The organism is Methylobacterium sp. 37f (genome assembly GCF_023093475.1).
Lineage (GTDB): Bacteria > Pseudomonadota > Alphaproteobacteria > Rhizobiales > Beijerinckiaceae > Methylobacterium.
In genome coordinates this window covers 1-57,054 of sequence record NZ_JAGHKN010000026.1, presented here as the reverse complement: position 1 = coordinate 57,054, position 57,054 = coordinate 1, and the positions used below count along the sequence as shown (strand labels likewise).

The 57,054-nt window shown below is 68.3% G+C and carries 52 protein-coding genes, 2 tRNA genes and 2 pseudogenes (1 of these 56 only partly in view); 21 read left to right on the top strand and 35 right to left on the bottom strand.

Translation table 11 applies throughout. From position 1 onward, the window contains the following. Positions 1–2,465, top strand: partial view of a CusA/CzcA family heavy metal efflux RND transporter gene (locus J7U37_RS16980; protein WP_247636455.1) — the 3' portion only. 709 nt of this gene lie to the left of the window's left edge; the window shows 2,465 of its 3,174 coding nt (coding positions 710–3,174); its start codon lies off the left edge, out of view; the stop codon is at positions 2,463–2,465. 46 nt (positions 2,466–2,511) lie between these two features. Then, positions 2,512–3,258 (top strand): glutaredoxin, encoded by a 747-nt coding sequence (locus J7U37_RS16975; protein WP_243911119.1) that lies wholly within the window; start codon positions 2,512–2,514, stop codon positions 3,256–3,258. Between the two features lie 155 nt (positions 3,259–3,413). Here the strand turns inward: J7U37_RS16975 and J7U37_RS16970 are convergent, their stop codons facing one another. The 12 genes from J7U37_RS16970 to J7U37_RS16915 form a co-directional block, all read right to left on the bottom strand. Further along, on the bottom strand, positions 3,414–3,686 hold the full coding sequence (locus J7U37_RS16970) for a hypothetical protein (protein ID WP_243911118.1): 273 nt from the start codon (positions 3,684–3,686) through the stop codon (positions 3,414–3,416). A gap of 193 nt (positions 3,687–3,879) precedes the next feature. After that, positions 3,880–5,205, bottom strand: coding sequence for an MFS transporter (locus tag J7U37_RS16965; RefSeq protein ID WP_247636454.1), 1,326 nt, complete (start codon positions 5,203–5,205; stop codon positions 3,880–3,882). Between the two features lie 10 nt (positions 5,206–5,215). Then, complete coding sequence (locus J7U37_RS16960; RefSeq protein ID WP_183512532.1) at positions 5,216–5,482, bottom strand: metal-sensing transcriptional repressor; 267 nt, start codon at positions 5,480–5,482, stop codon at positions 5,216–5,218. Positions 5,483–5,542: 60 nt separating this feature from the next. Next, positions 5,543–5,713 (bottom strand): hypothetical protein, encoded by a 171-nt coding sequence (locus J7U37_RS16955; RefSeq protein WP_247636453.1) that lies wholly within the window; start codon positions 5,711–5,713, stop codon positions 5,543–5,545. 73 nt (positions 5,714–5,786) lie between these two features. Next, entirely contained in the window at positions 5,787–6,335 is a 549-nt protein-coding gene (locus J7U37_RS16950) for a threonyl-trna synthetase (protein WP_243911116.1), read from the bottom strand. Between the two features lie 4 nt (positions 6,336–6,339). Continuing rightward, positions 6,340–9,597, bottom strand: a complete 3,258-nt coding sequence (locus J7U37_RS16945; RefSeq protein ID WP_243911115.1) for a CusA/CzcA family heavy metal efflux RND transporter — start codon at positions 9,595–9,597, stop codon at positions 6,340–6,342. A gap of 11 nt (positions 9,598–9,608) precedes the next feature. Beyond that, the gene (locus tag J7U37_RS16940) at positions 9,609–11,015 is read right to left on the bottom strand and encodes an efflux RND transporter periplasmic adaptor subunit (protein WP_247636452.1); all 1,407 of its coding nucleotides are present in this window, start codon (positions 11,013–11,015) and stop codon (positions 9,609–9,611) included. Positions 11,016–11,158: 143 nt separating this feature from the next. Further along, on the bottom strand, positions 11,159–11,521 hold the full coding sequence (locus tag J7U37_RS16935) for a hypothetical protein (RefSeq protein WP_243911113.1): 363 nt from the start codon (positions 11,519–11,521) through the stop codon (positions 11,159–11,161). 70 nt (positions 11,522–11,591) lie between these two features. After that, entirely contained in the window at positions 11,592–11,828 is a 237-nt protein-coding gene (locus tag J7U37_RS16930; RefSeq protein WP_243911112.1) for a hypothetical protein, read from the bottom strand. Positions 11,829–11,944: 116 nt separating this feature from the next. Beyond that, positions 11,945–12,631, bottom strand: a complete 687-nt coding sequence (locus J7U37_RS16925) for a transporter (RefSeq protein ID WP_243911111.1) — start codon at positions 12,629–12,631, stop codon at positions 11,945–11,947. A gap of 7 nt (positions 12,632–12,638) precedes the next feature. Continuing rightward, on the bottom strand, positions 12,639–13,610 hold the full coding sequence (locus tag J7U37_RS16920) for a cation diffusion facilitator family transporter (RefSeq protein WP_243911110.1): 972 nt from the start codon (positions 13,608–13,610) through the stop codon (positions 12,639–12,641). Between the two features lie 6 nt (positions 13,611–13,616). After that, a complete protein-coding gene (locus tag J7U37_RS16915; RefSeq protein WP_247636459.1) occupies positions 13,617–15,716 on the bottom strand; it encodes a heavy metal translocating P-type ATPase in 2,100 nt (699 codons plus the stop codon). A 152-nt stretch (positions 15,717–15,868) separates the two neighbouring features. Between J7U37_RS16915 and J7U37_RS16910 the strand changes: the two genes are divergently transcribed. The 3 genes from J7U37_RS16910 (at position 15,869) to J7U37_RS16900 (ending at position 18,338) form a co-directional block, all read left to right on the top strand. Continuing rightward, positions 15,869–16,288, top strand: a complete 420-nt coding sequence (locus J7U37_RS16910; protein WP_243911108.1) for a helix-turn-helix domain-containing protein — start codon at positions 15,869–15,871, stop codon at positions 16,286–16,288. 335 nt (positions 16,289–16,623) lie between these two features. Next, entirely contained in the window at positions 16,624–17,052 is a 429-nt protein-coding gene (gene umuD / locus J7U37_RS16905) for a translesion error-prone DNA polymerase V autoproteolytic subunit (protein WP_243911107.1), read from the top strand. Further along, on the top strand, positions 17,049–18,338 hold the full coding sequence (locus J7U37_RS16900; protein ID WP_247636451.1) for a Y-family DNA polymerase: 1,290 nt from the start codon (positions 17,049–17,051) through the stop codon (positions 18,336–18,338). The genes umuD and J7U37_RS16900 overlap by 4 nt, the downstream gene beginning before the upstream one ends. A gap of 152 nt (positions 18,339–18,490) precedes the next feature. Here the strand turns inward: J7U37_RS16900 and J7U37_RS16895 are convergent. Beyond that, positions 18,491–19,306: pseudogene (locus tag J7U37_RS16895) on the bottom strand (ComEC/Rec2 family competence protein); the annotation flags it as partial. 225 nt (positions 19,307–19,531) lie between these two features. On the opposite strand from J7U37_RS16895, the gene gltX reads away from it, so the two are divergent. After that, on the top strand, positions 19,532–20,953 hold the full coding sequence (gltX, locus tag J7U37_RS16890; protein ID WP_247636450.1) for a glutamate--tRNA ligase: 1,422 nt from the start codon (positions 19,532–19,534) through the stop codon (positions 20,951–20,953). Between the two features lie 248 nt (positions 20,954–21,201). Beyond that, positions 21,202–22,491: a citrate synthase gene (gene gltA / locus J7U37_RS16885; RefSeq protein WP_056186163.1), complete on the top strand. Its 1,290-nt coding sequence runs from the start codon at positions 21,202–21,204 to the stop codon at positions 22,489–22,491. Positions 22,492–22,549: 58 nt separating this feature from the next. Here gltA and cmk read toward each other — a convergent pair whose 3' ends face one another. Both cmk and aroA read right to left on the bottom strand, forming a co-directional pair. Beyond that, complete coding sequence (cmk, locus tag J7U37_RS16880) at positions 22,550–23,182, bottom strand: (d)CMP kinase (RefSeq protein WP_056186166.1); 633 nt, start codon at positions 23,180–23,182, stop codon at positions 22,550–22,552. A gap of 5 nt (positions 23,183–23,187) precedes the next feature. Continuing rightward, positions 23,188–24,537, bottom strand: a complete 1,350-nt coding sequence (gene aroA / locus J7U37_RS16875) for a 3-phosphoshikimate 1-carboxyvinyltransferase (protein WP_056186602.1) — start codon at positions 24,535–24,537, stop codon at positions 23,188–23,190. A gap of 257 nt (positions 24,538–24,794) precedes the next feature. Between aroA and J7U37_RS16870 the strand changes: the two genes are divergently transcribed. The 5 genes from J7U37_RS16870 (at position 24,795) to J7U37_RS16850 (ending at position 27,168) form a co-directional block, all read left to right on the top strand. Continuing rightward, positions 24,795–25,187 carry a TIGR02300 family protein gene (locus J7U37_RS16870; protein WP_082503635.1) on the top strand — a complete coding sequence of 131 codons (393 nt, stop codon included), beginning with the start codon at positions 24,795–24,797 and terminating at the stop codon, positions 25,185–25,187. Between the two features lie 172 nt (positions 25,188–25,359). Beyond that, a tRNA-Ala gene (locus J7U37_RS16865) sits at positions 25,360–25,435 on the top strand. A 315-nt stretch (positions 25,436–25,750) separates the two neighbouring features. Continuing rightward, positions 25,751–25,826 (top strand) — tRNA-Ala (locus J7U37_RS16860). Between the two features lie 164 nt (positions 25,827–25,990). Next, a complete protein-coding gene (locus J7U37_RS16855) occupies positions 25,991–26,551 on the top strand; it encodes a hypothetical protein (RefSeq protein ID WP_247636449.1) in 561 nt (186 codons plus the stop codon). Between the two features lie 188 nt (positions 26,552–26,739). Next, positions 26,740–27,168, top strand: a complete 429-nt coding sequence (locus tag J7U37_RS16850; RefSeq protein WP_056186172.1) for a DUF2147 domain-containing protein — start codon at positions 26,740–26,742, stop codon at positions 27,166–27,168. Positions 27,169–27,225: 57 nt separating this feature from the next. Here the strand turns inward: J7U37_RS16850 and alaS are convergent, their stop codons facing one another. Further along, the gene (alaS, locus tag J7U37_RS16845) at positions 27,226–29,889 is read right to left on the bottom strand and encodes an alanine--tRNA ligase (protein WP_247636448.1); all 2,664 of its coding nucleotides are present in this window, start codon (positions 29,887–29,889) and stop codon (positions 27,226–27,228) included. 214 nt (positions 29,890–30,103) lie between these two features. On the opposite strand from alaS, the gene J7U37_RS16840 reads away from it, so the two are divergent. The 3 genes from J7U37_RS16840 to J7U37_RS16830 all read left to right on the top strand — a co-directional run bounded on the left by J7U37_RS16840 (position 30,104) and on the right by J7U37_RS16830 (position 32,252). After that, the gene (locus tag J7U37_RS16840) at positions 30,104–30,520 is read left to right on the top strand and encodes an MAPEG family protein (RefSeq protein WP_056186178.1); all 417 of its coding nucleotides are present in this window, start codon (positions 30,104–30,106) and stop codon (positions 30,518–30,520) included. A 104-nt stretch (positions 30,521–30,624) separates the two neighbouring features. Beyond that, positions 30,625–31,914, top strand: coding sequence for a PQQ-dependent sugar dehydrogenase (locus J7U37_RS16835; RefSeq protein ID WP_056479684.1), 1,290 nt, complete (start codon positions 30,625–30,627; stop codon positions 31,912–31,914). 2 nt (positions 31,915–31,916) lie between these two features. Then, positions 31,917–32,252 carry a cytochrome c gene (locus tag J7U37_RS16830; protein ID WP_056186184.1) on the top strand — a complete coding sequence of 112 codons (336 nt, stop codon included), beginning with the start codon at positions 31,917–31,919 and terminating at the stop codon, positions 32,250–32,252. Between the two features lie 359 nt (positions 32,253–32,611). On the opposite strand, the gene recA is transcribed toward J7U37_RS16830, so the two are convergent. The 9 genes from recA to J7U37_RS16785 form a co-directional block, all read right to left on the bottom strand. Beyond that, the gene (gene recA / locus J7U37_RS16825; protein WP_056186188.1) at positions 32,612–33,703 is read right to left on the bottom strand and encodes a recombinase RecA; all 1,092 of its coding nucleotides are present in this window, start codon (positions 33,701–33,703) and stop codon (positions 32,612–32,614) included. 142 nt (positions 33,704–33,845) lie between these two features. Beyond that, positions 33,846–36,524 (bottom strand): response regulator, encoded by a 2,679-nt coding sequence (locus tag J7U37_RS16820; RefSeq protein ID WP_056186191.1) that lies wholly within the window; start codon positions 36,522–36,524, stop codon positions 33,846–33,848. A gap of 151 nt (positions 36,525–36,675) precedes the next feature. After that, complete coding sequence (gene flhB, locus J7U37_RS16815) at positions 36,676–37,743, bottom strand: flagellar biosynthesis protein FlhB (RefSeq protein WP_056186194.1); 1,068 nt, start codon at positions 37,741–37,743, stop codon at positions 36,676–36,678. A gap of 23 nt (positions 37,744–37,766) precedes the next feature. Beyond that, positions 37,767–38,531: a flagellar biosynthetic protein FliR gene (fliR, locus tag J7U37_RS16810; RefSeq protein WP_247636447.1), complete on the bottom strand. Its 765-nt coding sequence runs from the start codon at positions 38,529–38,531 to the stop codon at positions 37,767–37,769. Between the two features lie 18 nt (positions 38,532–38,549). Then, positions 38,550–38,816: a flagellar biosynthesis protein FliQ gene (fliQ, locus tag J7U37_RS16805; protein ID WP_247636446.1), complete on the bottom strand. Its 267-nt coding sequence runs from the start codon at positions 38,814–38,816 to the stop codon at positions 38,550–38,552. A 72-nt stretch (positions 38,817–38,888) separates the two neighbouring features. Beyond that, the gene (gene fliE / locus J7U37_RS16800; protein WP_056479675.1) at positions 38,889–39,203 is read right to left on the bottom strand and encodes a flagellar hook-basal body complex protein FliE; all 315 of its coding nucleotides are present in this window, start codon (positions 39,201–39,203) and stop codon (positions 38,889–38,891) included. A 34-nt stretch (positions 39,204–39,237) separates the two neighbouring features. After that, a complete protein-coding gene (gene flgC / locus J7U37_RS16795; protein ID WP_056186205.1) occupies positions 39,238–39,648 on the bottom strand; it encodes a flagellar basal body rod protein FlgC in 411 nt (136 codons plus the stop codon). Positions 39,649–39,678: 30 nt separating this feature from the next. Beyond that, positions 39,679–40,101 carry a flagellar basal body rod protein FlgB gene (gene flgB / locus J7U37_RS16790; RefSeq protein ID WP_056186208.1) on the bottom strand — a complete coding sequence of 141 codons (423 nt, stop codon included), beginning with the start codon at positions 40,099–40,101 and terminating at the stop codon, positions 39,679–39,681. Between the two features lie 359 nt (positions 40,102–40,460). Next, a complete protein-coding gene (locus J7U37_RS16785) occupies positions 40,461–40,955 on the bottom strand; it encodes a nucleoside deaminase (protein ID WP_247636445.1) in 495 nt (164 codons plus the stop codon). Between the two features lie 363 nt (positions 40,956–41,318). Here J7U37_RS16785 and J7U37_RS16780 point away from each other — a divergent pair, with 363 nt between their 5' ends. Both J7U37_RS16780 and fliP read left to right on the top strand, forming a co-directional pair. Next, a complete protein-coding gene (locus tag J7U37_RS16780; RefSeq protein ID WP_247636444.1) occupies positions 41,319–42,932 on the top strand; it encodes a hypothetical protein in 1,614 nt (537 codons plus the stop codon). Between the two features lie 90 nt (positions 42,933–43,022). Further along, entirely contained in the window at positions 43,023–43,775 is a 753-nt protein-coding gene (gene fliP, locus J7U37_RS16775; RefSeq protein ID WP_348773000.1) for a flagellar type III secretion system pore protein FliP, read from the top strand. Positions 43,776–43,861: 86 nt separating this feature from the next. On the opposite strand, the gene J7U37_RS16770 is transcribed toward fliP, so the two are convergent. The 8 genes from J7U37_RS16770 to fliL all read right to left on the bottom strand — a co-directional run bounded on the left by J7U37_RS16770 (position 43,862) and on the right by fliL (position 52,324). Beyond that, complete coding sequence (locus J7U37_RS16770) at positions 43,862–44,035, bottom strand: DUF3606 domain-containing protein (protein ID WP_082503634.1); 174 nt, start codon at positions 44,033–44,035, stop codon at positions 43,862–43,864. A 166-nt stretch (positions 44,036–44,201) separates the two neighbouring features. Further along, a complete protein-coding gene (locus tag J7U37_RS16765; protein WP_247636443.1) occupies positions 44,202–47,639 on the bottom strand; it encodes a hypothetical protein in 3,438 nt (1,145 codons plus the stop codon). A 134-nt stretch (positions 47,640–47,773) separates the two neighbouring features. Continuing rightward, the gene (locus J7U37_RS16760) at positions 47,774–48,157 is read right to left on the bottom strand and encodes a hypothetical protein (protein ID WP_244476779.1); all 384 of its coding nucleotides are present in this window, start codon (positions 48,155–48,157) and stop codon (positions 47,774–47,776) included. A gap of 214 nt (positions 48,158–48,371) precedes the next feature. After that, on the bottom strand, positions 48,372–48,995 hold the full coding sequence (locus J7U37_RS16755; protein ID WP_056479654.1) for an invasion associated locus B family protein: 624 nt from the start codon (positions 48,993–48,995) through the stop codon (positions 48,372–48,374). A gap of 165 nt (positions 48,996–49,160) precedes the next feature. Then, complete coding sequence (locus tag J7U37_RS16750) at positions 49,161–49,943, bottom strand: hypothetical protein (RefSeq protein ID WP_247636458.1); 783 nt, start codon at positions 49,941–49,943, stop codon at positions 49,161–49,163. 32 nt (positions 49,944–49,975) lie between these two features. Then, entirely contained in the window at positions 49,976–50,497 is a 522-nt protein-coding gene (locus J7U37_RS16745) for a DUF6468 domain-containing protein (RefSeq protein WP_056186228.1), read from the bottom strand. Positions 50,498–50,507: 10 nt separating this feature from the next. Then, a complete protein-coding gene (gene fliM / locus J7U37_RS16740) occupies positions 50,508–51,725 on the bottom strand; it encodes a flagellar motor switch protein FliM (RefSeq protein WP_056186231.1) in 1,218 nt (405 codons plus the stop codon). A gap of 92 nt (positions 51,726–51,817) precedes the next feature. Beyond that, a complete protein-coding gene (gene fliL / locus J7U37_RS16735; protein ID WP_056186235.1) occupies positions 51,818–52,324 on the bottom strand; it encodes a flagellar basal body-associated protein FliL in 507 nt (168 codons plus the stop codon). 270 nt (positions 52,325–52,594) lie between these two features. Here fliL and flgF point away from each other — a divergent pair, with 270 nt between their 5' ends. From flgF to flgH, 4 genes are read left to right on the top strand one after another with little or no spacing between them, the layout of a single operon-like run. Beyond that, a complete protein-coding gene (gene flgF / locus J7U37_RS16730; protein WP_247636442.1) occupies positions 52,595–53,335 on the top strand; it encodes a flagellar basal-body rod protein FlgF in 741 nt (246 codons plus the stop codon). 12 nt (positions 53,336–53,347) lie between these two features. Next, positions 53,348–54,139 (top strand): flagellar basal-body rod protein FlgG, encoded by a 792-nt coding sequence (gene flgG, locus J7U37_RS16725; RefSeq protein ID WP_056186239.1) that lies wholly within the window; start codon positions 53,348–53,350, stop codon positions 54,137–54,139. Positions 54,140–54,153: 14 nt separating this feature from the next. Next, a complete protein-coding gene (gene flgA, locus J7U37_RS16720; RefSeq protein ID WP_247636441.1) occupies positions 54,154–55,218 on the top strand; it encodes a flagellar basal body P-ring formation chaperone FlgA in 1,065 nt (354 codons plus the stop codon). 48 nt (positions 55,219–55,266) lie between these two features. Next, the gene (gene flgH, locus J7U37_RS16715; protein WP_247636440.1) at positions 55,267–56,013 is read left to right on the top strand and encodes a flagellar basal body L-ring protein FlgH; all 747 of its coding nucleotides are present in this window, start codon (positions 55,267–55,269) and stop codon (positions 56,011–56,013) included. Between the two features lie 114 nt (positions 56,014–56,127). On the opposite strand, the gene dksA is transcribed toward flgH, so the two are convergent. Continuing rightward, the gene (dksA, locus tag J7U37_RS16710) at positions 56,128–56,547 is read right to left on the bottom strand and encodes an RNA polymerase-binding protein DksA (RefSeq protein WP_056186249.1); all 420 of its coding nucleotides are present in this window, start codon (positions 56,545–56,547) and stop codon (positions 56,128–56,130) included. A 395-nt stretch (positions 56,548–56,942) separates the two neighbouring features. Then, a pseudogene (locus J7U37_RS16705) lies at positions 56,943–57,054 on the bottom strand (IS630 family transposase); the annotation flags it as partial.

The following is a 57,054-nucleotide window of genomic DNA, read 5'->3' as shown; positions in this document are numbered from 1 at the left end:
GCGTCGCCGACATCGAAAGCATCGTCCTGAAGACCGAGGCCGGCACGCCCCTGCGGGTGAAGGACGTCGCCCGGGTCGAGCTCGGTCCGGACGAGCGCCGCGGCATCACCGAGATGAACGGCGACGGCGAGGTCGCCGGCGGGATTATCCTGCAGCGGTTCGGGGCCAACGCCCTGAACGTCATCGAGGGCGCCAAAGCCCGGCTCGCCGAGGTCGCCGCCAGCCTGCCCAAGGGCACGGAGATCCTGCCGGTCTACGACCGCTCGCACCTCATCGAGGCGGCCATCGAGACCCTCAAGGGCACGCTGATCGAGGAGAGCGCCATCGTTGCCCTCGTCTGCGTCGTGTTCCTCCTCCACGTCCGCAGCGCCCTCGTCGCGATCCTGATGCTGCCGGTCGGCATCCTGATGGCGTTCGCGGGCATGAAGGTTTTGGGGCTCGGGGCCAACATCATGAGCCTGGGCGGCATCGCCATCGCGGTGGGCGCCATGATCGACGCCGCCATCGTGATGATCGAGAACGCCCACAAGCACCTGGAACGGGCGCCACCGGACAAGCCCCGGGTCGAGATCCTGATCGAGGCAGCGAGCGAGGTCGGGCCGTCGCTGTTCTTCTCGCTCCTCATCATCACGGTGAGCTTCCTGCCGATCTTCACCCTGGAGAGCCAGGAGGGCCGCCTGTTCGGGCCCCTCGCGTTCACCAAGACCTTCGCGATGGCGGCGGCGGCAGTGCTGTCCCTGACCCTCGTGCCGGCGTTGATGGTCCTATTCGTCCGTGGGCGCATCATCCCCGAGCACCGCAATCCGGTGAACAGGTTCCTGATCTGGATCTATCGGCCGCTGATCGCCGGCGTTCTCAGGGCGCGTGTGCTCACGATCCTCCTCGCTATCGGTATCCTCGGGGCCACGACGTGGCCGGCGAGCCGGCTCGGCTCGGAGTTCATGCCCGACCTCGACGAGGGCACGCTGATGTACATGCCGACCACCCTACCGGGCATCTCGGTGACCAAGGCCGGCGACTTGCTCGCGACCCAGGACCGCATCATCAAGTCCTTCCCCGAGGTGGCCTCGGTCTACGGCAAGGCAGGGCGGGCCAACACCGCGACCGACCCGGCGCCGAGCGAGATGTTCGAGACCATCGTCAACCTGAAGCCGAAGGCCGAGTGGCGCCCTGGCGTGACGGTGGCGAGCCTGAAGGCCGAGATGGACAAGGCACTGCAGTTCCCTGGCGTCTCGAACGCCTGGACGCAGCCGATCCGCGCCCGGATCGACATGCTCTCGACCGGCATCCGCACCCCTGTCGGGATCAAGGTGCTGGGTACGGACCTGACCGAGATGGAAAAGGTCGCCCGCCAGGTCGAGGCCGTGGTGAAGGCCGTTCCGGGAACGTCGAGCGCCTATGCCGAGCGGGTCCAGGGCGGCTACTTCCTCGACATCACCCCCGACCGCGAGGTGCTGGGCCGGTACGGGCTGACGGTCGGCGAGGTGCAGGACGTCATCGCCATGGCGCTCGGCGGCGACAGCGTCACCAACACGGTCGAGGGTCGTGAGCGCTACACGGTGAACGTGCGCTACCCCCGCGCCTTCCGCTCAGACCCGCGATCAATCGCCTCCGAGGTGCAGGTGCCGATCGCTGGCGGCGGTACGGTGCCGCTCGGCGAAGTGGCCAAGGTGCAGTTGAGCCGGGGCCCGACGCAGATCCGGACCGAGAACGGCCAACTCGCGGTCTTCATCTACGTCGACGTCGTCGGTCGCGACCTTGGAGGCTACGTCGCCGAGGCCAGGGCTGCGGTCGCCAACGAGGTGGCGCTGCCTCAGGGCACGCTCATCCAGTGGAGCGGGCAGGTCGAGTATCTCGACCGGGCGACGGCGCGGCTCAGGATCGTGGTGCCCCTGACGCTCCTGATCGTGTTCCTGCTGCTCTTCCTCAACTTCCGGAGGCTGACCGAGACCCTCATCGTCATGCTCTCGCTGCCCTTCGCCCTGGTGGGCGGGGTCTGGCTGATGTGGTGGATGGGCTTCAACATGTCGGTCGCGGTCGCGGTGGGTTTCATCGCGCTCGCCGGCGTCGCCGCCGAGACCGGCGTGATCATGCTGGTCTACCTCGACCACGCCCTCGACGAGGTCCGGGCCGGGTGCCTCCGGGAGGGGCGCATGCTCACCCGCGCGGACCTGCGGCGGGCGATCATGGTCGGCGCGGTCGAGCGGGTCCGCCCGAAGATGATGACCGTCACTGCCATCATGGCCGGCCTGCTGCCGATCCTCTGGAGCACCGGCTCGGGCTCCGAGGTGATGCAGCGCATCGCCGTGCCGATGATCGGCGGCATGGTCTCCTCGACCGTGCTGACCCTGGTCGTGATCCCGGCCGTCTACGCCCTCGTGAAGGGATGGGGCTTGCCACCCGCCTCGTCCACGGCCGCGGCAACCCAGGACAAGCCGCCGGCCCACCGCGCGGCCGCCGAATAGGTCCCGGCCCCGGTCGAACCGCCCTCAGTTCAGGAAGGAACACCCGATGTCCTCAGCCGCCCGCAAGGCCACCCTCTACCGGATGGTCACCCCCGAACACACCTGCCCCTACGGCCTGAAGGCCAAGGACCTCCTCCAACGCCAGGGCTTCGAGGTCGAGGACCACCTCCTGACCGACCGGGCGGAGACCGACCGCTTCAAAGCCGAGCACCAGGTCAAGTCGACGCCGCAGACCTTCATCAACGGCGAGCGCGTCGGGGGCTTCGACGACCTGCAGCGCCACTTCGGCAAGGCGGCGAACGACCCGAACGTCACCACCTACACGCCCGTCATCGCGGTGTTCTCGATGACGGCGCTGATGGCGCTGGCGGCGAGCCACGCAGTCTACGGCACGCCGTTCACGATGCGCGCGGCCGAGTGGTTCATCGCCTTCAGCATGTGCGTGCTGGCGCTCCTCAAGCTGCAGGACGTCGAGAGCTTCTCCTCGATGTTCCTGGGCTACGACCTGCTCGGGCGGCGCTGGGTGCGCTACGCCTACGCCTACCCGTTCCTGGAGGGCATCGCCGGCGTCCTGATGGTGGCGGGCGCCCTGAACGGGATCTCGATCCCCGTGGCCCTGTTCATCGGCACGCTCGGGGCGGTCTCGGTGTTCAAGGCGGTCTACGTCGACAAGCGCGACATCAAGTGCGCCTGCGTCGGCGGTTCGAGCAAGGTGCCGCTCGGCTTCGTGTCGTTGACCGAGAACGTGATGATGGTCGCCATGGCCCTCTGGATGCTGGCGGTGCACCAATAAGCGCCGCCGCGACGGGGGCTCGTCTCAGGTGCTGGCGCGGCGCTTCCACGCTTATCCGTCCGAGCGGTCGGACCTGTGTAAGCGAGGCGGAACGCTTTTCCGCGTCCCGCCTTAGCCGGTAGTCCCCGGGTCGCTGGGACCCGGGTCGCCGAGAGCTACATGCGGTGACCGCGGTGATGGCCCATCATGTGGCCGCGGCGATGACCGTGGCCCATCATGTGGTGGTGGTGCCCATGGCGCATCATGCGGTGACCGCGATGGTGATGGTGGCCCATCATGCGATGGCCGTGCATGCCATCCATCCGGACCTCGGTGACGGTGGTGGGGGCCTCGACGGCGCCGATCATGCCGGGGGCGGCGGAGGCCGGGGCGACCGAAGCCGCACCCAGGGTTGCCAGGATGGCTGCGGCGAGAATGGACTTCTTCATGGGCTTCCTCATGTCGTTGTCGGCAATGCGTCGAAAACGACGGCACCCGAGCCTTTGGAACGGCTCCGCTTCCAAGACCGTTCCGCGGGGTACGTTCTTCTCCCCTTCGCGTGGCTAACGAAACATTCGAGCTCCGCTGCACTGGTCGGCCATCCCGATTTTCGACCCAGCCGGCAAGGACATCGAACGGCGCTCACCCCGCCCTGGCCGGCCAACGATGATGCAGGTCGTCGATGACGTAGACGTGGGCGTGACGGCGGCCCCCATGCAGGTGCGGGTGCCGGACGTCGAGGTCTGCGTGGGCATGCTCGATCACGTCGGGTTCCGCCGCCGGCCATAGCCGGACCGCCGTGGCGACGCCGGCAAGCGTCACCGCCCCGAGGATCGCCAGCGTGGATGGCATCCCCACGGACGGCCCCAGCCAACCGGCCAGCGGATAGGTGAGCAACCACGCGGCATGGGACAGGGCGAACTGGGCGGCGAAGACGGCCGGTCGGTCCTCCGGGGTCGCCGAGCGGCGCAGGAGTCTGCCGGTGGGGGTCTGCACGCCGGAATAGGCGATGCCGAGCACCAGCCAGGTTCCGAGCAGAAGCGGCCAGCCGATGGTCCCGCCCCAGGTCATGGCGGCGACACCCAGGAGAACCACGCCGAGCAGGGCCGCCGCCGGGATCATGATCGCGCGGTCCGAAAGCCGGTCGAGCAGTCTTGGCAGTGTCAGGGCGGCGATCATGGAGCCGCCCCCGAACAGGCCGAGGGCGAGGGCCACGTCGGTCTGCGGACGATCCAAGAGGCCCTGGACGATCACCACGGTGTTGACGATGACCATGGCGCCGGCCGCGGCGACCGCGAGGTTGAGGGCGAGCAGCCCGCGCAGGCGCGGCGTCGCAAGGTAGATCCTGAGGCCCCGCGTGGTCCGGTCGTAGATGCCGCCCTGGCGTTCGGTCCGGGTGGCGATCGGCAGGCTCACGGACACCACCAGGGCCGCAGAGCACAGGAACCCGACGACGGTACCGCCGAACAGGGCGTTGTAGGGCACCACCGCCAGGAGTAGGGCCGCCAGGGTCGGGCTGAGAAGGTTCTCCAGGTCATAGGCGAGGCGCGAGAGCGACAGGGCGCGGGTGTAGTCGCGCTCGTCCGGCAGGATGTCCGGTATGGTGGCCTGGAAGGTCGGGGTGAACGCCGCCGAGGCCGATTGCAGGACGAAGATCAGGGCGTAGATCTGCCAGACTTGGTCGACGAACGGCAGCGTCAGGGCGATGGCGGCGCGGACGAGGTCCGTGCCCACCAGGAAGGCGCGCCGCGGCAACCGGCTCGTGAAAGCCTGGGCCACCGGGGCGATGAGGACATAGGCGACCATCTTGATGGCCAGCGCCGTCCCGAGGACTGTCCCGGCGCGGTCGCCGGCCAGCTTGAACGCCAGCAGCCCCAGGGCGACGGTCAGCAGGCCGGTACCGATCAGGGCGATGACCTGCGCCGCGAATAGGTGCCGGTAAGTACGGTTCGAGAGGACGCTCAGCATCGTGGGCGTCTCACAGATACTTCGCGAGGATTTTGAACTCGGCGAGGGCATCCTTCGCCCCCTTGCCGCCGTGCTCGATCCCATCGCCGAGGCAGTGCTCCATGTGGTCCTGGATGAGCACGCGCTTGGCGTTGGTGATCGCGCTCTCCACGGCGTGGAGCTGCTGGGCCAGGTCCACGCAGGGCCGGCCTTCCTCAATCATCGCGATGACGCCGGCGAGATGGCCGTGGGCGCGCCTGAGGCGCTTGACGATATCCGGGTGCGAGGCGTGTTCCATGCGGTATCCTATCCCCCTGGAGGGGATACGGCAAAGGCCAGGGCACGTCTTCCTGGGTCTTCATCGCGTCGAGGAGAGCCAGCCGAACATCGCCAGGACCAAGGCGATCAGGATGTAGGCCATGAGGAACGCCCGACCGGCGGCCTTTCGGACGTGCGGCCTGATCGTGCGCCGTCCACCCCCTCCGCCTCCCCAGGTCTCAATCCTGCGCCCGAGCTTCTTGCCCGTCATCGCCTCGGCGGCCGTCGTGGATGGATCCCGCGATGCCCGTCCGGGCGTTCCTCCGCATGCATCGTCGCTACCCTCATGGCACGCCTTTGCCGAGCAGGTCGGCCACATGGGCGTCGGCGGGATGGCCGGTGGCGGCGCGGTGGCTTTCCGAACAGGCCGCGTAGTCCGGGCCGGACGCGGACATCACAAGCTCCGAGGTGCCGTCTGGCATCGTGCGCGTTGCCAGGACGGTTCGTCCCGCCGGCCATTCGAGCGATCCGGGAACGGGTCCCGGCCGGGGCTCGCCGTAGCGGCGTACCCCCTCGCGCCGAATGGTCTCCCGGGCGGTGGCGTAAGCCGGTCCGTCGAGCGGCCGCCCGACCCAGACGACCTGCTGGAGGCCCTGCTCCCGGCACACCACGAGGACCACCTCGACGGTGTCGGGTCCGGAGGCGAGCGGACGGTCGCGGAAGTAGTACAGCCCGGTCAGGTTCGCCTCGCGGTCGACCATCGAGGGCGCATCGACACGGTCCACGGCACCCCAAGCCAATCCGAACGGCGCCTCGCCCGCCGCCGGTTCCGCCGCCACGGCCGCGCCCGTCCACGCCACCACCGCCAGTGCGAGCGCTGGGCGGCGGGGCATCGGCCTACTCCGCCGCCTGGGGAAGGACGGGGCGGGCATGGGGGCCCTCCTTCTCGACGGTGGCCGTCCTCGGGACCACGGTCCCGGCGAAGCGCGCGTAGAGCGCCGGCAGGACGACGAGGGTCAGCAGGGTCGCCGAGATGAGGCCGCCGATCACCACCGTCGCCAGGGGCCGTTGGACCTCGGCCCCCGTCTCGGTGGCCAGCGCCATCGGCACGAAGCCGAGCGACGCCACCAGCGCCGTCATCGCCACCGGCCGGAGCCGGGTCATCGCACCCTCCAGGATCGCCTCGCGGCGCGGCTTCCCCTCCGCGATGAGCTGCTTGATGTAGGTCAGCATCACCAGGCCGTTCAGCACCGCCACCCCCGACAAGGCGATGAAACCGACCGCCGCCGGCACCGAGAACGGCATCCCCCGCAGCCACAGGGCCGCGATGCCCCCGGTGAGCGCCAGCGGGACCGCGCTGAACACCAGCAGCGCGTCACGCGCCGAGTTCAGGGCCGAGAACAGCAGCAGGAAGATCAGGAAGAAGCACACCGGCACCACCACCATCAGGCGCTGGCGGGCCGAGGCCAGGTTCTCGAACTGCCCGCCCCAGGTCACGTAGTAGCCGGCCGGAAGCTGGACCCCGGAGGCCACCTTGGCCTGAGCCTCGGCGACAAGCGAGCCGATGTCGCGGCCGCGCACGTTGGCCGTGACCACGACCCGCCGCCGCCCGTTCTCGCGAGAGATCTGGTTCGGCCCCTCCGTCACGGAGAAGCTCGCGACCTGCTTCAGGAGGACGGAGGACGCCCGACCGTTGACGCCCGGGGGCAGCGGGACCGGGATGTTCTCCAGGGCCTCACGGTCCTCGCGCACCTTGTCGTTCAGGCGCACGACGATGGGAAAGCGCCGGTCGCCCTCGAACACCATGCCGGCCTCGCGCCCGCCGATGGCCGCGCCGATGACGTCCTGGATCGAGGACGTGCTCAGGCCGAGGCGCGCGGCCTCGACCTTGTTGATCTTGATCTCCAGGAACGGCAGCCCGGCCGTCTGCTCCACCTTGACGTCGTCGGCGCCCTCGGTCCCGCGCAGGATCGCGGCGACCTGGTTGGCGGCCTTGAGCATCGGCTCGAACTCCTCGCCGAACACTTTTACGGCGAGGTCGCCGCGGGTGCCGGCCAGGAGCTCGTTGAACCGCAGCTGGATCGGCTGGGAGAACTCGTAGACGTTGCCCGCAAGCGCACCGACCGCCTTCTCGATGTCCTCCTGCAGCGCGGCCTTGGTCTGGTCCGGGTCGGGCCATTCCTCCTGCGGCTTCAGGATGACGAAGGTGTCGGACGAGCTCGGCGGCATCGGGTCGGAGGCGACCTCCGCGGTGCCGGTCTTCGAGAAGACGTAGGCGACCTGGGGGAATCGGCTGATCGCCTGCTCGACCTTCAGCTGCATCGCCTGGGACTGTGTCAGCGACGTCGACGGGATGCGCTGGGCGTTGAGCGCGATGCTCTTCTCGTCCAGCTGCGGGATGAACTCCTGCCCGAGCACCCTGAACAGGAACCCGGCCCCGACGAGCAGGACGAGGGCGACGGCGACGAAGGTCATCGGGATGCGCAGGGCCGCCCCGAGGACCGGGCGGTAGACGGCCTTGATCCCGCGGATGAGGACGTTGTCCTTCTCCGTGACCCTGCCCGTGATGACGATGGCGATCATCGCCGGGACGAAGGTCAGCGACAGCACGAAGGCGGAGACGAGGGCGATGATGACGGTGAGCGCCATCGGCTCGAACATCTTGCCCTCGACCCCGGTGAAGGTGAGGAGCGGCACGTAGACGAGGATGATGATGGCCTGCCCGTAGAGGGAGGGCTTGATCATCTCCTCGGCCGAGGCGCGCACGGTGACGAGGCGCTCCTCCAGGTCGAGCTTGCGCCCGAGCTCGGTCTGGCGCTCCGCGAGGTGCCGCAGGGCGTTCTCGGTAATGATGACGGCACCGTCGACGATGAGGCCGAAGTCGAGCGCCCCCAGGCTCATCAGGTTGGCGCTGATGCGGCCCTGGACCATGCCGGTCATGGTCATCAGCATCGCGACCGGGATGACGAGGGCGGTAACGATGGCCGCGCGGATGTTACCGAGCAGCAGGAACAGGATGACGATGACGAGGGCGGCGCCCTCGGCGAGGTTCTTGGCCACCGTCCGGATCGTGGCCTCGACGAGGAGGGTGCGGTTGAGGACGGTCTGGACCTCGACGCCGGGCGGGAGCGTGCGCCGGATCTCGGTCATCCGCGCGTCCACGGCGGCCGAGACCGTCCGGCTGTTCTCGCCGATCAGCATCAGGGCGGTGCCGATGACGACCTCGCGTCCGTCCTCGCTGCCCGAGCCGGTGCGCAGGTCGCGCCCGATCCGGACCTCGGCGACGTCGGAGATGCGGACCGGCACACCGCCGCGAGTGGTCACCACGACGGAGCCGATGTCCTCCATGGTCTCCAGGCGGCCGGCGGCGCGCACGACGTAGCCCTCGCCGTTGTCCTCCAGGTAGCGGGCGCCCTGGTTGGCGTTGTTGGCCTCCAGCGCCCGGCCGATGTCGGCGAACGACAGGTCGAGGGCGGTCAGCTTCATCGGGTCCGGCTGGACGTGGTACTGCTTGTCGAAGCCGCCGATGCTGTCGACGCCGGCGACCCCCGGCACGGTCTTCACCTGGGGGCGGATGATCCAATCCTGGACCGTGCGGAGATACGCGGTTCGTTCGAGCTCCGTCGCGAGCCTCTGGCCCTCGGGGGTCAGGTAGCTTCCGTCCGATTGCCAGCCGGCCTTGCCGTCCGGCGAGACCTTGCGGTCCGTCAGTTGGGCGTAGTGGATCGACCACATGTAGATCTCGCCGAGGCCGGTCGAGATCGGGCCCATGTGGGGCTCGGCCCCCGGCGGCAGTGTCGACTTGGCCTCGCCGATGCGCTCCGCCACCTGCTGGCGGGCGAAGTAGATGTCGAGCTTTTCCGAGAAGACCGCGGTGATCTGGGAGAAGCCGTTTCGCGAGAGCGAGCGGGTGTATTCCAGGCCCTTGATGCCGGCGAGCGCGGTCTCGACCGGGTAGGTCACCTGTTTCTCGATATCGACCGGTGAGAGCGACGGCGCCGTGGTGTTGATCTGCACCTGGTTGTTGGTGATGTCCGGCACCGCGTCGATGGGGAGCTTGGTCAGCGAGAACACGCCGAAGCTTGCCGCGAGCAGCGACAGGAGCACCACGAGCCAGCGCTGGTGGACCGAAAAGTCGAGGATCTTCGAGATCATGACCGGCCCCCTCAGTGGTCGTGGTCGGCTTCGGCCTTGCCGAGTTCGGCCTTCAGGACGAAGGAGTTGGCCACCGCGACCTCGTCGCCGGGCTTGAGACCGGTGAGGATCTCGAAGGCGTCGTCGTCGGCCTTGCCGATCGTCACGTCGCGACGCTCGAACCCATCCGGGGTCCGTACGAACGCGACCTTCTCGCCCTTGATGGTCTGGATGGCGGCCTTCGGCAGCCGGACCCCGACCTTGTCCTGGGCGATCTCGACCTCGGTCGTGACGAAGGTGCCGGGCCGCCAGGCCATGTCCTTGTTCGGCAGGGCGACGATGACCCGGGCCGAGCGGGTCTCGGCGTTGAGGATCGGGCTGACGAACACGACCTTGCCCTCGCCGCGGGAGGCGTCGTCGCCCCCGACGATGGTCACCTTGGCGCCCTCCGGGACCTTCGACAGCTCGGTGGTCGGGATCGCGAGCTCGATCCACACGGAGGACAGGTCCGCGACGGTGTAGACGTCGGCCGGATCGCCCTCCTTGCCGACGGCGGTCCCGACGTCGACCTTGCGCTCGACCACCCGCCCGGAGAGGGGCGAGCGCAGTTCGTAGCGGCGCAGGCTGGACAGGTTCGGGGTGGTTTCGTCCTTCTTGGCCGAGGTCGCGACCTCGGCCGCGTTCAACCCCAGCGCCGAGAGTTTTTGGCGGGCGAGGTCCACGCGCAGGGTCGCCTCCGAGTAGGCGGCCTTCGCGTTCAGGAATGCCGATTCCGCGGAGATCCGCTTGTCCCACAGGGCCTGCTGGCGGTCGAAGTTGGTCTTCTCCAGGTCCGCCTTGACCGTCGCGGTGAGGAAGTCGCTCTTGGCCTCGGCGACCTCGCGGCTGTCGAGGACGGCCACGACCTCGCCCTTGGCGACCCCCTCGCCGAGGCGCTTGCGCATCTCTGAGACCGTGCCGACGACCCGCACGGGCACCCGGGCGATCCGGTCGGCGTCCTGGGCGATGGTGCCGGGCACGAGAAGGTGTCGCGAGAGGATACCGCCCGCGACCTTAGCCAGTGTGATGTCCTGCTCCGCGGCCTGCTCGGCCGTCATCTTGATCCTGCCCTCGCCCTCCTCGTCGTGGCCGTGGGCCTCGCCCTCCGCGTGCTTGTGGCCACCGGCCTCGGGCTTGGTTTCTCCCTCGGAGTGCCTGTGCTCGCCGGAAGGCTTGGGCTCGCCCTCGGCATGCTCATGGCCATGCTCGCCGTGACCGTGCCCATCGTCGGCTGCGGGTGTCGCCGGCTTGGTCATGGCAGCGTTCGTCGGGGGCGCCGTCCGGGGGCTCGCCAGGCCGGCGGCGGCAAGGGCGCCCTGCACGACCTCGGATACGCGGGGGAAGGCACCGCCGATCGCGATGCCGATGGCCAGGAAGGCCACGGAAAGGAATGCACGCATGGGAATGGGCCGTATCCGACCGGGACGTCGCCTATCCGCTCAAGCGGCCTCGGACTGTCCCGTACAAGGTGGTTCGCGAGGGTGAGGCGACCGGGACCCGCGAGGGGCCGGCCGAGACGCGCCACGGGCGTGGCGGCGTCGCCTCAGGCGCGAGGGGGCCTTGGGAGACGGTCCGGCGAAACGGACCCGATGGCGGTGGTCACGGTCGCGTAGGACGCGCGCCCGGTCCCGCGATGCGGCAGGGCCGGCGCCGCGTCGACGCCAAGCGCCTGGTGGCAGCCACAGTTGGCGTGGCAGGCCGGGCAGGCATCGGAATGGTCTGCAGCACCCGCCTCGGATGGGGCGGACACCGACAGTTCGTGGCTGGCCGGACGATGGGCCTCGGCGGAATGGATCGCGCCGGGGACAACGAGCGCCAGGACCAGGACGAGCGACAGCACGCGGACGGTGGCCGCCCACCAGCCGCGCATCGTCTCGTAGGCCCTGATCGGACGTCCGGGTTTCATCTCGGTCCTTATGGACGATTCACGCCCATCCGTACAACGCGGATGGTCTCGGCTTTTCGACGCCCTGGGACTAATCGTCGTCGTGATGGTGGTGGTGATGGTGGTGCCGCTCGCCGTAGAAGCCGCGCCCGTCGTAGTCCCGGCGTTCGCGATGGATCACCACGTCGTCGTGATCGCCATGCCGGTAGCGGTCGACGTGGACGTCCCGGCCCCGTTCCTCGTAACCGCCGCCGTAATACTGGGCGGACGCCGCCACGGGGGCCAGGACCAGGTTCGCCGCGACGAGGCCCATCAGACGCTTTCGCATGACACTTCCCTCGAACATCCAAGCCGTAAGAGTGGTCGTGCCGACGTGAACCGCATCTGACGCCCCCGTTCAGCAAGGGCGCCGGTGCCCCCCTCGACACGCGATACCCCCCCCGCTCATGCGATGGCTTGGTCGAGCAGGAGCAGCAGCAGGAAGCCCGCGAAGAACATGGCGGTCACCCACGGTCGGTCCTCGATCTCGTGCGCCTCGACGAGGAGCTCCTCGGTGACGAGGTACAGCAGCGCGATCAGCCCGAAGGCCAGGAACCCGGCCTGGATCGGTGCCGACAGGGTGGCGACGGGTCCGCCGAGGAGGGCCCCCACCGGCAGGAGGACGACCAGGGCCGCCGTCAGGCCGACGACCTTGCCCTTTGACGCGCCGGTGTCCCCGAATTGGGTAGCGACCGTCAGGCCGAGGAACAGGACCTCGATGGTCAGCGCGACGGTGAGCAGCATGCCGGCCTTGGCACCGGCGGCGAAGGCGATGCCGAGGACGAGCCCGTCGACGAGGATGTCGATGCCGGTGACCGCCATCAGTCCGGCGGGTCCCTTCGCCCGCTTGCCGAGGCTCTTGAACAGGAGCATCGCGAAAACGCCCAGCGCGCCGCCGATGAGGGTCGCCCAGGGCGATCCGGCGTGCTTGAGGTCTGGCAGGATCTCCCCCGCCGCAGCCGCGAAGACCACGCCGGCCGCGAAATGCTGGATCGCGCTGACCAGGACGGCGCCCGGCCGCAGGTTGACCGCGACCGCCGCGCCGACGATGGCGGCCGCGGCTGGGATCAGGGTGTAGAGCCAAGCCTGCATGTCGGGCTCAGACCACGTGGTCGGGAGCGAGGACGCAAGGGGTGTCCGCGCTCGTCTCGACCTGCAAGGTGGTGTGGCCGATGCCGAACCGTTCCTTGATCCCCGCCGCGGCTCTCATAAGGAAGGCGTCGTCGGGACGGCCTCCCGGCATGAGGAGGTGCGCCGTGAGGCAGGTCTCGGTGGTGCTCATCGCCCAGACATGGAGGTCGTGCAGGCCGGTGACCCCGGGCAGCCCTTCGAGGTGGCCGCGGACGGCGGCCGGGTCGATGCCGGGCGGTACGGCGGCGAGGGACAGCGTGAGGCTGTCGCGCAGGAGCCCCCAGGTGCTCCAGACGATGACCGCGACGATGGCGAGGCTGACCACGGGGTCGAGCCAGGTCCACCCGGTGTAGAGAATCACGAGGCCGGCGATGACCACGCCCGCCGAGACGGCGGCGTCGGCGGCCATGTGCAGGAAGGCGCCCTTGATGTTGATGTCGCCCTTGGCACCCGAGGCGAACAGCCAGGCGGTGATGCCGTTGACGAGGATGCCGACCGCCGCGACGATCATCACGGTCTTGCCGGCGACGGGTGCGGGCTCGCCGAAGCGCTGGACCGCCTCCCAGGCGATGGCGCCGACCGCGACCAGCAGGAACACCGCGTTGAAAAGGGCCGCCAGGATCGACGAGCCCTTCATCCCGTAGGTGTAGCGCGCGCTCGGGGCACGCTTGGCAAGGACCATGGCGATCCACGCCACGACGAGGCCGAGCACGTCCGAGAGGTTATGGCCGGCATCGGCCAGCAGGGCCATCGAGTTCGCCAGCACCCCGTAGGTCGCCTCGATGGCGACGAAGCCGACGTTCAGCGCGATGCCGATGGCGAACGCCTTGCCGAAGCTCGCCGGGGCGTGCGTGTGTCCCAGTCCGTGCGCATGCCCGCCATGGTCCCCGTGCCCGGTGGCGTCGTGGTCGTGGTCGTGGTCGTGGTGATCCTTTGCCATCGTGGTTCAGATCCTGGTCCGGAGAAGCCGCAGCGCGTTGGCCGTGACGAGCACGGTCGCGCCGGTGTCGGCGAGGATGGCGGGCCAGAGCCCGGTGATGCCGAGGACGGTCGTGCACAGGAGCACCGCCTTCAGGCCCAGCGCGACCACGACGTTGGCCCGGATGTTCGCCATGGTCCGCCGCGACAGGAGGATCATCCTGGAAACATCGGCGACCCGTCCGTGGAGGATGGCGGCGTCCGCCGTCTCAAGCGCGACGTCCGCGGCACCGCCCATGGCGATCCCGACGTCGGCCGCGGCCAGGGCGGGCGCATCGTTGATGCCGTCCCCGACCTTCGCCACGACCTTGCCGCCCGCCTGCATCTCGCGGACGATGCCCAGCTTGTCCTCGGGAAGGAGTTGGGCCCGGGGCGTCATGCCGAGCGTTTTCGCGATGGCACCGGCGGTCCGGCTGTTGTCCCCCGTCAGCATGACCACCTCGACGCCGAGCGAGCGGAGAGCGGCGATGCCGTCCACGGCATCGGGCCTTGGCTCGTCCCGCATCGCCACGAGCCCCGCCACGGCGGTGCCGGCGATGAGGACGGACACCGTCTTGCCCTCGTCGGTCAGGGCCGTGACGCGCGAGGCCTGCTCAGGGGTGAACGCGATGCGTTCGGCTGCCGCCTGCGCCGAACCGAGGAAGATCCCGACCCCGCCGACCACCGCGAAAATTCCCTTCCCGGCGAGGGCCTCGGCTTGGGCGGCCGGCGGGATCGGGGCAGCGACTTCCGCGGCCTTGGCCAGGATCGCGCGGGCGAGCGGATGGTTCGAGCCGCTTTCCAGGGCGGCCGCGAGGGAGAGGACCTCGCGTTCCGGTCGCCCGAAGGGGACCACGTCCGTGACCCGGGGCTTTCCCAGGGTCAGGGTCCCGGTCTTGTCGAAGGCGACCATCGTGACCGTGCCGAGGGTTTCCAGGACGGCGCCGCCCTTGATCAGGAGCCCGCGGCGGGCACCCGCCGACAGGCCTGCGGCGATGGCCGCCGGAGTGGAGATGACCAGGGCGCAGGGGCAGCCGATGAGGAGGATCGCCAGGCCCTTGTAGATCCAATCGTGCCACGGGCCGCCGAGGAGGAGCGGCGGCACCGTCGCGACCAGCACCGCGACCGCGACGACGGCCGGCGTGTAGTACCGGGAGAAGCGGTCGATGAACCGCTCGGTCGGTGCCTTGGCGTCCTGGGTTTCCTCGACGAGGCGGACGACCCGGGCGATGGTGTTGTCGCGCGCTGCCGCCGTGACCCGCACGCGCAGGACGGACCCGCCGTTGATGGTCCCCGCGAAGACCGGATCGTCCACGGACTTCCGCTTCGGCACGCTCTCGCCGGTCACGGGCGCCTCGTCGACCTCGCCGGTCCCCTCCGACACCGTTCCGTCCGCCGGGATGCGGTCGCCCGGGCGCACCATCACCGTCGATCCGACCACGAGGGTCTCCGCCGGAACCTCCTCGACGCGTCCGTCCCGCTCGACGAGGGCGGTTCGCGGAACGAGGTCGGTCAGGCCGCGGATCGAGGCGCGGGCGCGGCTTGCCGCGACGCCTTCGAGCACTTCGCCGACGAGGAACAGGAACACCACGCTCGCCGCCTCCTCGACGGCGCCGATGAAGACCGCGCCCACGGCCGCCATGGTCATGAGCATCTCGATGGAGAACGGCGTGCCGAGGCGGGCGGCCACGAGGGCCCGCCAGGCGATCGGCACGAGGCCGACCGCCATGGCCGCCAGGAAGGCGTAGGGGGCCATGGCGGGATAGGCCTGGCCGGCAAGGTACGCCGCCGCGAGCGAGCCGCCGCACGCGAGGGTGAGGCGTCCCCGCGGGCCGCGCCACCACGCCGGATCGTCCCCCTTGGATGCGGGTGCGTTCGGCTGTTCACCCGTCCCGGAAGCGGCATCGGCCACAGGGTCGGCCACGCCGAAGCCGAGTGAGGTCACGGTGGCGGCCAGCGTCGCCCGCGTGACGCCGGCGCGGTGCCGGATCGTCACCGTGCCGGCGGGGACCGAGACGGCGACGTCCTCGATCCCGTCCAGTCGGCGGACGGCGTTCTCGATCTTCGCGGCGCACGAGCCGCAATCCATTCCCGAGACGACCAGTCGGAGCGGCGGGATCGTGGGTCGGGTGGCGTCGTCCGGTGGGCCGGGGATCGCGACGTCTGGTCTGGCCATCGACGGTCTTCCTTCTGGGTCGACGACGGCTTAATTCCTCTAGTGGCTGGAGGAGCAAGCGATAAATGGAAATTACCATCGGCGAGCTATCGAAACGCACGGGCGTCCTCGCAACGACGGTGCGCTACTACGAGGATGTCGGCCTGATGCCCGCCCCGCCACGCACCGCCGGGGGGCGTCGGAGCTACGGAACGGCTCACGTGGCACGGCTGGCCTTCATCCGCCATGCGAGGCAGCTCGGCTTCGAGGTCGATGCCATCCGCGAGTTGCTCGCGCTCAACGCCCGGCCGGACCTTCCCTGCGCCGAGGTCGACGTCATCGCCCGGCGTCACCTCGCCGATGTCGACGGCCGTATCGAGCGCCTCAAAGCCCTGAGGTCCGAGCTTTCGCGCATGGTCGATGAATGCGGCCACGGCCGCGTCGGCGAGTGCCGCGTCATCGAGGTCCTATCCGACCATGGCGAATGCCTCGGGCACGACCATTAGGAGCCGCCTCGACCCCTACCCTTCCGATCCGCCCCGGGATCCGGATCATCCGAACCCGTCGTTCTCAAACCCGTGGCCTCGGTTGCCTCCTCCGCGATGGGGCGCCCACCTCCTGCGAAGCCCATGCGCCGACCGCCGCAGGGCCCCCTTGCATGGATGCGGTTCATCGTTCGACTGCCGTGCGGCCACGCACCTGGGCGACGTGGGGATGACGTTAGGGACTTATCCACAGCCGTCCACAGCGACCCGAAAAGAGCAACGGTCCGAAGCTCGGCCGCTGTACGGAACCCGTCAAATATGTTCTGCTTTTGTTCCCATATTCAAGGAGGAGCATCATGCAGGTCATCGACATCGTCATCGGTTTCCCGATGCCGGTCCCGATCCTCGCCAGGGCCGTCCGCGCCGGGTTCCCCAGCCCGGCCGACGACTTCGTCGAGGAGGAAATCGACCTTCAACGCCTGCTCGTCGTCAACCGCCCGGCCACCTTCCTGGTACGTGTCGCCGGCGACAGCATGCTGCTCGCCCACCTTCACGATGGGGATCTCGCGGTGGTGGACCGGTCGCTGACCCCGCGTACCGGCGACGTCGTCGTGGTCGACGTCGACGGCGAGCGCTCCTTCAAGGTCTGGAAGCGCCAGGGTCCCCGGGTCACGCTGCACTTCGCCAACCCGCGCTTCCCGGAGTTCCGCCTGGCGCCCGACGCCCTCGTCGAGGTCTGGGGCGTCGTCTCCGGCTCCGTGTGCGCCCGGCGCCGCTGCGAATGAACGCCCGGGCCTACGCCCTGTCCGACGGCAACTCGTTCTACTGCTCATGCGAGCGGGTCTTCGACGCACGGTTGGCGCGACTGCCCGTGATCGTGCTGTCCAACAACGATGGCTGCGCCATCGCCCGGACCAACGAGGCCAAGGCCCTCGGCATCCGGATGGGCGAGCCCTGGTTCAAGATCCGGGACATGTGCAGGGCCCGGGGCGTCCAGGTCTACTCCTCGAACTACGCCCTCTACGGAGACATGTCGGCCCGGGTGAACGCGGTCTACCGGGACTTCTCCCCACGCATCGAGATCTACTCCATCGACGAGAGTTTCCTGGACATTTCCGACGTGCGCCAGCGCGACCGCGAGACCCTCGCCCGCGACATGCGGGCGACCGTGCGGGCCTGGACGGGCATCCCTACCTGCGTCGGCATCGGCCCGACCAAGACCCTGGCCAAGCTTGCGAACCACGTGGCCAAGAAGAACCCCTTGCTCGGCGGGGTCTGCGACCTAACCGACCCCGAGCAGTACGACCACTGGATCATCCGCGTACCGGTAGCCGATATCTGGGGCGTGGGGCCGGCCAACGCCCGGCGTCTTGAGGCCTTGGGATGCGACAGCGCCGCCGACGTCCGCGACCTCGACACACGCATCGCCCGCAAGGCCATGACCGTGGTCGGCGAGCGCCTCGTCCACGAACTCCGCGGCGTGGCCTGCCTCGACCTTGAAACGCTGGCCGCGACGCGGAAGGGATGCGCCGTAACCCGGTCGTTCTCGGAGCGCGTCGAGGACCGCGCGACCATGGAGCAGGCTGTAGCGACCCACGCGGCCCGGCTCGGCGAGAAACTGCGTCGGGAGGGACTGGCGACCGATCACGTCACGGTCTTCTACCACACCTCCGAGCACGACCGCGGCAAGCCCCAGCGTTCGGTCTCGACGGTCGTCACCCTGCCCGAGGCGAGCAACGACACCCGCGTCCTGGTGAAGGCGGCGCTCCATGGCGTCGGCAGGACCTGGCGCGACGGCTTTCGCTATTCCAAGGCCGGCATCGTCACCACCGACCTCGTACCCCTCGCCGCGTCACAGCGCGCGATGCCGGGCCTGGGCCAACTCGACCGGGAGATGGGCGCCGCGCTGATGGAGGCCTTGGATGCGTGCAATCGTCGCTTCGGTCGAGGTGCCGTGGTTCCAGGGGCCGCCGGGTTCGCTCCGAAACGATCATGGTCGACCCAGTTCGAGATGCGGTCGCCTCGCTACACCACGCGGCTGGATGAGTTGCCGGTGGTTGCCGCGGCGTGACGACGATCGATGGCGGGAGGACCCGGCGCATCGCGACGATGCCTGGCGCCGGCAGGCGGGCCGAGCCCACAATGGTCTCCCGGCAAACGGACGTGGGCTGAATTTCTCGGCGAAGGTCTGGTACCGGAAGAAAGCCGGTCAGCTCGCATCTATGAGACCACGTGATAAATCCCGGCCGCGCGCAGCACGTCGTTGGTGTCGCTGTTGATCAGGCCGCGCTTGCCGGTGACCAGCGCGGCCGCCACCGCCCCCGCCTGCCCGCCATTGGCGTCGGTGATCCGTCGCGTGAGGGCGTTGCGCGCGTCGTCGACGGCGGCCGCGAGGCGGTCAGTCCACGGCGTCGGGAGGACCGGCGGCCGCCGCTCGATCGTGCCGACGAGGGAGCCGACCGCGCCGATCTGTCGGAAGAAGGCGTCGCGGGCGAAGTCGTAGCCGCCCGGGCGGGCCGCGTCCGGGGGCGGAAGCAGGCGAGCGGTCGCGGCGATCCGATCGCCCGGCTTCAGCAGGATGGCCTTGCGGTAGGAGACGCGCACGCGCCTCGGTCGCACCGCGTCGGCAAGGGTCCCGAAGCTTTCCACTCGTACGATCAGGCGTGCGCCCTCCTCCCGCTCGTCCAGCCCCTCGATGGTGCCGACCAGCGGGGCGATCGTCGTCCGGGCGAGGATCGGGCGGGCGACCTGCTGGACGCGGAACGTCGCGGCGGCAAAGCCCAGGAGGGCGGCGATGCCGGCGAGAACCAGCGCGAGCCCGACCTGACGCGCCACCAGCAGGGGCGTGAGGGCACCGAGGAGCGCTGCCGCCACGAGGGGGGCTGCGAGGGACGGCGCGCCCTGCGTCCCGAGGAAGAAGACCAGGATGCCGGCCCCGAAGGCGACCGCCAGCCAAGCGAACAGGCGACGCTGCTCGATCTCCCGGGTCCAACCGGCCCGGACCCAGTTCGCAACGAGCCGCCAGACCGCCCGGCGCACGGCGAAGCGGCGCGTCCATCGCCCCACCGCTGCAGCCGCGCGCACCTGCGCCATCGTTCACGCTTTCCGGTCGCACCGTCGGGCCGGCGACCTTAGTCCATTTCGGAAGACATCATTTCCAGGGGACGATTTCTTAACGCTGGGCGTCGCGCATGCTACACGCGCCGCTCCAGGCCGGTCGATCCGCTTCCCGCCTGTTCCACTAGGCAGTTCAAGTCCAGATTGATGTCGTCAGCCGTCGTCACGCGCTTTGCCCCCTCGCCCACGGGCTACCTGCATATCGGCGGGGCCCGTACGGCCCTGTTCAACTGGCTTTATGCGCGCCGATTCGGCGGTCGCATGCTGCTGCGCATCGAGGACACCGACCGCGAACGCTCGACTCAGGGCGCCATCGACGCGATCCTCGACGGCATGCGCTGGCTCGGCCTCGATTGGGACGGCGACGTCATCTATCAGTATGCCCGGGCCGCCCGACACCGGGAGGCGGCCGAGAGCCTGCTGGCCACCGGCAACGCCTACCGCTGCTACGCCACGCCGGAGGAGTTGACGGCGATGCGCGAGGCGGCGCGCGCCGAAGGCCGGCCATTGCGCTACGACGGCCGCTGGCGCGATCGCGATCCGTCCGACGCGCCCGCCGGGGTCAAGCCGGTGATCCGCCTGCGCGCGCCGACCGAGGGCGAAACCGTGGTCGAGGATGGCGTTCAGGGCCGCGTCGTCTGGCAGAACAAGGACCTCGACGATCTGGTCCTGCTGCGCTCGGACGGCAACCCGACCTACATGCTCGCCGTGGTGGTGGACGACCACGACATGGGCGTGACCCAGGTGATCCGGGGCGACGACCATCTCACCAACGCGGCGCGCCAGCGCCAGATCTCCGACGCCCTCGGCTGGGCGGCGCCCGCCATGGCGCATATTCCGCTGATTCACGGGGCGGACGGCGCCAAGCTCTCGAAGCGCCACGGGGCGCTGGGGGTCGATGCCTATCGCGACCTCGGCTACCTGCCGAGCGCGCTGCGCAACTACCTCGTGCGCCTCGGCTGGAGCCACGGCGACCAGGAGGTCTTCTCCACCGATGAGATGATCGCGGCCTTCGACCTGAAGGCGATCGGCCGCTCCCCGGCGCGCTTCGACTTCGCCAAGCTGGAGAACCTGAACGGTCTCTACATCCGCGGCGCGGCGGATGCGGATCTCGTCCGGTCGATCGAGGACGTGCTTCCGGCGCTCGGGCCGGCCCGCGGCATCGCGATGCCGCTGGCGCCCGCCCTGCGCGAGAAACTCCTGGTCGCGATGCCGGGCCTGAAGGAGCGGGCCAAGACCCTCGTGGAACTCCTCGACAGCGCCTATTACCTCACCGCGGCCCGGCCCCTGGTTCCCGACGAGAAGGCCAAGGGGCTCCTCGGCGACGAGGCCAGGGCGCGGCTCGCCGCCCTCGTCCCGGCCCTGGAAGCACTGCCGGACTGGAGTGCGGCGGCGACCGAGGGCGCCGTCCGGCTTTTCGCCGAGACCGAGAGCCTGAAACTCGGCCAGATCGCCCAGCCGCTCCGCGCGGCGCTGACCGGCCGCGCCACGTCGCCGCCGGTCTTCGACGTCATGGCGGTGCTCGGGCGGGAGGAATGCCTCGGCCGTCTCCGCGACCAGACGGGCTGAGGGCGATCCCGAAACGGTGACCGGACCAGGCGTTCCCCGGGCGCCGAGGCATGACAAATCGGCCTGGATTTCGCTTCGATGCCGGTGAGAGGCGGACCGTCGGTTGATGACGGTTCGCCGATCCGCTACCCCCATGCTCGTGTGAGCAAGTGCAGCATAGGCTGCAGTTGCGCCCCGGATCCGGGTGGCTGACTGCATCGCCACGCGGGCCGGCGCCGCCCCGCTGTCACGAAAGGGTCCAGGTCTCCATGAGCGCCTCCAGCACGATCACCGTGGGCGACGACCACGTCGAGCTTCCCATCAAGACCGGCACGATCGGCCCCGATGTCATCGACATCGGCAAGCTCTACGCCAAGACGGGCAAGTTCACCTTCGACCCCGGATTCACCTCGACCGCCTCCTGCGAGTCGAAGATCACCTACATCGACGGCGATGCGGGTGTTCTCCTCTATCGCGGCTATCCGATCGAGCAGATCGCCGAGAACGGCGACTTCCTCGAGACCTGCTACCTGATGCTGTTCGGCGAGTTGCCGACCCCGTCCCAGAAGGCCGATTTCGACTACCGGATCACGCGCCACACCATGGTGCACGATCAGATGAACCGCTTCTTCCAGGGCTTCCGCCGCGACGCGCACCCGATGGCAATCATGGTCGCCTGCGTCGGCGCCCTGTCGGCATTCTACCACGACTCGACCGACATCTCGGACGACCAGCAGCGCATGGTCGCGTCGATGCGGATGATCGCCAAGATGCCCACCCTGGCGGCGATGGCGTACAAATATTCGATCGGTCAGCCGTTCGTCTATCCGAAGAACGACCTCGACTACACCTCGAACTTCCTGCGGATGTGCTTCGCGGTGCCGTGCGAGGAATTCAAGGTCAATCCGATCTTCGCCCGCGCGCTGGACCGGATCTTCATCCTGCACGCCGATCACGAGCAGAACGCCTCGACCTCGACCGTGCGTCTGGCCGGCTCGTCGGGAGCCAACCCCTTCGCCTGCATCGCCGCCGGCATCGCCTGCCTGTGGGGGCCCGCCCATGGCGGCGCCAACGAGGCGGCCCTCAAGATGCTCGAGGAGATCGGCCATCCGGAGAACGTGGCCAAGTACGTCGCCAAGGCGAAGGACAAGAACGATCCGTTCCGCCTGATGGGCTTCGGCCACCGGGTGTACAAGAACTACGATCCGCGCGCCCGGATCATGCAGAAGACCACCCACGAGGTGCTGGGCCAGCTCGGCATCAAGGACGATCCGCTGCTCGAAGTCGCGGTGCAGCTCGAACAGATCGCCCTCAAGGACGATTACTTCATCGAGAAGAAGCTCTATCCGAACATCGATTTCTATTCGGGCATCACCCTCAAGGCGATGGGCTTCCCGACCTCGATGTTCACGGTCCTGTTCGCCCTCGCTCGCACCACCGGCTGGATCGCCCAGTGGGCCGAGATGATCGAGGACCCCTCGCAGAAGATCGGCCGTCCGCGCCAGCTCTATATCGGCCCGGACAAGCGCGAATACACCCCGATCGACCAGCGCGGCTGAGCCGGTCCGCCTCGCCGGACGGTAGTCCGGCGAGGGATTTGGCGTCCGTCGCGCAGGTTCAGTGCGGACGGGCGCGGTCGACCACGGCCCGCGCCGCCGCGAAAGCCTCGTCGGCGTCGAGGTCCGTGGTGTCGAGCACGACGGCGTCGGCGGCAGCCTTGAGGGGCGCCGTGGACCGCTGCGCGTCCCGTGCGTCCCGGGCCACGATATCGTCCAGGATGGCGCCGAGACTGGCCGACTCGCCCCGTCGCAGCAACTCCAGGTGACGGCGCCGGGCCCGCTCCTCGGGCGCGGCCGTGATGAACAGCTTCACCTGCGCGTTCGGGCAGACCACGGTGCCGATGTCGCGACCGTCGAGCACCGCTCCGCTGGCGTTGCCGGCGAAGCGCTGCTGCCAGGCGAGAAGCGCCGCGCGCACGGCCGGAACGGCCGAGATACGGGAGGCTGCCTCGCCCATGGCACGCTCGCGCAGGCGCGGGTCCGCGAGGCGGTCGGCGATCAGGCTGGAGGCGGCGCGCGCCGCGGCCTGATGGTCGTCCAGGTTGCGGCCCGCATCGATCACCGTCAGGGCGACCGCCCGGTACAGCAGGCCGGTATCGAGATGCGGCAGGCCGTAATGCTCGGCCAGGCGCTTGGCGAGGGTGCCCTTGCCCGAAGCGGCCGGGCCGTCGATCGCGATCACCATCGACATCGCGCTCAACCTTCGATCCGGCCGCCGAGGTCCTGCATCGTCGGCAGGAAGCTCGGGAAACTCGTGGCGATCATCGCGCCGTCATCCACGGTCACGGGCTCGCGGGTGGCGAGCCCCATCACCAGGAACGCCATGGCGATGCGGTGGTCGAGATGGGTCGCCACCGTGCCGCCGCCGCGCGCCGGCTCACCGGTGCCATGGACGATCAGATCGTCGCCCTCGACGAGATAGGCGACGCCGTTGGCGCTGAGGCCGTCCGCCACCGCGGCGAGGCGGTCGGATTCCTTGACGCGGAGTTCATGGAGCCCCTGCATCCGGGTTGTGCCCTCGGCAAAGGCGGCCGCCACCGCCAGCACCGGATATTCGTCGATCATCGCCGGCGCCCGCTCGGGGGGGACATCGACGCCCCGCAGGCGGCTCGCCCGCACCCGCAGGTCCGCCACGGTCTCGCCCCCCTCCTCCCGCTCGCGCAGGCGCTCGATATCGGCGCCCATCTCCAGCAGGGTGGTGATCAGCCCGATTCGCAGCGGGTTCATCATCACGCCCTCCAGCGTCACCTCGGAGCCGGGCACGATCAGGGCCGCCACCAGCGGGAAGGCCGCCGAGGACGGATCGGCCGGCACGATCACCTTGGTGCCGCGCAGGGTCGGCTGGCCCGTGAGGGCGATCGCGCGGCCATGGCCCTCGGGACCGTGCGGCGTGACGGTGACCTCGGCTCCGAACAGGCGCAGCATGCGCTCGGTATGATCGCGGGTGGCCGCCGCCTCGATCACCGTGGTGATGCCCGGCGCGTTCAGCCCGGCGAGCAGCACCGCCGACTTGATCTGCGCCGAAGCCACGGGGGTCTCGTAGGTGATCGGGATCGCCTCGCGAGGGCCCCGCAGGGTCAGGGGCACGCGGCCGCCCGCCTCCTCGCTCACCACCTCGGCGCCCATGCGGACGAGCGGGTCCAGGATGCGGCGCATCGGCCGCTTGCGCAGGGAGGCATCGCCGTCGAACGTCGCCGTCACCGGCTGGCCGCCGACGACACCCATCATCAACCGGGAGCCGGTGCCGGCATTCCCGAAATCCAGGACTTCCTCGGGATCGGACATGCCCCCGAGGCCGACCCCGCGCACGCGCCAGAGCCCGTCGCCGACGCGCTCGACGTCGGCGCCCAGGGCTTTGGCGGCGGCGGCGGTCCTCAGGACGTCGTCGCCCTCGAGCAGGCCCCGAACGTTGGTCTCGCCGATGCTGAGCAGGCCCAGGATCATCGCCCGGTGCGAGATCGACTTGTCGCCGGGCGGTCGCAGGCCGCCCTTCAGGGGCAGGCCCGCATGGGCGGTCAGCGGCTGGGGCTCGGAATCATGGGACACGGGCAACGACTTTTCAGCTGGGCAGCGGCGCGCCGGCCTTCGCAGGCCTGCACGTCCTTTGTGACGCCGGTTAACACGCGGGGGTGCCGACGTCATCCGAGGCCTGCGGCGTGGCGATCCGGGGATCCGAAAACGCTCGGGAAAAGTTCACGGCCGCGCTCCGGCATGCCGCGGTGATCGAGCGGATTTGACAGGAGCGTCCCACGCGACTAACGGGGCCGCTCTCCCAAAAGATTGCACGTATTAGAGGTTCACCCGTGGCCAGACCGGAACTCGGCTTGAAGCGTCAATGCATGAGCTGCGGCGCCAAGTTCTATGACCTCGACAACGATCCGCCGACCTGCCCGAAATGCGGGACGATCTATCAGGTGGCGGCGGCCTCCGGCCGCGCCGCTCCCGCCCTGGCGGCCCGCGCCGCCGCGGTCCCGGCCGACGACGACGAGGATACGGACGCCGAGAAGGGTGGTCCGGAGATCGTCTCCCTGGATGAGGTCGAAGCGGCCGAGGACGATGCCGATACCACGACCGAGGACGTGGATGGCGACAGCAACGACGATGCCGACGACACCTTCCTGGAGGAAGAGGACACCGGCGACGACGACGTCGCGGACCTGATCGACAGCGACATCGAGAACGACGAGGAAAGCTGAGTCTCGTCCGACGACCGCCGAAGCCCCGCCGCGAAAAAAGTTTGCCGGCGGGGCACAAAGGGGGTTGAGGCGGCGGACAAGCCCCAGTACATCACCGCCATCGACGGCGGCCAACGCGGCCGCCGACGACGAAGACCACCCCGTGTGTTCCAGACGCCGGGGTGTTGAGAGTGGGGCCTTAGCTCAGCTGGGAGAGCGCTTCCATGGCATGGAAGAGGTCATCGGTTCGATCCCGTTAGGCTCCACCAATCTCGCCCGTCCCACCGGGCTGCTGAACGCCCCGATCATTCTTCCAACGCGCCGACATCCGATGGGTGGGTCGCCTTGATCTTTCCTGGCTGGTTGCGGGATCGCGCCTGTTCGCGTGAGCCGGCGCGACGCACCGGCTGCGCGGCGCATCACAACGGCACCGGACGATGACGCGGCAGGAAAGCGCCGCGGACGCGAAATAGGGGTTGAGGCGCGGCCCGACCGCCAGTATACACCGCCATCGCCGGCGCGGTTCAGACCCTGCCCGTGCGAACGACCACCCCGTGTGTTCCAGACGCCGGGGTGTTGAGAGTGGGGCCTTAGCTCAGCTGGGAGAGCGCTTCCATGGCATGGAAGAGGTCATCGGTTCGATCCCGTTAGGCTCCACCAAATCTTCCTTCTTCGACATGATGCTCTTCGTGATGGGTGCGCGCTTCGACATGGACGGGCGCCGTCCGGCTGCGTATGGCACAGCGCAGGGGCAGCACGGGTAAGGCGGGCGCGGTGGCCACGACACGGCGTTCTGTCATGGGATGGGACGTGGTTCGGTGTTCATGGCGACGTTCCCTCCTGGTGAAGCGGCCCCGGCCCGGTCCGCGTCGGCCGATCTGAAGGTTCTCTGCGACCGCCTGCTGGCCGGTCCGAGTGCCACCCGGGTTCTCGAGGACTGGTCCCGCGAACGCGGCCTCGCGCCCGCCTCCGGCCTCGTGGCCCACGCCGTCGCGGGCCCGGATCGCCCCGCGAGCCCCGCCATGCGCGCGCGCCTGAAGGTGCCGCCGGACGCCCTCGTGCGCTATCGCCGGGTGCGCCTCGCGTGCGGAGCGCTCGTCCTGTCGGAGGCCGACAACTGGTACGTTCCGGACCGGCTGACCCGCGACATGAACCGGATGCTGGAAACGAGCGAAGTGCCGTTCGGCCGCGTCGTCCACGCCCTGGCGCCTTCCCGGCAGACCCTCGCCCTGCGCCTCCTGCCGGGTGCCGGCAGGCCGGAATCGGTAGGCCCGGACGATCCCCTGTTTGCGATCGAGGCGCTCCTGCTTCGCCAGGATGGCTTGCCGCTGTGCGAGGTCGCGGAGATCTACGCGGGCGCCGTCCTGGGCCGGGCGTCGTCCTGAGCCGGGCGCTACCCTGAGCGAGGCGCTGTCCTGAGCCAGGCGCTGTCCTGAGCCAGGCGCTGTCCTGAGAAAGGGATGAGCCTTGGCCCCCATCGCTGGCGGTGTGGAACCGCAACGCTCTGGAAAGCCGGGATCGGGCACGCTATGGCCTTCGCCCCGATCACCTGGGGGGATGAGGGACATTCGATATGACGACCAGAGGGTGGATCTGGCAGCGCGCCGGTTGGGCGGCGGCCGTGACGCTGATGCTCGGCGGCACCGCGCTGGCGCAGCAGGGACGCGACCCGACCGGGCTCTGGCTCACGGAGACCGGCGGTTCGAAGGTGCGGATCAGCCGGTGCGGCAACGGCTATTGCGGCGTGCTGGCCAGCGTCTCCGGTCCGGGCCTCGACGCGCAGAACCCGGATCCGTCGCTGCGCTCCCGCAGCCTCGTCGGCGTGCAGATCATGAACACCCGGACGGCGGCGGGCAGCGGCTTCGAGGGAACGCTCTACAACCCGAAGGACGGCAAGACCTACGCCGGCACCATGACCATCAAGAGCCCGGACGTGATCGAGGTCTCGGGTTGCGTCATGAGCGTCTTCTGCAAGAGCCAGACCTGGAAACGCGCGAACTGAGCGCTCCCACCCGGTCGGCCCCGGCCCCCAGGCGCGAGGGGCCGGCGTCCGCTGCGATCAGGCCGTGAGCGCGGACCGGATCGCCGCGATGGCAGCTTCGGCACCGGCGCCCTCCGGGCCCCCGGCCTGGGCCATGTCGCGGCGTCCCCCGCCGCCCTTGCCGCCGAGATGCCCGGCGCCGGCCCGGACCAGGGCCACGGCGTCGTAGCGCTCCGTCAGGTCCGGGGTCACGCCGACCACGAGGCCGGCCTTGCCATCCGGAGCGACGCCCACGATGGCGACGATGCCGGAGCCCAGGCGGGTCTTGCCCTCGTCGGCGAGGCTCTTGAGGTCGCGCATCTCGACGCCCTCGACCACCCGCGCCATGACCTTCACGCCGCCGATCTCGACGATCCCGTCGTCGCCGGCGCTGCCGCCGCCGCCCATGGCGAGCTTTTTGCGGGCCTCGGTCAGATCGCGTTCGAGCCGCCGACGATCCTCGAGCAGCGCCGCGAGCCGATCCGGCACGTCGGTGGCCGACGCCTTGAGGAGGCCGGCGACCTGCGCCAGGGTCCGGCTCTCCTCGGCACGGTAGCGGCGCGCCGCCCCCGCCGTCAGGGCCTCGATGCGGCGGACGCCGGCGCCGACCGCGCTCTCGCCCACCACCGAGACCTGCCCGATGTCACCGGTGCGGCCCGCATGGGTGCCGCCGCAGAGTTCCACCGAGAATGCCTTGGTGCGTCCGCCCTCGCCGGCGATCGGCGCGCCCATCGAGACGACCCGCACCTCGTCGCCGTATTTCTCGCCGAACAGCGCGCGCGCACCGGATTCGATGGCCTCGTCCACCGCCATCAGCTTGGTCACCACGGGGGTGTTCTGCAACAGGACCGCGTTGGCGATGTCCTCGACGGCGCGGATCTCGGCCTCGTCCATCGGCTTCGGATGGCTGAAATCGAAGCGCAGGCGGTCGGCCGAAACCAGCGATCCCTTCTGGGCGACGTGATCGCCCAGGACCTGGCGCAGGGCCTCGTGCAGCAGGTGCGTGGCCGAGTGGTTGGCGCGGATGGCTCCCCGGCGCCCGTGGTCGACGGCCAGCTCCACGGGCTGGTTCGGCGACAGGCTGCCCGCGTCGACCGTGACGTGGTGGACGAACAGGTCGCCCAGCTTCTTCTCCGTTGCCGTCACCCGCGCCTTCAGGCCCGCGCCCGTGAGGGTGCCGGTGTCGCCGACCTGGCCGCCCGACTCGGCGTAGAACGGTGTCTGATTGACGAGGACGAGGCCGGTCTCGCCGGCCTTCAAGGTCTCGGTCTCGGCGCCGTCGCGCAGGAGGGCGGTGACGATGCCCTCGGCGCTCTCGGTCTCGTAGCCGAGGAATTCGGTCGCCCCGACGCGTTCCTTGAGGCCGTACCAGACCGTTTCGGTGGCGGCCTCGCCGGAGCCCGTCCAGGCGGCGCGCGCCGCCTTGCGCTGGCGCTCCATCGCCTGCCCGAAGGCGTCTGTGTCGACGCCGATGCCGCGCGCCTTCAGGGCATCCTGCGTCAGGTCGAGGGGGAAGCCGTAGGTGTCGTAGAGGGTGAAGGCGGTCTCGCCGGAGAGGTTCTGGCCGGCGCCGAGGGTCCGGCTCTCGGCATCGAGGATCGCCAGGCCGCGCTCCAGGGTGCGGCGGAACCGGGTTTCCTCCAGGCGCAGGGTCTCGCCGATCAGGCCCTCGGCGCGGGTGAGTTCGGGATAGGCCTGGCCCATCTCGCGCAGCAGCGTCGGCACCAGGCGGTACATCATCGGCTCACGCGAGCCGAGCAGCTCCGCATGGCGCATGGCGCGACGCATGATGCGGCGCAGGACGTAGCCGCGGCCCTCGTTGCCCGGCAGCACGCCATCCGCCACCAGGAAGGAGGCGGCGCGCAGGTGGTCGGCGATGACCCGGTAGGAAGCGACGGTGCCGGGCTCGGGCGGACGGCCGACGGCGTGGGCCACCGCATCGATGAGGGCCCGGAACAGATCGGTGTCGTAGTTGCTCTTCACGCCCTGGAGGATCGCCGCCATGCGCTCCAGGCCGAGGCCCGTGTCGATGGACGGGCGCGGCAGGGCGAGGCGGTTGCCCGGCTCGACCTGCTCGTACTGCATGAACACGAGGTTCCAGAACTCGAGGAAGCGGTCGCCGTCCTCGTCCGGCGAGCCGGGCGGGCCGCCCTTGAGGTCCGGACCCTGGTCGATGAAGATCTCCGAGCAGGGGCCGCACGGGCCGGTATCGCCCATCTGCCAGAAGTTGTCGGAGGTGCCGATCCGGATGATGCGGTCGTCCGAGAACCCGGCGATCTTGCGCCAGAGCCCGGCGGCCTCGTCGTCGTCGGCGTAGACCGTCACCAGGAGCCGGTCCTTGGACAGGCCGAACTCCCGGGTGATCAGGTTCCAGGCCAGCTCGATCGCCCGCGGCTTGAAGTAGTCGCCGAACGAGAAATTGCCGAGCATCTCGAAGAAGGTGTGGTGCCGGGCGGTGTAGCCGACATTGTCGAGGTCGTTGTGCTTGCCGCCGGCGCGGACGCATTTCTGGGCCGTCGTCGCGCGGTCGTAGGGGCGCTTCTCGATGTCGGTGAAGACGTTCTTGAACTGCACCATGCCGGCATTGGTGAACATCAGCGTCGGGTCGTTGCGCGGCACCAGCGACGAGGACGGCACCACTTCGTGGCCCTCTTTCGCGAAGTAGTCGAGGAAGGTCGACCGGATCTCGTTGACGCCGCTCATCGCATCACAACTCTGTCGTAGGGTGCCGCCGGCATGCCGACGCGCCGGAATGCTCCGGTGCGCGGGATGCTGCGCGCCGAACACCCCGTGTCCGGGGGCTCCGCCGCGCAGGCGCACTCATAAGGAGCGTTCCGGCGCAAGTCACGACCGGGTTTCGTTTTTGCCCAGGGCCGAGCTAGGAACACGTCTTCGCTGATCTCAGGGACATCGTTTTATGCCGGTCGAAATCCGCCTTCTCGCCTGGTCCTGCCTGCTCGGGCTGGTCCACATCATCGCCGCTTCCGCCAGCGGCGTGCAGCAGCGCGGCGGGCTCGCCTGGGCCTCCGGCAACCGCGAGGGCAAGACTCCCGAGGTGACGGGCGCGGCGAGCCGCCTCGAGAAGGCGTCGAAGAACTTCTTCGAGACCTTCCCGATCTTCGCCGCCCTGGTCCTCGCCTGCGTGGCGACCGGCCGCCACAACACCGCGGTGGTGCTCGGAGCGTATCTCTACTTCTTCGCCCGGCTGGTCTACCTGCCGGTCTACGGCTTCGGCATTCCGAAGGTCCGGTCCCTGATCTGGTTCGTCTCCATCATCGGCATCCTGTTCATCCTCTGGGGCCTGTTCATCAAGCTCCTGCCCTACACCCCCTAAGGCCGCCGCCGATCCGCAACTCGGACTCTTGCCGGCCCGTCTGCGAGGCTCATATCGTCGGGGCAACCGCCCCGACCATGCGGGCGGAGTTCGGGAGAACATCCATGCGAACGGTCCTCACCGCGACGCTGCTGGCCGGCTGTGCCGGGCTGGCGCTCTCCGCCGGCGCCCTGGCGCAGGGCGCTTCCTCGGCCGACACGAAAACCAAGGCCGACGCGCTGGAAAAGCTGACCGGCATGCAGAGCACGGGAACCGCGGAGGCGCCGGAAATTCCTCAGACCGGCCGGCGCGCCGACGCGCTGCGCCGGACCCTCTCCAAGATCAAGCTGCCCGAGGGCTTCAAGATCGACCTCTACGCCGTGGTGCCGGATGCACGCTCGATCGCGGTCGGCCCCAATGCCGGCGTGCTGTTCGTCGGCACCCGCAAGAGCAAGGTCTACACGGTCACCGACCGCGACAAGGACCGCGTCGCCGACGAGGTTCGGGCCTTCGCCCCGGGCATCGACTTCAAGATCCCCAACGGCGTCTGCTTCTCGAAGGACGGCGTCCTCACCATCGTCGAGCAGAACCGCGTGCTGTCGTTCCCGGCGGCGGAGTTCTTCTACGAGAGCCCGGACGTGGCGGCCGGCATCCTGGTCAAGCAGGGCGAGCTGATCCCGGCGTCCGAGGAGAGCTACAACCACACGGCCCGGATGTGCCGCGTCGGACCGGACGGCAAGACCTACATCTCGCTCGGTCAGCCCTACAACGTGCCGCCGGCCGCCAAGCGCGACCTCTACGCGCGGACGGGCATCGGCGGCATCATCCGCATGGAGGCGGACGGCAAGAACCGCGAGGTCTACGCCACCGGCATCCGCAACTCCGTCGGGATGGATTTCAACCCGGCCGACAAGGCCCTGTGGTTCACCGACAATCAGGTCGACGGCATGGGCGACGATACCCCGCCCGGTGAGCTGAACCGCATCGCCAAGGCGGGCGAGAATTTCGGCTTCCCGTGGTTCGGCGGCGGGCATGTCCGCACCGTCGAGTACAAGGACGAGACGCCGCCGACGGACGCGGTGTTTCCGCAGGCCGAACTGCCGCCGCACGCCGCCGATCTCGGCATGACCTTCTACACCGGCCGCCAGTTCCCGGATTCCTACAAGGGCGGCCTCTTCACCGCCGAGCACGGCTCCTGGAACCGGACCCAGCCGATCGGAGCCCGGATCATGTTCGTGCCGCTCGACAAGGACGGCAAGGCCGGGACGCCCAAGCCCTTCGCCGAGGGCTGGCTGACGGCGGACGGTGAATATCTCGGCCGTCCCGCCGACGTCGCTGTCCTGCTCGACGGCTCGCTCCTCGTCGCCGACGACACGGCGGGGGCGATCTACCGCATCTCGTACGAGGGCCAGTGACGATGGCCCGCCCCGGCCTAGGCGCGGCCCTGTTCGGCCTCCTCGCATCGGTCCTGCTCCCGGCGGCGGCGCAGGCGGGCGATGCCAAGGCCGGGCGCAAGGCCGCCATCGCCTGTCAGACCTGCCATGGCCTCGATGGGGTCTCGAAGCTGCCCGAGGCGCCGAATCTCTCGGGTCAGGTCGAGCCCTACCTGGTCAAGGCGCTGACGGAATATCGGGACGGTGTCCGGCGCAACGCGATCATGAACGTGGTCGCCAAGCCGCTCAGCGACACCGAGATCGCCGATCTGGCCGCCTATTATGCGGCGATCCAGGTCGACGTTCTTCCCCCCGGATAGGCCTTACGGGGTTCGATGGTGGCTTCATTCAGAGGGCTGGTTGCTGGCGAGCACGGGGTCTCTGTCCCGCACGGATATGGCATTCCCCCGTCTCAAAGGGCGTTGCAGGTGGGGGTGGTCGGCCGACCCGCGTGCTGCGAAGGCTGGCGGAGCCACCCCCACTTCGAACCTCCCCCTACAAGGGGGAGAGGGACGCCACTGCTTGCGAAAACGGTTGGGTGAACACCGTCGCCCATACGGGAGCGAGGGTCTTTTCCAACCGACCGGTCAGGTTTGAGAACGAGAAAGGCCGCCGGACGAAGTCCGGCGGCCTTTCGCTGATCCAGACGGCCTCCGCGGGAACGGCGGAGGCGTTGATCTCAGGCTTCGCCCTCGTCGAGGTCGTCCTCGGTCGGCTTGGCGTTTTCGAGGATCTTCTCGGCCACCAGTCCGGAATTCTGGCGGATCGAGGCTTCGATCTTGTTGGCGATCTCGGGGTTGTCGCGCAGGAACCCCTTCGAGTTCTCACGACCCTGGCCGAGGCGCTGGCTGGCATAGGAGAACCACGCGCCGGACTTCTCGACGATGCCCGCCTTGACCCCGAGGTCGATCAACTCGCCGACCTTCGAGACGCCCTCGCCGAACATGATGTCGAACTCGACCTGCTTGAAGGGCGGCGCGACCTTGTTCTTCACGACCTTGACGCGAACCTGGTTGCCGATCGCCTCGTCCCGATCCTTCAGGGTCGAGATCCGGCGGATGTCCAGGCGCACCGAGGCGTAGAACTTCAGGGCGTTGCCGCCCGTGGTGGTCTCGGGGCTGCCATACATCACGCCGATCTTCATGCGGATCTGGTTGATGAAGATGACCATGCATTTCGAACGCGAGATCGAGCCCGTGAGCTTGCGCAGGGCCTGGCTCATCAGACGGGCCTGAAGGCCGGGCTGCGAATCGCCCATCTCGCCCTCGATCTCGGCGCGCGGCGTCAGGGCCGCCACCGAATCGACCACCAGCACGTCGATGGCACCGGAGCGCACCAGCGTATCGGTGATCTCCAGGGCCTGCTCGCCGGTATCGGGCTGCGAGATCAGGAGATCGTCGAGCTGCACGCCGAGCTTGCGCGCATAGACCGGATCGAGGGCGTGCTCGGCATCGACGAAGGCGCAGACGCCGCCCTTCTTCTGAGCCTCCGCGATGGTGTGCAGGGCCAGGGTGGTCTTGCCGGAGGATTCCGGCCCGTAGATCTCGATGACGCGGCCGCGCGGCAATCCGCCGACGCCGAGCGCGATGTCCAACCCGATGGAGCCGGTGGAGACCACCTCCACTTCCTGGACCTTGTCGTTCTTGCCAAGGCGCATGATCGAGCCTTTGCCGAAGGCCCGCTCGATCTGCGACAGAGCGGCGTCGATCGCCTTTGCCTTGTCCTTATCCACCATCGGGGAATCCACAACTTTCAGCGCGGGCTGGGCCATTCGTCGGCATCCTTATGCATGGGGGAGGTGCAAGGCTCAATGCGCCCCGGTTGCCGATTATGTACCTGTTTTGTTCTCACGGAACAAGGGCGGCGATGCAGATTCCCGGGACTCCGGTCCAGGAATCTGCGTCGCCGCCGGCTCAGCGCGCGATGATCTCCTTCACCGTCTCGACGAGCTGCTTCAGGCTGAAGGGCTTGGGCAGGAAGTTGAAATCCTCGCCGTCGGGAAGGTTCTTGCGGAAGGCGTCCTCGGCATAGCCCGAGACGAAGATGACCTTGAGGTCGGGCGATTGCTTGCGCAGTTCGCGCAACAGGGTCGGCCCGTCCATCTCGGGCATCACCACGTCGGACACCACGAGGTCGATGGTCTCGGTGGTCTCGGCGATGATCCGCAGGGCATCGAGGCCGGAGGCGGCCTCCAGCACGGTGTAGCCCCGCGCCGACAGGGCACGGCTGTTGACCGCGCGCACCGGGTCCTCGTCCTCCACCAGCAGGATCACGCCCTGCCCGGTATGGTCCGGCGCGGGCTTGCGCGGCGCGGGCTTCTCGGCCTCGGCCCGGCTCGACGTCACCTTGAGTCGGTCGGCCGCGATGGCGGCGGTCGTCTGCGGGCTCGGGGGTGCCAGGGCGATCTCGGGCTCGGGCGCCGGCTCGGCGGCGGGCTCGTGGCGCGGGAAGGAGATGCGGAAGGCGGTCCCCTCCCCCACCGTGGAGCGCACGTCGATGGTGCCGCCGCTCTGTTTGACGATGCCGAACACGGTCGAGAGCCCGAGGCCGGTGCCCTTGCCGATCTCCTTGGTGGTGAAGAACGGCTCGAAGATCTTCTCCATGACGTCGGGCGGGATGCCCTGCCCGGTGTCGAGCACCTCGATCAGGACATGGTCGCCGGTCGGCATCCCGTCCCGGTTCTCCGTGGGGACGGCGTCGTGCGCGATGTTGGCGGTGCGGATGAGGAGGCGGCCGCCCTCCGGCATCGCGTCGCGGGCGTTGACCGCGAGGTTGACGATGACCTGCTCGAACTGATTGACGTCGGCCTTGATCGGCCAGATGTCCCGTCCGTGCTTGAGGTCGAGGTCGACCCGCTCGCCGAGCAGGCGCTTGAGCAGCAGGGTCAGGTCGGACAGCGCCTCGCCGACATTCATCACCTCCGGGCGCAGGGTCTGGCGCCGCGAGAAGGCGAGCAGCTGACGCACCAGGCTGGCGGCCCGGTTGGCGTTCTGCTTGATCTGCATGATGTCCTGGAAGGCCGGATCTGTCGGCCGGTGGCTCGCCAGCAGCAGGTCCGAGTAGCCGATGATGGCCTGGAGCACGTTGTTGAAATCATGCGCGATGCCGCCGGCGAGCTGGCCCACCGTGTCCATCTTCTGAGCCTGGGCCACCTGCTGCTCGAGCTGGCGCTGGGCCGTGGTGTCGAGGGCGTAGAGGATCACGCGCTCGCGGTCGCCCTGGTCGGCCTCGGCGCCGTCGCGGCCGACCGCGGCCGGTTCGCCACCCGCCGGGCTCAGCCACACCCGGGCCGAGCGGTTGCCCGGTCCCGACAGGGCGATCTCGATCGGCAGCACCTCGGCGAGGCCGGCGGCGGCCTTGCTCAGGGCCGCTTCGAGGGCCGCGCGATCGCGCTCGGCCACGGCCTCCCACATCGTCGGCTCGCCGTGCAGGTCGTTGCGTCCATCGGGCAGCGCCTGGCGCGGCACGCCGCCGAACAGCCGCGCGAACGAGGCGTTGGCCCGGGCGATGTGGCCGCTCTGGTCGAGGGTCGCGATGGCGATGGGGCTGTTGTTGAGGAAGCGGGCGAGGCGCACCTCGGCCACGCGCTGCGGCTCGTCGCTCTCGGCGCCGGCCGAGCGGTTGAGCACGAAGGTGCGGGACGGGCCCGGCCGCCCGTCCTGGCCGAACGCGACGCGATGGTACAGGCGCGTCGGCAGCGGATGGCCGTTGCGGCGGCGCAGATCGAGGTCGAAGCGATCGGTGCGGACCTCCCCGGGCAGGCCCTCGGAGGCGGTGAGGACATCGGCGCCGGGCGCGATCTCGGCGAGGCGGAGCCCGCCGGAGCCGACCGTGGCGAGATCGTAGCCGAGCCAGGCGGCCAGGGTCGCGTTCATGTAGACGATCGAACCGGCGGGATCGATCGACAGGAAGCCGGCGGGGGCGTGATCGAGGTAGTCGATTGCGTGCTGGAGTTCCTGGAAGACGTTCTCCTGGCGCTCGCGCTCGTGGGTGATGTCGCTGACGGTCCAGAGGGTGGCGGCCCGGCGCGGACGCTCGACCGGGCGCACGCTGATGCGGAACCACGCGAAGGCCCGCTCGGCGGCGCTGCCCGGTGGCGGCGCCATCCGGATCTCCTCGGCGTGCCCGAGGCCGTCGCGGGAGGCCTGGGCTAGGCGGTAGACGGCCTCCGACACCTCGGGCGAGCCGACGAAGACCCGCTCCACCGGCCGCAGGCTGGCGACGGTCTCGCCGCCCGCGAGGCGCAGGTAGGATTCGTTGGCGTAGATCAGGCGGCCGCCCTCCTCCACCACGATGGCGCCATCCGGCGCCGCATCGACGATCGCCTTGGTGATGTCGTCGCGGGTGGTCTGGCCGGCGAACTGGATCGCGCCGATCGCCAGGGCGAACAGGCAGAACACCCCCGCCATGGCGAGCAGCGCCAGCAGGCCGAGGATGAGCGGCTGGGCCTGGTCGCTGGCGACGAAGGACAGGCCGACCGCCGCGCCGACCAGCAAACCGGCGAGCACCAGCAGCAGCCCGACGCGCCCCGGCCGCTCGGAGCGATCGATCGCGTTCGACGCGGGCTTTCCGTGTCCGCTGAACTCAACCATCCGCCGCCGATCCACCCCTGAAGCCATTCCGGTTAGCGCCCTGCTTCCGTTCGCAGCAAGGGCCAACCGGCGCAAGTCGCCGCGAATTCTCGCGAAAGACGGTGCATAAAGGGTGGCGGGCGCGCGCGCCAATCGTCACGCGGCTTCTCCTTTACGCCGCGCGCCGGCGCAGGCGCATGACGTAGCCGATGACTTCGGCCACCGCACGGTAATGCTCGGCCGGGATTTCCTCGTCGATCTCCACGGTGGCGTGCAGCGCGCGCGCGAGCGGCGGGTTCTCGAGGATCGGGACGTCGTGGTCCTTGGCCACCGCGCGGATCTTGAGCGCCAGCGAATCCACGCCCTTGGCGACGCAGACCGGCGCCGCCATGCCGGCCTCGTAGCGCAGCGCGACCGCGTAGTGGGTCGGGTTCGTGACGATGACGGTGGCGGTGGGCACGGCGGCCATCATGCGCTTCTTCACGCGCTGGGCGCGGAGCTGCTTCAAGCGGCCCTTCACCTCGGGGCTGCCCTCGCTCTCCTTGTGCTCCTGCTTCATCTCCTCCTTCGACATGCGCAGGCGCTGGCGCCAGCGGAAGCGCTGGTAGACGGCGTCGCCGAGGGCGATGGCCACGAACACCGCGAGCATGCCCGCCATCATCTTCAGGGCGAGGGTAAGGATTCCGGCCAGGACGGCACTCGGGTCGAGGCGCGCGAACACCTCCATCCGGTCGCGCTCGCCCCACAGGATGGTGCCGGCGACGACCCCGACCATGCCGAGCTTGGCAAGCCCTTTCACGAACTGGAACAGGGCTTCCATGCCGAAGACGCGCTTGACGCCGGCCATCGGCGAGACCCGATCCCATTTCGGGCCGAGCGCCTCGGTGCTGAAGACGAAGGGGTGCTGGATCATGCCCGCCGCCAGGCCCGCGACCACGACGAGACCCACTGGTATACACAGGGCCTGCGCGCAGATGATCAGCGTGCGCAATCCCATCTCGGTATAGGCCGTCGGGTCCGACGGCACCATGTGGGCGTTCATCAGGAACCCGCGCATGCTCGCCACCATATCCTTGGCGATCATGCCCGACACCATCAGCAGGGCCATGGTGAAGGCCGCCAGGATGAAGAAGGTGTTGATCTCCGGGCTGTTCGGGACGTTGCCCTGCTCGATCGCCTTCTCGATGCGCCGCGGAGTCGGGTCTTCGGTCTTGTCTTCCGGATCGGAATCGTCGGCCACGGCTCAGGACTCCGTGCTGCGCGTCAGCGCCCGGCGAGGTCCGCCAAGTAACGCCCGATATCGTCGAGGAAGACGCCCATCATCACGCCGAGGCTGCCAAGCAGCAGCAGCATCCCGATGAGGACCGAGGCCGGAACGGCGACGAAGAACACCTGCATCTGCGGCATCAGCCGCGCCAAGACTCCGAGCCCGACATTGAACAGGATGCCGAAGGCGATGAACGGGGCCGAGATCTGGACGCCGAGCGCGAAGCCGCGGGCGATCGCCTTGAGCGCGAGGCTCGCCGCCTCGCCCATACTGGGCAGGCCGGTCGGTGGCAGCAGGACGTAGCTGCGTCCGATCCCGTCCAGGGCGATGTGGTGCAGATCGGTGGCGAGGATCAGCGTCACGCCGAGAAGGGCGAGGAAATTGCCGATCGCCGCCTGCTGCCCGCCCTGGGTCGGATCGACCGTCATGGCATACGACAATCCGAGTTGCTGCGACACGATCATGCCGGCCGTCTGCAGGGAGGCGAGCACCATCCGAACCGTCAGCCCGAGCAGCAGCCCGATCAGCAATTCGCCGATCAGGAGCGTGATCAAGCCCGGCCCCGCGATGGCGCCGCCCTGCATCGGCAGAAGTGGCCGCACGGTCGGGAACAGGATGAGCGAAAGCAGCAGCGCGAAGGCGAGCCGCAGGCGCGGGGAGATGAGTTGTTCGCCGACCCCCGGCATCAGCATCACCAGGGTGCCGATCCGCGCGAAGGTGACCAGGAAGGACGCGGCGATGCCCGGCAGGAGGAGATTCATGCCCCGTCATAACAGGCTTCAGCCGCCGGAAACGATGCGGGCCGCGATGCGGGTCATGTAACTGCCGAGGGCGTCGCCCATGAAGGGCAGCGTGAGCAGGAGCGTCGCGAACACGGCCACGATCTTGGGCACGTAGATCAGAGTCTGCTCCTGAATCTGCGTCAGGGCCTGGAGCAAGGACACGACAAGACCGACCACGAGGGCGACCAGCATGGCTGGCCCCGCGACCTTGAGGAAGACGAAAATGCCGTCGCGGGCGACGTCGATGATGGCGAGATGGGTCATGGGGTGGATGTCGTCTCGCGCCTGGGTCAAAGTGCTCGAATCAAAGGGAAAACCGGCGTCCGACCCGTTGCCCTAGATCTGCATCCGCATGATTTCCTCGTAAGCCGAGATCACGCGATCGCGGACGGCGACGAGGGTCTGGAGGGCGGTTTCACTCTCGGCCACTGCCGTCACGACGTCGACGACGTTCGCCTTGCCGCCCGCCACCGCCAGGGCCTGAGTATCGGCCTTGCGGCCCGCCTCACCGATGGAGTCGAGGGTGGAGGTCAGCAGCGAGGTGAAGTTCGATCCCGTTGCGCCCGTGGGCGACGCGATCTTGGGAGCGCCCTTGGCCCCGATGTTCTGGATTGCCGAATAAGCCCCGGCGGCAAAAGCGTTGGTCGTCATGGGATGGGGCTTTCAGTGAAGATCGGGGATGGGATCAGGCCTTGAGAATTTCCAGGGTCTTGGCGACCATCCGGCGGGTGGCCGTCACCATGTTGAGATTGGCCTCGTAGGAGCGCTGGGCCTCGCGCATATCCATGTTCTCGATCAGCCCGTTGACGTTGGGCATCGCCACCTCGCCCTGGGCATTGGCGCTGGGGTTGCCCGGGTCGTACTTGGTCCGGAACGGCGAGGTATCGCGACGGACCCGTCCCTGCTCGATCAGCGCCGCGCCGGTCTCGCGATCGACCTGCTGGGTGAAGGTCGCGATCTTGCGTCGGTATGGCTGCCCGCCGACCGTGCTGGGGGCGGAATCCGCGTTGGCGATGTTCTCGGCGATGATGCGCATCCGGCTCGACTGAGCCTTGAGCCCCGAGGCGGCAGTGGTGAGCGATTTCAGGAAATCCATGACAAGCTCCGACAAGAGATCGATGGCCGCTCAGCGCTTGCCGATGGCGATTTTGAGGGTGTCGATGCTCTTCTGGTAGAGCGAAGCCGCCATCTGGTAGTCGGCTTGGTTGTCGCCAGCCTTCATCATCTCGTCCTCGAGATTGACGCCGTTGCCGTTGGGACGGATCTCGAACTCCTTGACGCGCCGGGGATCGGCGCCGGGGCCATCCGGCCCCCCGCCGGGCGCGATATGGGCGACGTTCGTGATCGCCAGGCTGTTGCTCGTCGTAGACCCCGACGGTTGCGCCAGGACGGGGCCGGTTCGACCGAGATTCGGGTCAGCCAGATCACGCGGCTTGAACCCGGGGAGATCGACATTGGCGACGTTCTCCGCCAGAAGTTTCTGGCGGCTCTGGTGCCACTGCATGCGTGTGCGCAACATGCCGAGAACTGGAAGGTCGGTGATGGACATGGGTGAACCCCCCCCCTCACCCGGAAGACTCTGCCCGGTAGGACCGGCAGAATTTGCCACTGCTATGGTTAATGCACCGTTAAAAATCGAACCGTCTGCTCTCTAAAGCGTACGGCGCCTACGGTTTCCGCTCCGTCGGCTGCCGAACCTGCGGACAGTCGGCCGGAGGTGGGCCATTGGGATTGAGCGGTGCACAGGCCGCTGGCGCGCCGCCGCCGCGGGCATCTTCGCTGGGGTGCCGCAAAGCGCCCCGGCTCCAGAGGAGCCCGAGGGTGACCGCTGCCGCGAGAAAAAGCGCAATGGCCAGGAAGGAGATCCAACGCGGGACAGTCATCGCGTCATCCTCAATCAGTGTGTGCTCAATCCGTGTTTGCTCGATCGGTGATTGTCTGACGGTCGCGCCAGAGGGCGTAGGGATGCTCGGCCACGGCGACGGGCTGGTGCTCGACGCGCATCGACTGTTCCGCCAAGGGCTGGTAGAGTTCCGCATAGATGCCCGCACCGATCAGGCCGTAACGCTCGCCCTCTTCCGCGCTGAAGGCGAAGAAGGCCCGGGTGATTCCAGCCAGACGCATGGCCGCGTGACACATCGGGCAGGGTCGTCCGCTCGCGTAGACGATGCAGCCGTCGAGCTTCGTGCGTCCCAGCGTTCGGCTGACTTCCCGGATCGCCACCATCTCGGCGTGATCGGTCGGATCTTGGGTGATCGCCGTTGTGTTGACCGCCCGCGACAGCACTTCGCCGTCCCGTACGATTACCGCGCCATAGGGCCGGCCGCCCTGAAGGACGTTGTCACGGGCCAGCGCGACGGCGTCGCGGAGATGGTGCTGGTGGTGGTCATCCGCAGGCGTCACGTCGATCCTCGCTCAAGTCTGTGCCGTAGTAACGCGCCGAGCTCGTCAACGGGTCCCGTTTCGAGACCGTGTCGCAGATGCACGTTGAAGCGCGGCTAACCGCACCTGCTTCAGAACGCACTCAAGCCGCGTTGCGTATCGGCTTCGTCGTGTGGACACGGCATGCCCTGCCAGCCCGTGATCAGATCGGGCGGCAGGGCACCTGACCTCTCCTAAATGCCTCTCACTGCTACGGGTCCGGGAAGCTGAAAAGGAGCTGTTAACGAAGTCTTAACGTTGTTGCCCGCGCCGCTGCCGCGCATGATACTGGTCCCTCTAGTGTTGCGTCGGGCCACGAGCCCCTAAAAGCGAGAGACCCCGGTCTTGCCATCGTTCTTCAGCTCGGAAGGCTCGTTCCCTCTCCAGTTCGCGATCATTTTCGCCGTGATCTTCGTGATCCTGGCGGCCGTCGTGTTCGTGATCCGGCGCCTCGGCGGCAAGGGAATGCCCTTGTCGGACAAGAACTCGGCACGGGGACGCCAGCCGCGGCTCGGCATTGTCGACATCTACGAATTGGATCGTCAGCGTCAGCTCATCCTCCTCCGACGCGACAACGTCGAGCACCTCCTGCTCGTCGGTGGTCCGAACGACGTGGTGATCGAACGCAACATCCTGCGGGGCATCAGCGCTCGCCTGCCGCCCGAGGAGACAGCGTTCGACGAGGCGCCCGAGCCGACACTGAATCCGCTGCCCGAACCCTCGATCGCCCACCAGACGCAACCGGCTCCTGCCCCCGCGTACCAGCCGATCGCGCCCTATCGCGAGCCAACCTTTGAGATGCCGGTGGTGGTCTCTGCGCCGGTGCCAGGCTCCGACGCCCCGCCCCCGGCCGTCGGTCGGCCGCTCGGTGCCCTCGGGCATTCCGAACCGATCCCCGAGCCCCTCACCCCAGAGGTCCCTGTCTCGGAGATTTCCACTCCTGAGGCTCCGCTCCCTGATCCGGGCCTGACAGCACGGCCGCGGGAATCTCAGCTGGCGCGCGTGATCAGGCGGACGCCGCCGTCGATCGCGAATCTCGTCCCGGCCGGTCTTGCCGAGCGGGTCGGCTTTCCGGGAACGCCCGAGCAGGCAAGCCCCCGTGCTCCGGTTGCTCACCCCGCAGCTCCTCCGCCGGCACCCGTCTCATCGGCTCCGGCGACGCGCGGCATCGATGCGGCGATCCTGTCCGATATGGCGCGGCAGCTGGAAGAGGCGTTGCGCCGTCCGTCCGCGGCGGTCCGTCCGGCCATGCCGGTCCAGCCTGCGCCCATTCCACCGGCCGAGGCCGAAGCCGGCATGACCGCGGGCGAACGCGAACCGGCGCCACACGGCGTGGGGCCGGTCTCGATCGATCCGATCGCAGCCGCCATGGCTGCCACGGCACGGGGCCCGGCGCCGACGGAACCCGCGGCGTCCGAAGCGTCCGCCGGTCAGGATCTCTTCTTCGCCGACATGGTCGAGGCCGTCGCGACCGATCGTCCGGCAGGCGACCAGCCTGCGTCCGCCACGGACACGTCTTCCGGGTCTTCGGCCGGCGAGTCTGAGTCCACCCCGTTCGAGCGCGTCAACAGTCCCGAGCGCGAGAATAGCCCCGAGCCCGTCCGGGAGCGCGATTCTGATGAGGCACGTGAGGCTGTCCAAGAAATCCAGCCTGTCCAAGAAATCCAGCCTGTCCAAGAAAATCAGCCTGTCCGAGATACCCCGCTGGTCCAGGAGCCCGAGCCCAGCCAGGACTCGACGGCGGTCGTCCACGAGGTCGTTGCTGACGCGCCGAAGCCCACGGATAATCCTCCCGGATCGACGGCAAACCAGACGGACGACCAGCCTCCCCTCGTCGCGCCCGTAACACCGGCGCCGAAGCCGACGAAGGCAGCGCCAACACCGAATCCGTTTTCCGTGGAAGAGATCGAGGCCGAGTTCGCGCGCCTTCTCGGTCGGCCGCTCGATCGGAAGTCGTAGGTCAGGCCTCGCGGGGATGCGCGCGGGAGTCCGGGTGCTATGAGAAGCGCGCGGCAACGCTGCGTCGCACCACCCGGAACCCGTATGATCATCGTGCCCCGACCCTCCCTGCCAAGGCGCCTGCGCCGCCCAATCCTGATCGGCGCGGGTCTGGCGTTGAGTACCGCAGCTGCGCAGGCTCAGAGCCTGTCGGTCGATCTCGGCACCGGGGGCGTGACCGAACGCGCGCTGCAGCTCGTTGCACTCCTCACCGTCCTCGCCCTGGCGCCGTCCGTGCTGGTGATGGCGACCTCGTTCACCCGGATCATCGTGGTGCTGTCGATCCTGCGGTCGGCGCTCGGAACCCAGAGCGCACCGCCGAATGCCGTGGTTACCAGTTTGGCCCTGTTCCTGACGGCCTTCGTGATGGCCCCGGTCGGACGGGAAGCCTACCGCAACGGCATCGAGCCGCTGATCGCCGGACAGATCACCCAGAGCGTCGCGTTCGAGCGCGCGTCGGCGCCCTTCAAAACCTTTATGCTCAAGAACGTGCGGGAGAAGGACCTGAAGCTCTTCCTCGACATGGCCAAGGCGCCGGTGCCCGCCGGGCCCGAGGCGGTCGGCCTGGAAGTGGTGACGCCAGCCTTCATGATCTCCGAGCTGCGCCGCGCCTTCGAAATCGGCTTTCTGCTCTTCATTCCTTTCCTCATCATCGACCTCGTTGTCGCATCAATTCTGATGGCGGTCGGCATGATGATGGTGCCGCCCGCAACGGTGGCGCTTCCGTTCAAGCTGATCTTCTTCGTCCTGGTCGATGGATGGACCCTCGTCGCCGGTTCGTTGGTGCAGAGCTACGGGACCTGACGGGCCGCGATCTCGGCTCGAACGAGCCGGACATGAAAAAGGGCGCCCGAGGGCGCCCCTGTCCGACATCCGCCCTGCGTGAACGGTCAGCGCTCGAGATAGCTTTTCAGGGTCGAAATCCGGTTGCCGACGAGCCGCACGGCGCGCTTCAGGCGATCTTCGGAGACCCCGAGGCGCGATGCGATCGAGCTGCGCTGCTGGCTGTCGTAGATGTCGAGGTGGGTCTTGCCGGTATTGGTGTCGAGCGGTTCCGTGTACATGGTGGGCCTCTGATGTGCCGGGCTGGAACGTGCGCCGCACTGATCGATGCGATTGGATTCAGAACGTGGCCGCACCGCGTTTGTTGCGCGACGCTGAATTGAAATCCGCGAATCTGATCAGACTTTTACGAAGCGCTTCGCCGGCGCCCCGGCGAGGCGTTCCCGTTCAGCCCGGCGGTGGCGCGCTCGCCTGTGCATCCGCCCTCGCATCGGTGTCACGCTTGCTCGGCGTCGGGACGGCACTGTCCGGATAGCGCTTGCGGTATTCCGAGAGGAACGCCTGCAGCGTCTCGGCGCTGGTGGCTTTCTGGGCGATCTCCCGGAAGCCGGGCGTGCGCACGGCGTTCGCCTGAGTGAGCAGCGCGAAGGTGCGGGCGTCGCCGCTCTCGGCCATCGCATCGGCGAATTTTCCGCGCAAGCGTTCCATGTCGAGGGTTTCGCCGGCAAGCCCGTAGGCGATTGCGGCCCGCAGGATGTCGGTCCGCGCCGCGTCCTCCAGGGGAACACGCCGCCGCCAGGCGTCGCCGACCAGTCCCTCGTGGGCCTCACCGGCCTCGCGCCAGCGCCGGCCGGTCCAGAGGATGTCCGCTCGCAAGCGCTCGGCGTCCGCGCCGGTCTCGCCCTCAATGGTCTCCAGGGCGAGATCGGTGCGGGACAGGTCTGACAGCGCGCGTGCGCGCAGGAGTGCTCGGGCGCGGCGAAGATCCTCCGGCAGTTCCGGCAAGTAGGTGTTGTCCAGCGTCTGCAGGGCCTGCAACGGCTTGTCATCCATCAGACGGATCGCGGCCAGACGCGTCGCCACCCCCGCGCGGCTCGCGCCCGTGAGGCGGCGATCGACCTGATGCTGCAAGAGTTCGCCGGCGGAATCCAGCAGGTCGAGCTCGACCAGACGGTCCGCCAGGCGGCGCACGATCTCGTCGCCGCGCCGGCCCATCGGGGCGAAATCCTTGAAATCGAAATACAGCGCCAGGGCCTCCACGCCCGAGAGCTTCGGGCTGCGCTCGCCGAGGAAGAGATCGTCGAACAGATTCTGCGCGGTGTCGTGGACCTCCCGGACTAGGGGGGAATCCGAGCCGAGGGCATCGGCCCGTCGCGCGGTCATCAGGGCTTGGCGCCACCGGCCGGCCTCGATGTAGAGCTTCGTGAGGCCGGACAAGGTTTTCGGCTCGAGATCGCCGCCGTGCCAAGACAGCGACAGAGTTTCGAGACGCTCGATCGCATCGGCGACCGGGATCTTGCCTGAGGCGTGCCCCAGCAGCGTCGCGCGCAGACGGGCGGCTGCAGCGGTCTGCGCCTCGGTGCTGTCGCTCAGCCGGTCATAGGCGTCGAGGGCCGCCACGGTCTGACCCGTGACCTCGTCGATCCGCGCACGCAGCAGCGCGAGGCGTTCCCGAGTCGGGTGATCGGCGGCGCGGGTGGCCGCGATGATCTGCCGATTGGCGGCATCCCAGTCGCCCGTCTCGATCGCGGCTTCGGTTGCGGCCGTGCGCAACAGCGCCTGAAGGTCGTCGGGGTAGCGATCGAGCACGCTCGCGGTCGCGCGGAACGATGTGTTGGCGGCGCTCCAGCGACCCTCCAGCGATTCGAGGTAGCCTTGCCACGCCCGCGCCTCGGGATCGTTGCGCAGGATCTCGGCGGCGAGGTGCGTGCGCATGTCGCCCGTGCGCCCCAGCAGGGCATCGGCGATTACCGTCAGCATCGGGATGTCGCGCTGGCCGGCCAGAACGGGGTCGTCGGCGAAGGCGGTCTTCAGAACGCCCAAGGCCTCGATCGCCAGACGGTTGGCCAGCATCGTGCGGGCCAGCACCATTCGCAGAGGGCCGCGCGCTGCGCGCGGCGCTTCCGCTATGGCCTGCATCTGCGCGTTGAGAACCTCGCGGATGTCGCCGCGCTGGGACGCTTCCCATGGGGTCCGATCGACGGCGAGGTCGCTCAACGTCGCGAGCGGAGCCTCGTCCTGGCGTGCCACCCCGGAGACCGCCATGCCGCTGTCGCGCGAGATCGCGACACCGTCGAGATCAGGGCGCACGAGAAGATCATCGGCCTGCGCCAGCACCGCGACGCCCTGGCGGCTCTGCAACAGTTCGAAATCGACGAAGACTTGGCGCTTCGGGATTCCGGCCGGCTTCGGGCCTTGGCCGGTGACGACAGCGATGCGCTCGCCGTCGAGGTTGAGCCAGGACGCGACGCCGGGATGGGGGAGCCGGATGCCGACGCCGACCCGGCCGGCCGCGTCGGTGACGCGGACGGCCGAGAGCGCGACGCTCGCCGCCAAGTTCTCACCCGCCACGAGCTCCCAGCCGGTGGGTGCTTCTGCGGGACCAACGGGCACAAGATCGAGCAGCCGATCACGCGGGACCGGAAACCGTAGGAGGACGACGCGTCCGGTTCGCGTCGGTGGCCCGAGCGGCGTGAGCAGCGGATCGCCGCTCGGAACGACCACCGGTTCCGTGGTTTCGAAGACCAGATGGGCGATGCCGGCGCGCTCGAACAGGGCCGCGGGCGGCCGGGTACGGAAGGGAAACACGAGGCCTGGACCGGCGGGTCTCTGAATCGTAGTTTGAACTGGCTCGGGCGGATGCTGCCCAAGCGCTTCCTTCATTGGCGACGAGGGTATCGCGGAGGTGCGTTCCGGCTTCGTATCGGTTGGCTTCAGGTCGGCCGGCTTGGCGTCGCTCGGCTTGGCGTCCATCGGTTTGGCGTCGGCCCGGGCGGACGCCTTCGCGTCAGGGTCCGCCGCGCCAACATCCTGCGGCGGCGATCCGGCGGCGGCTGCGGACATCGCTTTGGGATCGGTCGCCTTGCGCGCGACGTCGATCGTCGCCCCGTCCTCATCGTGGAAGGTTCTGATTTCAAAGCCCGCCGCCGGAGTGACGAGGAGACGCGCGCCGGCCACGCCGTTCTCCACCGACAGCGCGGCGATCGCCGGCTTCAGACGCCCGCGCGTCGCGATGTCGTCGATCCGCCAAGCGCCTGGGAGAACGAGACGGGTCGCTCCACCGACCGCATCGAATTCGAGAGGCGCCGATGCCGGCATGCGCAGGCTCAGACGCGTGAGCGTCGACAGGTGGGCGAGTTCGAGGCGCAGAGGCGTCGGTTCGGTGGGAGGCTTGGCTGCGCGAAGGGCCGCTTCGGCCGTCTGAGTTCGGCGAAACAGTTCGGCGATCACGTCAGACGGCAGGGGCGGCGGCAGACCGCTCCAATCCTGCGGCAGGAGATCGACGAAGACGGTCTCGCCGGCCTGCTGCACATTGACCCGATAGGGCCTCTGGAGTGCGAGCCGCAAACCCGTGCCGTCCGGATCGCGCCGAACCGCCGAGACGAAGTCCGGCATCTCGGAAGCGATCCGCTCTGGACCCGTGCTCGCTTTCTCGGAGAAAGTCAGGACCAGCACGGAGCCGGAGACACGCGCTTTCACAGAGACGACGCCGTCGAAGTTCAGGACGATCCGTCCGTAACGTTCGATCTGGGCCCCCTTGACGGCCGTGAGTCGCGCAGCGGAGGCGGCTGTCGCCCCCCACAGGGTGGCTGCCGCGACCGATATCGCGGCGAAGCCGGTCCGAAGCCGACGCCGTTGGGTCGCGATATCGGCGCCGAGTGCCATCGCAGTTTACACCAAACCTAAAGGGACGAATCCGCTCGCCACCGAGCCGTTTCGCCGAACGCCGCACCAGGCAGGCATCCTCCCTCTTCGGGGCTAACGGGCGCTTAAGACCCCCGGTCGCTTTGTTCGAACTCCTAACGTTTGACAATTAAATCCGGTATCGTCCGGCCATTGGGACCGAAATTCTCCGTCGCACGGGTGCAGTTGGCGGCGATATCCTTGCTGTAGACCTCGGTATAGGCTTGAGCGCGAATCCGCAGTTCGCCGCTGGCGAGATCGTCGTACGCGACGCCGAGACCTGAGACGACGGCCTTGAAGCGCTCGGTGTTCGGCCTGACGTCCGGGCAGGACGCCACCACGAACGCCAGCAGGCCGGCGAGCTTGGCGGCACTGTTTTTCTGTTGCTCGGCCTTGGCTTCCGCCGCCGTCGGTGGAGGACCGGGCGGCCTTTCGGGGGGCGATGCGTCCTGTGCGCTGGCGTGACCCGTCAGGGCGCCGACCACGACCAGGGCCGTCAAGCTTCGCGTCAGCGCAGCCGATCTCGTCATAGATGTCTCCTCGAGCGTCCGCCCTGATGCCAGATCCCATCGCCGGTCCGGCACGTGGTTCTTCTTCGAAGTTTGATCCTGCGGTCCGCTTCCCTATCGAGAGCGATGGCGTCGCTGGCTCGAAGCGAAGGGTGGGACGCAGGAGGTGCGCACAGTCCCGCTGGAGTGCTCGCTCGCTTGCCGTTTAGCCTGCCAGGGCGGCGGCGCGCGCCAGGGCATTCGCGAATCCCTCGAGCGGGACCGTGATGACGACCGGCTCCTTGGCATCCGGCTTCGTAGCCGAAACCAGCAGGTTCTTGGCCGTCTTCATCGTGTCGGTGGCCAGCGTCGGCAGGCTGACCGGCACCAGGCAGCCTTCCTGGCTACAGGACATGAATGGGGCACCCTTGCCCAGCACGGCCTCGTCGAGCTTGAACGATACGCCCGGCTCGATGGCCAGACCGAGCGGCATCAGGATGAAGCCCTGAGCCCGTCCGTCGCTGGGCGGCCGGATCTCCAGGGCGAATTCGCGACGGCCCTTCGCCCCCTGCGCTTGCATGACGGCGCACTCGACCTTCGTGTCGGCCTTCGCACAGGTCACGGTCCAATCGCCGTAGACCTCGCTCACGGAACTCGCACCATTGGGCCACCCCGCAACGGCCACAGGAGTGGCGGCGGGCGTGGGCGCTGCCGCCTTGGTGGGCGCAGGCTTGGCAGGCGTCGCCCTCCGGGGCTTCGGTTTGACGGGAGCCTCCGCCGGGTCCGATGCGGTCGGTGCCGCCGCATCCTGCGCGACGACGGGCCCCGCCACGAACAGCGCGAGGCTCATCACGGCAAGGGAACGGATCAAGCTGCTGGACGACACGTAGTTGGCTCCCCCGAAACCACGCGGCGGAAACGTGTTCCGCCCGCGAGCCCTGCCCCTAGTCGGGCGCGGCGCAGCGCGCAATGGAGCGCGGCATAACCCGGTGGACGGAGCCTCCGATTCGTCATCTCACCGGCGCGGCACGGACGACCCCGGCGCGTCGATCGCCGGAAGCTCGTTGGCGCCGAGCCCCAAGGCGACGGTGGGCGCCGTCACGCCGCCCTGGCCGCGCGCACGGTTGGCGAGCGCAACCGTCAGCTTCTCGGCAGGTTCGGACTGCATGAGGGCAAGCACCTCGGCCATCTTGCGGGGATTCATTGCAAGGACGATGGGCACGAGAATGTCGAGGCCGAGCCTGTCGAACACCCGTGCGGCATCCTTCGGCTTCATCGTCTCGTACATCGTGACGATGTTCTTCAGGGCGACCCTCTCGGCTTCGGCCCGCTGGGCACTGTTACCGTCTGCCTTGTCCTCGCCCTGCTTCAGCGAATCGACGCCCTCCTCTAGCTTGCGTTCGGCCTTGCCGATCAACTGCTCGCGCAGGTCCAGGGCATCGCCGCGTTGCTTGAGGGTATCCCGCCGTGTGGCCAGACGCTCGAGAATGGCGCGTTCGGAAGCGGGCATCGCCTCCGGCGGTGGTGGCGGCCGCACGGCGGGTTTCTCGGGCTCCGGAGCTGGTTTCTCCGGCTCCTTCGGCGTGACCGATCCGGTGGTCGCAGGGTCGGCCGGCTCATAGTTGGTTCGAGCCTTGGCGAGAACACGCGCAAAATCCGGCATCGGCGCACCGGGCTGCAGGGTCGATTCCTCAACGGTAATCGCTGCGAGCTTGAGCACCAGCAATCCGACGGCTGCCAGGGTCACGGCATCGATCAGGCGCAGCTTGATGGGCCGCTGTTGGCGGAGCCGCACCAGGCGGCTCGGTTTCTGGGTGCGAGCCGGAATCGTCACGCGGCTTTGCTCCTCAGGCGGCCCAGGGCGCGCTCGGACATGGCGAGAGCAGCGGCAGCGGCGACGCCGAGGCGCTCACCGTTGGGACTTGTCGGCCCGGCCGGGGCGATGCGGACGGGGGCGACCACGCGCTCCAGGTCGCGCGGCTCCTGCGTCGGTGGCGCGGCGGCGCGGACAATCTCTCGTCCCGGGGCAGCCTGCGCGACGATCGACGCGATGCGGGCGATGACCGTCTCGCCGGCCTCGACATGGGCCGCGAGATCCGTGGCGTAACGCTCGGCGGTTCCGAGCCGGTCAGCCAGGGTCCGGTCGCACTCGTCGAGCGTTGCGCGCAGGCCCACGATAGCGCGCTCGGCGGTGGAACTCGCCATGACGAGGTCGCCGATGGTCTGGCGAAGCGCCGCCTCGTCGGCCTTCAGCTTGGTGATGCGTCCGCTCAGCCGCATCGACGAAACGATGCTGGCAACCAGGAGGACGGCGACGAGAATGTCGGCGGCGAGTGTGACGAGGAGGCTCATGGTCGGTCGCTCACCCGTCGTTGCGGTTGTTCATGGAGGCCTCGAAGGCCTGGAGCGTGGTGCGCGACCGGCGCAGGGGCCGGGTGAGCTGCACCGCGATGTTGTCGTCGATCCGGCCGATCCGCCCCTGGGTCAGAGCCCAGTCGCCGCACCGGACCGCGATCAGGTCGGAGGGCTTGGTGTCGAACATCAGGGTATCGCCGACCTTGAGGGACAGGACCTTCTTCAACGGCAGCATCATCTCGTGCAGCACCGCCTCCATGGTGGCGTCGGCCTGCCAGATTTCGGTCGCGAGGTGACTTTCCCAGACGTGGTCGCGGCCGAGCTTCTCGCCCATGAAGCTCTGCATGAGCAGTTCACGGATCGGCTCGATGGTGGCGTAGGGAAACAGGATCTGCAGCAGGCCGCCGCGTCCGTCCATGTCGAGCTTGAGGCTGATCAGGATGGCGGCGTTGGCGGGCCGGGTGATGGTGGCGAAGCGCGGGTTGGTCTCGATCCGGTCGATGGCGAAGCGAACCGGCGAGAGCGGCTGGAATGAGAGCTCGAGGTCGGTGAGGATGATCTCGACGAGGCGTCGGACCAGCTGCATCTCGATGGTGGTGAAGGGGCGTCCGTCGAGGCGCGTCGAGGACCCACCGCGCTTGCCGCCGAGTAGCAGGTCGAGGGTCGAGTAGGCCAGGTTCGATTCCACCGTGACGAGCCCGGAATTCTCCCAGGCATCGGCACGGAAGACGCCCAGCAGCGTCGGCAGCGGAATGGCGTTCAGGTAGTCGCCGAAACGCACGGAGGTGATGTTGTCGAGAGTGACCTCGACGTTGTCCTGGAAGAAGTTGCGCAGGCTTGTCGACAACAACCGGATCATCCGGTCGAAGACGATTTCCAACATCGGCAGGCGTTCGTACTGGACGACGCCCGAATCGACGATCGCCCGGACACCGCCGGCTCCTGATGCGGAGAGTTCGCGCAGGGAGAAGCCCAGGACGCCGTCGATCTCGTCCTGGTTCAGAATCCGGTCGTTGCCGGCGAGTTCGGGGAGGTTGTCGGTCTCCCCGTCCTCGATCATCGTCGCCCATTCGGCGGCGACGTCGCTGGCATGGGTCGTCGTGCCCTGCTCGGCCAAGGCCGCGCCCCACTCGTCGGCGAGCGATGCTTCGCCGCCCTCGGCATTCTGGGCGATGAGCGCGGCGGCCCAATCGTCTTCGTCGATCTCGTCTTCCGGTCCGGCCATCAGACTCTCGTTACCTGCAACGTCTCAGACAATCTGGTTGGTCGCTCGGGATGAACGCGCGCGCTTCACGCGCGCGCTAAGGCGCGGATCGCCTATTGGATCACCACGTCCTTGAACAGCACCGCCTCGGCCCGAGCTGGGTGGATGGCGACGTTGACCCGGCGCAACAATTCCTCGCGCAGGCGGTAGATGCCGGCCGAGCCAGCGAGGTCGCTTGCCCTGAGATCGCGCAGGTACACCTGGAGGGTATCCTCGATGCGCGGCATCAGGGGCTTCACCTCGCTTTCGACCTTGGCATCCTTGAGCTCGATTGCGACCTTGACCTTGGCGAAACGCGTCCGATCCTGACCGGGCTCGTTGGCGAGATTGACCGTCATCTCCCGCACATCGAGGAACACGACCGGCTTCTTCACCTCGGCAACCGCGTCGGCGTGCCCGTCGCCCCCAGCCTTCTTCTTCATGAAGAAGAAGCCGCCGCCCGCCGCCAGCGCCACGACGACCGCGCCGATGATGAGGATCTTCTTCTTGCCGGCGGGCGGGGCATCGCCTTCCACACCCTCTTCACCCTCGGCGACGGCCTTTTTCGGCTTCTTGGCCATCGGTGGACCTCGCAGGTGGATCGGTAGCGCGACGGGCTGCCGCTCAATTCCCGCGGCTCCCACAAAGGTATCGAGCAGATAAGGTTAACGCGCCGTTAAGGCGGCAAAAGCTGCCGGGTTGGAGTTGCCGTGCGGCCGGTAATGGGCAGCCTCCGGAAGCTCCTCAATTTCATGTAACGCTTTCATTTTAAACGATAAAAGACTCCGAACCGGTTTGGCACGCCGCATGCGGAGATGTCTGCGTCGTCGCTCGTCGGGACTGAGAGTGTCATGCAGAACGCATTGCTCGTGGGGGTTTCAAGCCAAGTCGCGCTTCAGCGCGAGCTGGACGTGATCGCCAACAACATGGCCAACATCTCCACCAACGGCTTCAAGGGGCGAAACACCCGCTTCCAAGAGTACCTGATGCCGGTGGCGAGCGCCGAATCGTTCAAGAAGCCGGACCGACGCGTCTCCTACGTGATCGACCAGGGCACTGCCCTCGATCTTGCCCAGGGCCCGATTGAGCAGACCGGCAATCCCCTCCACGTGGCGGTGCGGGGTGAGGCTTTCCTGGTGGTCCGCACGCCGAACGGAGACCGGTACACCCGCAACGGTGCATTCGAAACCGACGCCCGGGGCACGCTGGTGACCAGCGACGGCTATCCGGTTCAGGGTGACGGCGGTCCGATCCAGATCAATCCGCAAGAGACCGGCATCGCCATCGGCCCCGACGGAACGGTCTCGACCAATCTCGGCATTCGCGGACGCGTCCGGCTGGTGACCTTCGCCAATCCTCAGGCGCTCACCAATGAGGGCGCGAACCTGTACGCCTCGACGGCACCACCCCAGGCCGCCGGCCTCGCCGGGCGGGTGGAGGCCGGCGCCCTCGAGCGCTCGAACGTGAAGCCGGTCCTGGAAATGACCCGGCTCATGGACGTGAACCGCACCTACACCATGGTTTCGGGCGTGATCTCGCGACTCGACGACCTGCGCGGCACGGCGATCCGCCGTCTCGCCGACGTCGCGTAAGGATCTCCGCAGATGCGTGCCCTCTACGCTGCCGCCACCGGCATGGCGGCCCAGGAACTCAACGTTCAGGTCATCTCGAACAACATCGCGAACCTGCGCACCACCGGCTACAAGCGCCAGCAACCGCACTTCCAGGATCTGCTGTATCAGAACCTGCGCCGGGCCGGCTCATCGACCTCCGACCAGAACACGCAACTTCCCGCCGGCCTCGCCATCGGGTCGGGTGTGAAGACCACCTCGACTGCTCGGGTGATGTCGCAGGGCACTCTGACGAGCACCGAGAAGGAATATGACGTCGCCATCCGCGGCGAGGGCCTGTTTCGGGTCACCCTGCCGGACGGGCGCACGGCCTACACCCGAGACGGTTCGTTCGATCTGTCGGCACAGGGACAGCTTGTCACCCGTGACGGTTACCTCGTCGATCCCGGCGTGACGGTGCCGAACAATGCCACCTCGGTGACGATCAGCGCCCAGGGTGCCGTGCAGGCGACCGTGCCGGGCCAGACGGCTCCGCAGGCGCTGGGCCAGTTCCAGCTTGCCCGCTTCGTCAACAAGGTCGGCCTCGAGTCGATCGGCGACAACCTGTTCATCGAGACCGCCGGGTCCGGTCCCGCCATCAACGGCCTGCCGGGGGCGGAGGGCTTCGGCAACCTTCAGCAGAGCTACCTCGAGGAGGCGAACGTCAACGCCGTCACCGAGATCTCCTCCCTGATCGCTGCCCAGCGCGCCTACGAGATGAACTCGAAGGTGGTGACGGCCGCCGATCAGATGCTCTCGACCACCTCCCAGATGTTCCGCAGCTGATCGGGCTCCTGACCATGCATGCTCTGCGACAGATCCCGCCCCGCCGTTCCGCCCGCGTTGCGACCTTGAGCGCCGCCATCGTCGCGCGGACTTTGTTCGCCGTGCTGGCCCTGTCCGTCCTCACCCTGCAGGTGTTGGCGCAGGACGCGCGATCGGCCGGCGCTCCTATGCGCCTCCGCGGCGACGTCACGGCGCGCGGCGACGTGCTGACGCTCGGAGACCTCGTGGAGGGTGCGGCCGCCGAGATGGCCCTGCGTCCGCTGTTCCGGGCGCCGGCTCTCGGCGCCACCGGCACCATCCAGGTGCGCCGCATCGCCGAAGCGATCGCGGGGCTCGGGCTCGGCTCGGTCGAGACCGGCGGCCGGCTTCAGGTGTCGGTCCAGCGCGCCGCCCGCAAGGTGACGCAGCCGGAGATCGAGGCCGCCCTCAAGCGCGCCCTCGATTCCGGTTACGGCGTCGATTCCCGCAATTTGGCCATCCGCCTCGATGGCGAAGCGCCGGTCCTGCTGGCGCCCCTCGATCTGAACGGCCAGGCCGTTGCCCTCGACCTCAGCTACGATGCCCGCTCACGTCGAATCGCTGCTCTGATCACGCTCGGCGAGCGTCAGGCATCCTTGCGTGTGTCCGGTCAGGTTATAGAGATTCGCGAAGTCGCGATCCTCGGCCGGAGCCTCAATCGCGGCGAGACCATCCTGGCCTCGGATCTCACAGTCGAGCGCCGCCCGCGGGAGGCGACCCCGGCCGATGCGCAGGGGGCGCAAGCCGACCTCGCCGGGCAGGTGGCGCAGCGCAGCCTGAGTGCCGGCGCGATCCTGCGTTCGGGGGACCTGGCCCCCCCCGATCTGGTGGCACGTGGCGAGGCCGTGACCATCGTGTTCGACTCCCCCGGCCTGAACCTCTCCCTCCGGGGGCAGGCCAACGAGAGCGGCCGTCTCGGGGCATCGATTACGGTGACCAACCCGATCTCGAAAAAGATCCTGTCCGCTACCGTGATCGGGGCCGGCCGTGTCTCGGTCGGTACGGCACCGCTGCTGCGCCAGGCCAGTGCGGCTTTCGATCCACCGACCGTTCAGCGCTGATCCGCTTCGTTCGCGTTCCTTTTCCGGTTTGCCAAAGGTCCGGTCCCCATGACCTACCGCCTCTCGCCCGCTCTTGCCGTGACGCTGCTGTGCACCGCGCTCGGTGCCTGCAACACGGCCGACCGCCTGTCCCAGATCGGTGCGACCCCCGCCCTTTCGGCCATTGAGGATCCGACTTCTCAGGCCGGCTACAAGCCGGTGCGCCTGCCGATGCCGGAGATCCAGCCGGTGTCCTACGCGCCGAATTCCCTATGGCGGACGGGCTCGCGCGCCTTCTTCAAAGACCAGCGCGCAGCCCGGATCGGCGACCTCGTCACCGTGAAGGTCAACGTCACCGACAAGGCGAACCTGAACAACGAGACCAAGCGCTCGCGCTCGAACGCGGAGGGAATGGGATTGCCCAATGCCTTCGGTCTGGAGAGCAGCAAGGGCATCGCGGCATCCGGTATCAGCCCCGACAAGCTCATCACCGCCACCTCGAACACGTCGAGCGACGGCGCCGGTTCGGTTCAGCGCAACGAGACGGTGACCACCAGCGTGGCGGCGATCGTGACGCAGATCCTGCCCAATGGAAATCTCGTGGTCGAGGGCAAGCAGGAGATCCGGATCAACTTCGAGGTGCGGGAACTCATCGTCGCCGGCGTGGTCCGTCCCGAGGACATCGAGTCGGACAACACTATTGAATCCAGCAAGATCGCCCAGGCGCGGATCGCCTATGGCGGGCGCGGTCAGATCACAGACGTCCAGCAGCCGCGTTACGGCCAGCAGCTGGTCGATGTGTTGCTGCCGTTCTGAGACCGATCGGCGCCCGGTGGATGGGCGCCGAGATCGTGTCGTCAGCAGCCCGATCGATCACGGGCCGATCCAGGAGAGGATTCTGTTCGAGATCAGGTGAAAGGCCATCCGGAGTCAGTCGTCGCGATAGACCCGCTCGCGACGCTCATGGCGCTCCTGGGCTTCCAGCGACAGTGTGGCGATCGGACGGGCATCGAGGCGTTTCAGCGAGATCGGCTCGCCGGTCTCCTCGCAATAGCCGTAGGAGCCGTCTTCCAGACGCGCCAGCGCCGCATCGATTTTGCCGGTAAGCTTTCGCTGTCGGTCGCGCGCCCGCAGCTCGATCGAGCGATCAGTTTCAGAAGATGCGCGATCGGCGAGGTCTGGATGATTTTCGTTCTCGGTCTGTAACGCCACCAGCGTATCCTGCGCCTCCCGCAAGATATCAGACTTCCAGCCGAGCAATTTGCGACGGAAATACTCCCGCTGCCGATCATTCATGAACGGCTCGGTTTCACTCGGTACGTATCCGTCCTCAATCGTGATCTTCGCCATTCGCGCCTCTTGCAGCCGGTTCGCGGCGATCATTTTGCGTGGCTATAATGCAGGGGGCAGGCCACGACAACGCATCGTGATCCCTACTCACGGCAATCCTCTCGGATGTTTTGCGCGCTGCGGCAAACACGCAACGGCTGCAAACCCTCTGCAAGTCGCTTTGCGCTGCAACAACGGCGACGCTTTGTCATGGACTTTCTAATCTGCGTTAAAATGCAGGCTGAATGGCTTCCGCCGGTCTCACCAACCCTATGACCGAGATCGAACACAGGGCGCCGCAAGCGGAACCGGAGCGATGGCCCTACGTTGGGCTCGGCACCGCCGAGAATGGTAAGTCTTCAGCAGTCGAGATCTTGGCCGAAGTTCCTCAAGGTTTTACCTAGAGCGGTTTCCACCTACTCCGGATCGTAACCGGCGGCAGCGAAGTAGTTTGCGCACTCGGTTGGGGTGAAGGCGTCGAGCAGATTGCCGACGACAGTCCAGAGCCGATCGACCGTGCGCTCGGCC

Coding starts and splice junctions, on each gene's coding strand:
- J7U37_RS16975 (WP_243911119.1), top strand. CDS start 2,512: ATGTCCTCAGCCGCCCGCAAGGCCACCCTCTACCGGATGGTCACCCCC.
- J7U37_RS16970 (WP_243911118.1), bottom strand. CDS start 3,686: ATGAAGAAGTCCATTCTCGCCGCAGCCATCCTGGCAACCCTGGGTGCG.
- J7U37_RS16965 (WP_247636454.1), bottom strand. CDS start 5,205: ATGCTGAGCGTCCTCTCGAACCGTACTTACCGGCACCTATTCGCGGCG.
- J7U37_RS16960 (WP_183512532.1), bottom strand. CDS start 5,482: ATGGAACACGCCTCGCACCCGGATATCGTCAAGCGCCTCAGGCGCGCC.
- J7U37_RS16955 (WP_247636453.1), bottom strand. CDS start 5,713: ATGACGGGCAAGAAGCTCGGGCGCAGGATTGAGACCTGGGGAGGCGGA.
- J7U37_RS16950 (WP_243911116.1), bottom strand. CDS start 6,335: ATGCCCCGCCGCCCAGCGCTCGCACTGGCGGTGGTGGCGTGGACGGGC.
- J7U37_RS16945 (WP_243911115.1), bottom strand. CDS start 9,597: ATGATCTCGAAGATCCTCGACTTTTCGGTCCACCAGCGCTGGCTCGTG.
- J7U37_RS16940 (WP_247636452.1), bottom strand. CDS start 11,015: ATGCGTGCATTCCTTTCCGTGGCCTTCCTGGCCATCGGCATCGCGATC.
- J7U37_RS16935 (WP_243911113.1), bottom strand. CDS start 11,521: ATGAAACCCGGACGTCCGATCAGGGCCTACGAGACGATGCGCGGCTGG.
- J7U37_RS16930 (WP_243911112.1), bottom strand. CDS start 11,828: ATGCGAAAGCGTCTGATGGGCCTCGTCGCGGCGAACCTGGTCCTGGCC.
- J7U37_RS16925 (WP_243911111.1), bottom strand. CDS start 12,631: ATGCAGGCTTGGCTCTACACCCTGATCCCAGCCGCGGCCGCCATCGTC.
- J7U37_RS16920 (WP_243911110.1), bottom strand. CDS start 13,610: ATGGCAAAGGATCACCACGACCACGACCACGACCACGACGCCACCGGG.
- J7U37_RS16915 (WP_247636459.1), bottom strand. CDS start 15,716: ATGGATTGCGGCTCGTGCGCCGCGAAGATCGAGAACGCCGTCCGCCGA.
- J7U37_RS16910 (WP_243911108.1), top strand. CDS start 15,869: ATGGAAATTACCATCGGCGAGCTATCGAAACGCACGGGCGTCCTCGCA.
- umuD (WP_243911107.1), top strand. CDS start 16,624: ATGCAGGTCATCGACATCGTCATCGGTTTCCCGATGCCGGTCCCGATC.
- J7U37_RS16900 (WP_247636451.1), top strand. CDS start 17,049: ATGAACGCCCGGGCCTACGCCCTGTCCGACGGCAACTCGTTCTACTGC.
- gltX (WP_247636450.1), top strand. CDS start 19,532: ATGTCGTCAGCCGTCGTCACGCGCTTTGCCCCCTCGCCCACGGGCTAC.
- gltA (WP_056186163.1), top strand. CDS start 21,202: ATGAGCGCCTCCAGCACGATCACCGTGGGCGACGACCACGTCGAGCTT.
- cmk (WP_056186166.1), bottom strand. CDS start 23,182: ATGTCGATGGTGATCGCGATCGACGGCCCGGCCGCTTCGGGCAAGGGC.
- J7U37_RS16855 (WP_247636449.1), top strand. CDS start 25,991: ATGGCGACGTTCCCTCCTGGTGAAGCGGCCCCGGCCCGGTCCGCGTCG.
- J7U37_RS16850 (WP_056186172.1), top strand. CDS start 26,740: ATGACGACCAGAGGGTGGATCTGGCAGCGCGCCGGTTGGGCGGCGGCC.
- alaS (WP_247636448.1), bottom strand. CDS start 29,889: ATGAGCGGCGTCAACGAGATCCGGTCGACCTTCCTCGACTACTTCGCG.
- J7U37_RS16840 (WP_056186178.1), top strand. CDS start 30,104: ATGCCGGTCGAAATCCGCCTTCTCGCCTGGTCCTGCCTGCTCGGGCTG.
- J7U37_RS16835 (WP_056479684.1), top strand. CDS start 30,625: ATGCGAACGGTCCTCACCGCGACGCTGCTGGCCGGCTGTGCCGGGCTG.
- J7U37_RS16830 (WP_056186184.1), top strand. CDS start 31,917: ATGGCCCGCCCCGGCCTAGGCGCGGCCCTGTTCGGCCTCCTCGCATCG.
- recA (WP_056186188.1), bottom strand. CDS start 33,703: ATGGCCCAGCCCGCGCTGAAAGTTGTGGATTCCCCGATGGTGGATAAG.
- J7U37_RS16820 (WP_056186191.1), bottom strand. CDS start 36,524: ATGGTTGAGTTCAGCGGACACGGAAAGCCCGCGTCGAACGCGATCGAT.
- fliR (WP_247636447.1), bottom strand. CDS start 38,531: ATGAATCTCCTCCTGCCGGGCATCGCCGCGTCCTTCCTGGTCACCTTC.
- fliQ (WP_247636446.1), bottom strand. CDS start 38,816: ATGACCCATCTCGCCATCATCGACGTCGCCCGCGACGGCATTTTCGTC.
- fliE (WP_056479675.1), bottom strand. CDS start 39,203: ATGACGACCAACGCTTTTGCCGCCGGGGCTTATTCGGCAATCCAGAAC.
- flgC (WP_056186205.1), bottom strand. CDS start 39,648: ATGGATTTCCTGAAATCGCTCACCACTGCCGCCTCGGGGCTCAAGGCT.
- flgB (WP_056186208.1), bottom strand. CDS start 40,101: ATGTCCATCACCGACCTTCCAGTTCTCGGCATGTTGCGCACACGCATG.
- J7U37_RS16770 (WP_082503634.1), bottom strand. CDS start 44,035: ATGTACACGGAACCGCTCGACACCAATACCGGCAAGACCCACCTCGAC.
- J7U37_RS16765 (WP_247636443.1), bottom strand. CDS start 47,639: ATGGCACTCGGCGCCGATATCGCGACCCAACGGCGTCGGCTTCGGACC.
- J7U37_RS16755 (WP_056479654.1), bottom strand. CDS start 48,995: ATGAGCCTCGCGCTGTTCGTGGCGGGGCCCGTCGTCGCGCAGGATGCG.
- J7U37_RS16745 (WP_056186228.1), bottom strand. CDS start 50,497: ATGAGCCTCCTCGTCACACTCGCCGCCGACATTCTCGTCGCCGTCCTC.
- fliM (WP_056186231.1), bottom strand. CDS start 51,725: ATGGCCGGACCGGAAGACGAGATCGACGAAGACGATTGGGCCGCCGCG.
- fliL (WP_056186235.1), bottom strand. CDS start 52,324: ATGGCCAAGAAGCCGAAAAAGGCCGTCGCCGAGGGTGAAGAGGGTGTG.
- flgF (WP_247636442.1), top strand. CDS start 52,595: ATGCAGAACGCATTGCTCGTGGGGGTTTCAAGCCAAGTCGCGCTTCAG.
- flgG (WP_056186239.1), top strand. CDS start 53,348: ATGCGTGCCCTCTACGCTGCCGCCACCGGCATGGCGGCCCAGGAACTC.
- flgA (WP_247636441.1), top strand. CDS start 54,154: ATGCATGCTCTGCGACAGATCCCGCCCCGCCGTTCCGCCCGCGTTGCG.
- flgH (WP_247636440.1), top strand. CDS start 55,267: ATGACCTACCGCCTCTCGCCCGCTCTTGCCGTGACGCTGCTGTGCACC.
- dksA (WP_056186249.1), bottom strand. CDS start 56,547: ATGGCGAAGATCACGATTGAGGACGGATACGTACCGAGTGAAACCGAG.